The 57137-nt window shown below is 64.2% G+C and carries 50 protein-coding genes, 1 tRNA gene and 1 pseudogene (2 of these 52 running past the window's edge); 13 read left to right on the top strand and 39 right to left on the bottom strand.

Annotation, left to right across the window (positions count from 1 at the left end; translation table 11 throughout):
* The 4 genes from MRBLSP13_RS20500 to MRBLSP13_RS20485 all read right to left on the bottom strand — a co-directional run.
* Window positions 1–1503 carry the 5' portion of an XrtA system polysaccharide chain length determinant gene (locus tag MRBLSP13_RS20500; protein ID WP_363737040.1) on the bottom strand. Its footprint begins 9 nt before the window's first position, so 1503 of the gene's 1512 nt are visible here — the first part of the coding sequence; it begins with the start codon at window positions 1501–1503; its stop codon lies off the left edge, out of view.
* Between the two features lies 1 nt (window position 1504).
* Window positions 1505–2149, bottom strand: a complete 645-nt coding sequence (locus tag MRBLSP13_RS20495; protein WP_133654088.1) for an XrtA/PEP-CTERM system exopolysaccharide export protein — start codon at window positions 2147–2149, stop codon at window positions 1505–1507.
* Between the two features lie 146 nt (window positions 2150–2295).
* On the bottom strand, window positions 2296–3528 hold the full coding sequence (locus MRBLSP13_RS20490; protein WP_363756377.1) for a pyridoxal-dependent decarboxylase, exosortase A system-associated: 1233 nt from the start codon (window positions 3526–3528) through the stop codon (window positions 2296–2298).
* Window positions 3525–5075 (bottom strand): acyl-CoA ligase (AMP-forming), exosortase A system-associated, encoded by a 1551-nt coding sequence (locus MRBLSP13_RS20485; RefSeq protein ID WP_363756375.1) that lies wholly within the window; start codon window positions 5073–5075, stop codon window positions 3525–3527. Before MRBLSP13_RS20485 ends, MRBLSP13_RS20490 begins: the two co-directional genes overlap by 4 nt.
* Before the next feature lie 49 nt (window positions 5076–5124).
* Here MRBLSP13_RS20485 and MRBLSP13_RS20480 point away from each other — a divergent pair, with 49 nt between their 5' ends.
* Both MRBLSP13_RS20480 and MRBLSP13_RS20475 read left to right on the top strand, forming a co-directional pair.
* Window positions 5125–6132: a GNAT family N-acetyltransferase gene (locus MRBLSP13_RS20480; protein WP_363756373.1), complete on the top strand. Its 1008-nt coding sequence runs from the start codon at window positions 5125–5127 to the stop codon at window positions 6130–6132.
* A 28-nt stretch (window positions 6133–6160) separates the two neighbouring features.
* Window positions 6161–6451 (top strand): acyl carrier protein, encoded by a 291-nt coding sequence (locus tag MRBLSP13_RS20475; RefSeq protein WP_363737044.1) that lies wholly within the window; start codon window positions 6161–6163, stop codon window positions 6449–6451.
* Between the two features lie 215 nt (window positions 6452–6666).
* Here the strand turns inward: MRBLSP13_RS20475 and trxB are convergent, their stop codons facing one another.
* From trxB to MRBLSP13_RS20360, 23 genes are all read right to left on the bottom strand, one after another.
* On the bottom strand, window positions 6667–7629 hold the full coding sequence (trxB, locus tag MRBLSP13_RS20470) for a thioredoxin-disulfide reductase (protein ID WP_363737045.1): 963 nt from the start codon (window positions 7627–7629) through the stop codon (window positions 6667–6669).
* A 117-nt stretch (window positions 7630–7746) separates the two neighbouring features.
* Window positions 7747–8484: a peptidase gene (locus MRBLSP13_RS20465; protein WP_363737046.1), complete on the bottom strand. Its 738-nt coding sequence runs from the start codon at window positions 8482–8484 to the stop codon at window positions 7747–7749.
* A gap of 24 nt (window positions 8485–8508) precedes the next feature.
* Window positions 8509–9378: a transglutaminase family protein gene (locus MRBLSP13_RS20460; RefSeq protein WP_363737047.1), complete on the bottom strand. Its 870-nt coding sequence runs from the start codon at window positions 9376–9378 to the stop codon at window positions 8509–8511.
* A gap of 13 nt (window positions 9379–9391) precedes the next feature.
* Complete coding sequence (locus MRBLSP13_RS20455) at window positions 9392–10324, bottom strand: alpha-E domain-containing protein (protein ID WP_363737048.1); 933 nt, start codon at window positions 10322–10324, stop codon at window positions 9392–9394.
* A 43-nt stretch (window positions 10325–10367) separates the two neighbouring features.
* The gene (locus MRBLSP13_RS20450) at window positions 10368–11777 is read right to left on the bottom strand and encodes a circularly permuted type 2 ATP-grasp protein (RefSeq protein ID WP_363737049.1); all 1410 of its coding nucleotides are present in this window, start codon (window positions 11775–11777) and stop codon (window positions 10368–10370) included.
* 113 nt (window positions 11778–11890) lie between these two features.
* Window positions 11891–11967 (bottom strand) — tRNA-Met (locus tag MRBLSP13_RS20445).
* A gap of 106 nt (window positions 11968–12073) precedes the next feature.
* The gene (locus tag MRBLSP13_RS20440; protein ID WP_363756372.1) at window positions 12074–12835 is read right to left on the bottom strand and encodes a prepilin peptidase; all 762 of its coding nucleotides are present in this window, start codon (window positions 12833–12835) and stop codon (window positions 12074–12076) included.
* A complete protein-coding gene (gene gspN / locus MRBLSP13_RS20435; RefSeq protein ID WP_363737051.1) occupies window positions 12832–13554 on the bottom strand; it encodes a type II secretion system protein N in 723 nt (240 codons plus the stop codon). Before gspN ends, MRBLSP13_RS20440 begins: the two co-directional genes overlap by 4 nt.
* Window positions 13551–14036: a type II secretion system protein M gene (locus MRBLSP13_RS20430; protein ID WP_363737052.1), complete on the bottom strand. Its 486-nt coding sequence runs from the start codon at window positions 14034–14036 to the stop codon at window positions 13551–13553. Before MRBLSP13_RS20430 ends, gspN begins: the two co-directional genes overlap by 4 nt.
* Window positions 14033–15145, bottom strand: coding sequence for a type II secretion system protein GspL (gene gspL, locus MRBLSP13_RS20425; protein WP_363756371.1), 1113 nt, complete (start codon window positions 15143–15145; stop codon window positions 14033–14035). The genes MRBLSP13_RS20430 and gspL overlap by 4 nt, the downstream gene beginning before the upstream one ends.
* Complete coding sequence (gene gspK, locus MRBLSP13_RS20420) at window positions 15142–16131, bottom strand: type II secretion system minor pseudopilin GspK (RefSeq protein ID WP_363737054.1); 990 nt, start codon at window positions 16129–16131, stop codon at window positions 15142–15144. Before gspK ends, gspL begins: the two co-directional genes overlap by 4 nt.
* A complete protein-coding gene (gene gspJ, locus MRBLSP13_RS20415; protein ID WP_363737055.1) occupies window positions 16124–16861 on the bottom strand; it encodes a type II secretion system minor pseudopilin GspJ in 738 nt (245 codons plus the stop codon). Before gspJ ends, gspK begins: the two co-directional genes overlap by 8 nt.
* The gene (gene gspI, locus MRBLSP13_RS20410) at window positions 16858–17250 is read right to left on the bottom strand and encodes a type II secretion system minor pseudopilin GspI (RefSeq protein ID WP_363737056.1); all 393 of its coding nucleotides are present in this window, start codon (window positions 17248–17250) and stop codon (window positions 16858–16860) included. The genes gspJ and gspI overlap by 4 nt, the downstream gene beginning before the upstream one ends.
* Entirely contained in the window at window positions 17243–17698 is a 456-nt protein-coding gene (locus MRBLSP13_RS20405) for a GspH/FimT family pseudopilin (protein ID WP_363737057.1), read from the bottom strand. The genes gspI and MRBLSP13_RS20405 overlap by 8 nt, the downstream gene beginning before the upstream one ends.
* Before the next feature lie 85 nt (window positions 17699–17783).
* Window positions 17784–18302, bottom strand: coding sequence for a type II secretion system major pseudopilin GspG (gspG, locus tag MRBLSP13_RS20400; protein ID WP_363756427.1), 519 nt, complete (start codon window positions 18300–18302; stop codon window positions 17784–17786).
* A 40-nt stretch (window positions 18303–18342) separates the two neighbouring features.
* Entirely contained in the window at window positions 18343–19560 is a 1218-nt protein-coding gene (gspF, locus tag MRBLSP13_RS20395) for a type II secretion system inner membrane protein GspF (RefSeq protein WP_363756369.1), read from the bottom strand.
* Complete coding sequence (gene gspE, locus MRBLSP13_RS20390; RefSeq protein WP_363737059.1) at window positions 19553–21097, bottom strand: type II secretion system ATPase GspE; 1545 nt, start codon at window positions 21095–21097, stop codon at window positions 19553–19555. The genes gspF and gspE overlap by 8 nt, the downstream gene beginning before the upstream one ends.
* A 24-nt stretch (window positions 21098–21121) precedes the next feature.
* Window positions 21122–23296: a type II secretion system secretin GspD gene (gene gspD, locus MRBLSP13_RS20385; RefSeq protein ID WP_363756367.1), complete on the bottom strand. Its 2175-nt coding sequence runs from the start codon at window positions 23294–23296 to the stop codon at window positions 21122–21124.
* Entirely contained in the window at window positions 23293–24123 is an 831-nt protein-coding gene (locus tag MRBLSP13_RS20380) for a type II secretion system protein N (protein ID WP_363756365.1), read from the bottom strand. Before MRBLSP13_RS20380 ends, gspD begins: the two co-directional genes overlap by 4 nt.
* Before the next feature lie 235 nt (window positions 24124–24358).
* Window positions 24359–25741 (bottom strand): sensor histidine kinase, encoded by a 1383-nt coding sequence (locus MRBLSP13_RS20375; RefSeq protein ID WP_363756363.1) that lies wholly within the window; start codon window positions 25739–25741, stop codon window positions 24359–24361.
* Window positions 25741–26838 carry a hypothetical protein gene (locus MRBLSP13_RS20370; protein WP_363737063.1) on the bottom strand — a complete coding sequence of 366 codons (1098 nt, stop codon included), beginning with the start codon at window positions 26836–26838 and terminating at the stop codon, window positions 25741–25743. Before MRBLSP13_RS20370 ends, MRBLSP13_RS20375 begins: the two co-directional genes overlap by 1 nt.
* A gap of 46 nt (window positions 26839–26884) precedes the next feature.
* Window positions 26885–28051 carry a hypothetical protein gene (locus MRBLSP13_RS20365; protein ID WP_363737064.1) on the bottom strand — a complete coding sequence of 389 codons (1167 nt, stop codon included), beginning with the start codon at window positions 28049–28051 and terminating at the stop codon, window positions 26885–26887.
* A 78-nt stretch (window positions 28052–28129) separates the two neighbouring features.
* On the bottom strand, window positions 28130–28432 hold the full coding sequence (locus MRBLSP13_RS20360) for an Hpt domain-containing protein (RefSeq protein WP_133653981.1): 303 nt from the start codon (window positions 28430–28432) through the stop codon (window positions 28130–28132).
* A gap of 80 nt (window positions 28433–28512) precedes the next feature.
* Between MRBLSP13_RS20360 and MRBLSP13_RS20355 the strand changes: the two genes are divergently transcribed.
* Window positions 28513–31185, top strand: a complete 2673-nt coding sequence (locus tag MRBLSP13_RS20355) for a hypothetical protein (protein ID WP_363756360.1) — start codon at window positions 28513–28515, stop codon at window positions 31183–31185.
* A 72-nt stretch (window positions 31186–31257) separates the two neighbouring features.
* Here the strand turns inward: MRBLSP13_RS20355 and MRBLSP13_RS20350 are convergent, their stop codons facing one another.
* From MRBLSP13_RS20350 to MRBLSP13_RS20340, 3 genes are all read right to left on the bottom strand, one after another.
* Window positions 31258–31530 carry a DUF4242 domain-containing protein gene (locus MRBLSP13_RS20350; RefSeq protein ID WP_133653979.1) on the bottom strand — a complete coding sequence of 91 codons (273 nt, stop codon included), beginning with the start codon at window positions 31528–31530 and terminating at the stop codon, window positions 31258–31260.
* Between the two features lie 91 nt (window positions 31531–31621).
* On the bottom strand, window positions 31622–32347 hold the full coding sequence (locus tag MRBLSP13_RS20345; protein WP_363756358.1) for an extensin family protein: 726 nt from the start codon (window positions 32345–32347) through the stop codon (window positions 31622–31624).
* 3 nt (window positions 32348–32350) lie between these two features.
* A complete protein-coding gene (locus tag MRBLSP13_RS20340) occupies window positions 32351–33112 on the bottom strand; it encodes an NUDIX hydrolase (protein ID WP_363756425.1) in 762 nt (253 codons plus the stop codon).
* A gap of 249 nt (window positions 33113–33361) precedes the next feature.
* On the opposite strand from MRBLSP13_RS20340, the pseudogene MRBLSP13_RS20335 reads away from it, so the two are divergent.
* From MRBLSP13_RS20335 to MRBLSP13_RS20310, 6 genes and pseudogenes are all read left to right on the top strand, one after another.
* A pseudogene (locus MRBLSP13_RS20335) lies at window positions 33362–33508 on the top strand (IS110 family transposase); the annotation flags it as partial.
* A 200-nt stretch (window positions 33509–33708) separates the two neighbouring features.
* Window positions 33709–35148, top strand: a complete 1440-nt coding sequence (locus MRBLSP13_RS20330; protein WP_363756356.1) for a CHAD domain-containing protein — start codon at window positions 33709–33711, stop codon at window positions 35146–35148.
* 278 nt (window positions 35149–35426) lie between these two features.
* The gene (locus MRBLSP13_RS20325; protein WP_363756354.1) at window positions 35427–36395 is read left to right on the top strand and encodes an endonuclease/exonuclease/phosphatase family protein; all 969 of its coding nucleotides are present in this window, start codon (window positions 35427–35429) and stop codon (window positions 36393–36395) included.
* Window positions 36395–37558 carry a TonB-dependent receptor domain-containing protein gene (locus tag MRBLSP13_RS20320; protein WP_363756352.1) on the top strand — a complete coding sequence of 388 codons (1164 nt, stop codon included), beginning with the start codon at window positions 36395–36397 and terminating at the stop codon, window positions 37556–37558. The genes MRBLSP13_RS20325 and MRBLSP13_RS20320 overlap by 1 nt, the downstream gene beginning before the upstream one ends.
* A gap of 46 nt (window positions 37559–37604) precedes the next feature.
* Window positions 37605–38405 (top strand): YncE family protein, encoded by an 801-nt coding sequence (locus MRBLSP13_RS20315; RefSeq protein ID WP_363756350.1) that lies wholly within the window; start codon window positions 37605–37607, stop codon window positions 38403–38405.
* A 134-nt stretch (window positions 38406–38539) separates the two neighbouring features.
* On the top strand, window positions 38540–38953 hold the full coding sequence (locus tag MRBLSP13_RS20310; RefSeq protein WP_363756348.1) for a DUF5110 domain-containing protein: 414 nt from the start codon (window positions 38540–38542) through the stop codon (window positions 38951–38953).
* A gap of 204 nt (window positions 38954–39157) precedes the next feature.
* On the opposite strand, the gene MRBLSP13_RS20305 is transcribed toward MRBLSP13_RS20310, so the two are convergent.
* From MRBLSP13_RS20305 to MRBLSP13_RS20290, 4 genes are all read right to left on the bottom strand, one after another.
* A complete protein-coding gene (locus MRBLSP13_RS20305) occupies window positions 39158–41971 on the bottom strand; it encodes a TonB-dependent receptor (RefSeq protein ID WP_363756346.1) in 2814 nt (937 codons plus the stop codon).
* A 125-nt stretch (window positions 41972–42096) separates the two neighbouring features.
* On the bottom strand, window positions 42097–43605 hold the full coding sequence (locus MRBLSP13_RS20300) for a glycoside hydrolase family 32 protein (protein ID WP_363756344.1): 1509 nt from the start codon (window positions 43603–43605) through the stop codon (window positions 42097–42099).
* The gene (locus tag MRBLSP13_RS20295) at window positions 43602–44990 is read right to left on the bottom strand and encodes a sugar porter family MFS transporter (protein WP_363737076.1); all 1389 of its coding nucleotides are present in this window, start codon (window positions 44988–44990) and stop codon (window positions 43602–43604) included. Before MRBLSP13_RS20295 ends, MRBLSP13_RS20300 begins: the two co-directional genes overlap by 4 nt.
* A complete protein-coding gene (locus MRBLSP13_RS20290) occupies window positions 44983–45963 on the bottom strand; it encodes an ROK family protein (RefSeq protein WP_363756342.1) in 981 nt (326 codons plus the stop codon). Before MRBLSP13_RS20290 ends, MRBLSP13_RS20295 begins: the two co-directional genes overlap by 8 nt.
* 877 nt (window positions 45964–46840) lie before the next feature.
* On the opposite strand from MRBLSP13_RS20290, the gene MRBLSP13_RS20285 reads away from it, so the two are divergent.
* Window positions 46841–47788, top strand: a complete 948-nt coding sequence (locus MRBLSP13_RS20285) for an ROK family protein (protein WP_363737078.1) — start codon at window positions 46841–46843, stop codon at window positions 47786–47788.
* Between the two features lie 95 nt (window positions 47789–47883).
* On the opposite strand, the gene MRBLSP13_RS20280 is transcribed toward MRBLSP13_RS20285, so the two are convergent.
* The 5 genes from MRBLSP13_RS20280 to ptsP form a co-directional block, all read right to left on the bottom strand.
* Window positions 47884–48024: a hypothetical protein gene (locus MRBLSP13_RS20280; protein ID WP_363756340.1), complete on the bottom strand. Its 141-nt coding sequence runs from the start codon at window positions 48022–48024 to the stop codon at window positions 47884–47886.
* 71 nt (window positions 48025–48095) lie between these two features.
* The gene (locus tag MRBLSP13_RS20275; RefSeq protein WP_363756338.1) at window positions 48096–49445 is read right to left on the bottom strand and encodes a carbohydrate porin; all 1350 of its coding nucleotides are present in this window, start codon (window positions 49443–49445) and stop codon (window positions 48096–48098) included.
* 42 nt (window positions 49446–49487) lie between these two features.
* Window positions 49488–51167 (bottom strand): PTS fructose transporter subunit IIC, encoded by a 1680-nt coding sequence (locus tag MRBLSP13_RS20270; RefSeq protein ID WP_363756336.1) that lies wholly within the window; start codon window positions 51165–51167, stop codon window positions 49488–49490.
* Window positions 51164–52111: a 1-phosphofructokinase gene (gene pfkB / locus MRBLSP13_RS20265; protein ID WP_363756334.1), complete on the bottom strand. Its 948-nt coding sequence runs from the start codon at window positions 52109–52111 to the stop codon at window positions 51164–51166. The genes MRBLSP13_RS20270 and pfkB overlap by 4 nt, the downstream gene beginning before the upstream one ends.
* Window positions 52111–54624, bottom strand: a complete 2514-nt coding sequence (gene ptsP, locus MRBLSP13_RS20260) for a phosphoenolpyruvate--protein phosphotransferase (RefSeq protein ID WP_363737082.1) — start codon at window positions 54622–54624, stop codon at window positions 52111–52113. Before ptsP ends, pfkB begins: the two co-directional genes overlap by 1 nt.
* 133 nt (window positions 54625–54757) lie before the next feature.
* Here ptsP and MRBLSP13_RS20255 point away from each other — a divergent pair, with 133 nt between their 5' ends.
* The 3 genes in view from MRBLSP13_RS20255 to MRBLSP13_RS20245 are tightly spaced (at most 32 nt apart) and all read left to right on the top strand, a layout consistent with a single transcriptional unit that may run on beyond the window.
* Window positions 54758–55765, top strand: a complete 1008-nt coding sequence (locus tag MRBLSP13_RS20255; protein ID WP_363737083.1) for a LacI family DNA-binding transcriptional regulator — start codon at window positions 54758–54760, stop codon at window positions 55763–55765.
* On the top strand, window positions 55755–56609 hold the full coding sequence (locus MRBLSP13_RS20250) for a shikimate 5-dehydrogenase (RefSeq protein WP_363756332.1): 855 nt from the start codon (window positions 55755–55757) through the stop codon (window positions 56607–56609). Before MRBLSP13_RS20255 ends, MRBLSP13_RS20250 begins: the two co-directional genes overlap by 11 nt.
* A gap of 32 nt (window positions 56610–56641) precedes the next feature.
* Window positions 56642–57137 carry the 5' portion of a class 1 fructose-bisphosphatase gene (locus MRBLSP13_RS20245; protein ID WP_363737085.1) on the top strand. Its footprint extends 515 nt past the window's final position, so 496 of the gene's 1011 nt are visible here — the first part of the coding sequence; its start codon is at window positions 56642–56644; its stop codon lies off the right edge, out of view.

Below are 57137 nucleotides of genomic sequence, written 5' to 3'. Positions count from 1 at the left end.
CCCGCGCTGGACGAATTCGATGACGATCAGCAGCAGGCACAGCGCCGCCAGGCCGCCGCTGGCGCCTGCGAACCACTTCATCCGCTGCCTTTCCATCGCGAGTTGCGCCGCGTTGACGGTCTGGCTGATCGATCCGATCACGGCGACGCCCAGCGCCTTTTCCAGCCGCGCCGCATTGGGGAAGCCGCCCTTGAGCTGGGCCACGGCAAAGGCCGTGCCGACACCCGCGCCCAGTCCCAGGATCAGCACCCCCAGCAACAGCAGCGGCCGGTTGGGTGCGGCGGGAGCGGTCGGCAGGCTGGGCGGATTGATGACGCGGAACTGGACCGATCCGGTTTCCGACTTCACATCGCCGCGCAGGCGGATTTCCTCGCGGTCGGCCAGCATCTTGTCATATTGGGTCTTGAGCACCTGATAGTCGCGGTCGAGCCGTTCCTGCTCGGCGGCGAGGCCGGGCTCATCGGTCTGGCGCGAAGCCATGGCGTTGAGGTCGGCCTGCAACTGCGCCTTGCGGGCGGACAGCCCCTGCACCGTCGCGGCGCGTTCCGCCTGCATTGACCTGATCGAGAGATAGGCGGGATTGGGCGTGCTGCCCACGCTGCCGCCGCCCTGACCGCGCAGCAGGTCCACCTGCCGCTGGGCCGCGATCACGTCGGGATGGCTGTTGGTGAAGCCGCGCGCCCGCATCGACGCAAGATCCGCCTGCGCCTGCGCCAGGGCCGAAGGACCGCCCGAAGCGCCGACGCCCGGCAAGGTCTGCGGCGTGCCGGCAAGCTGCCCGTTCATCGCCGCCAGCGCGCTCTGCGCCTGCACGAGCTGCGAATCGATGCTGTTGATCTCCGACCGGGCGGCGTCCATGCGCTGGCCGATCGACCCGGCGCCCGGCAGCATGCCCGCATAGCGCTGCTCAAAATCCACGCGGCGCTGTTCGGCGGCGGCAAGCTGCTTGCCCCGCGCCGCCAGTTGCTGGTCGAGGAAGGCGAGGCTCTGGCTCGTCTCCACCTTGTCAGAGGACAGGTTGGTTTCCTGGAAGATGTCGACCAGCTTCTGCACGATCTGCTGCGAAATGCGCGCATTTGCGCCATCCGACAGGCCGGAGTCGGCCCAGGTGGCGCTGATGTCGATCATGCTGGGGTCAAGCTGGGCCATCACCGTGATGTTCTCGCGCAGCCTGGTGATCTTCGCTGCCAGGTCACGCGGCCCGTCAACCGTCCGGTTGAGGTCCGTTTCCTTGACCACCCGTTCCAGATTGGCGGTGCTGGCCAGCGTCTGGCGCAGGCGATCCAGATCCTGCTGCGCCTGGACCTGGGTGATGCCCACCTTGTCCTCCAGCAGCGACTGGGTGTTCACATAGACCCGCGCCTTGGATTCATAGCTGTTGGGGATGAGCGCCACGCCCAGCCAGCCGAGCAGGCACACGCCCCATGCCACCCCCAGCGCCAGCCAGCGGCGGAGCCAGAGGCCATGCAGGATGACCAGCAGTTCGTCGACCAGCGCCGCCATGTCAGAACATGCTTTCGGGAATGATGATGACGTCGCCGGGCGCCAGCATGACGTTCGCCTTGCTGTCCCCGCGCTTCAGCAGGTCGCCGATGCGGACCTGATATTCCTGCTGCTTGCCGTTTTCCTTGTTGTAGCGGACCAGCTTTGCCTTGTTGCCCGCCGCATATTCGCTGAGGCCACCGACCGAGATCATCGCGTCGAGCAGCGTCATGTTGGCGCGATAGGGGATGGAGGCGGGTTTCTCCGTCGCGCCGACGATCCGCACCTGCTGGCTGAAGGTGCCGGAGAAATTGTTGACGATCACCGACACCAGCGGATTTTCGATATATTTGCCGAGCGCGACCTTAAGGTCGTCAGCCAGTTGCCTGGGGGTCTTGCCGACCGCGGGCATGTCGGAAATAAGCGGGGTGGTGATGCGTCCGTCGGGTCGCACCTGCACCTTCGCGCCCAGGTCCGGATTGCGCCAGACGAAGATGGTGAGGTCGTCGAGCGGCCCGATCACATATTCCTCGCCCGGCCCCTCCTGCGTCGAAACGAAGGACGCCGGGGGCAGATTGGGCGCGCTCCCGCCCGAAGCGCAGCCCGAAAGAGCCAGGACCGGCAGTGATACGCCGATCATCGCGCGGGAAACCGACAGGAAACGCATAGATTCAACCCCTTTTGCGGCCACACCGACAGCCGCCAAAGGGGCGCGCCGGCAACCGTCAAGCACTCAGCTTCGACGGCCTTCTTGCCCACAAAGGGTAAAAATAGCGTTAGGAGTTAAGTTATTGGCAAATCAGTTCATTAAAATCAGCCGACGAGCAGTTCCAAAGGCGCCGGATGTCCAAGAAATGCGGCCGGGCTGGCCGAGGCACCATAAGCGCCCGCAAGGAAGATCGCGATAAGATCGCCTTCCTCCACCGGTGGCAGCGCGACCTTGTCCCCCAGCCTGTCGATGGGCGTGCACAGGCAGCCCACGACCGTCACGGCTTCCTCCGCCGGAGCTTCCCCGAAGCGATTGGCGACGGCGATGGGATAGTTGCGGCGGACGACCGTACCGAAATTGCCGCTCGCCGCGAGCTGATGATGCAACCCCCCATCGACGACGACGAAGGTTTCGCCCTGGCTTTTCTTCACATCGACTATGCGGGTGAGGTAGACACCCGCCTCGCCCACCAGCCATCGGCCCAGTTCCATGGCGAAGGCGCTGTCCTTCAATATGTCCGCGCGTCCGTCGAGCAGCCTGGCCAGCGCATCACCGATGGGACGGATATCCAGCCGTTCGTCGCCGGGGAAATAGGGAATGCCGAAGCCGCCGCCCAGATTGACCAGCGGCGGCGCGACGCCCACGCTGTCGGACAGGCGAGTGGCGAGATCGATGGTGGCGGCCTGCGTTTCGATCAATGCCTGCGCGCCCAGAGCCTGGCTGCCGGTGAAGATATGCCAGCCGCGCCATTCGCCCCCGGCATCGATTACCCAGCGCGCCAGCGCGGCCGCCCGCTCCGCATCAACGCCGAAGGGTTTGGCGCCACCGCCCATGCGCATGCCCGACCCCTTGAGGTCGAAATCCGGGTTCACCCGCACCGCCAGCTTCGGTGTCCTGCCGCGCTGCCCGGCAAGGGCGATGGCCCTTCGCGCCTCACCCTCCGATTCCAGGTTGATGGTCGCGCCGCTGTCGATGGCGGCGATCAGTTCATCGTCGCGCTTTCCCGGTCCGGCAAAGCTGATATGGGCGGCGTCCATCCCCGCCTCCAGCGCCCGCGCCAGTTCCCCGCCCGACGCCACGTCGAAGCCGTCGACCAGCTTCGCCATGCGCTCCAGCAGGGGCAGGTAGGGATTGGCCTTCACTGCATAATGAAGCGACAGCATGGCGGGCATGGCGTCGCGGAACGCCCGCACCTGCCCCTCCATTATGCCCATGTCATAGACGAACAGGGGCGTGTCGCCAGCCTCCCCGACCAGGCTCCCCGCGCCGCAGCCCCCGATCAGCAACATGCCCTCCTCGCCGCTGAAGAAGGGCGGGACCGGTCCCATCGGCTTCATGCGGCAAATTCCCTCGCCAGCGCGACGCGGTCGATCTTGCCATTGGGATTGCGGGGGAATTCGGGAAGCATGACGATCTCGCGCGGTTGCATGAAATTGGGAAGCTCCTGCCGAAGCCGGCCCTCCACCTGCGCCTTTAGCTCCGGCGAAGCGGTGCGCAACAACAACAACACAGCCTGTCCCAGCCGCTCGTCCCGGACGCCCAGCGCCACCGCCTCTGCGATGCCGTCCACGGCGACGGCGGCTTCCTCTATCTCCGTCGGGCTGATGCGGTTGCCGGCGGACTTGATCATCGCATCATCGCGTCCGACGAAATAGAGCAGGCCCCCAGCATCCCTCCGCACCGTGTCGCCCGACCATACCGCCATGCCGCCATAGCGGGAAGCGGGCGGTGCGGGCCGGAATCGCTCCCCCGTGCGCACGGGGTCGCGCCAATAGCCCTGCGCCACCAGCGGCCCGCAATGCACCAGTTCGCCGGGCTCATCGTCGCCCGCAATCGAGCCGTCCGGGCGGACGACCAATATCTCCGCATGGGGAATCGCCGATCCCATGCTGTCGGGATGGCTGGCCACCAGCGCGGGCGGCAAATAAGTGGAGCGGAACGCCTCTGTCAGCCCGTACATGGGATAGAGGTCCGCCCTTGGAAACAGCGCCCGCAGCTTCGCCACCAACGGCCGCGTCAGCGCCCCGCCACTATTGGTGAGCCGCCTGAGCTTTACCGCCACATCGGCGGGCCAGTCCAGTTCGACCAGTTGCACCCAGAGCGGCGGCACCCCGGCCAAGGTGGTGATGTCCCGCCGGTCCACCGACTTCACCACGTCGCGCGGCGTCAGATAATCGAGCGGAAAGACGCACCCGCCGGCGCACCAGGTCGAAAACAACTGGTTCTGCCCATAATCGAAGCTGAAGGGGAGCACGCAAAGCGTCCGGTCCTCCGCCGTCAGCTTCAGATATTCCGCCACCGACACGGCCCCCAGCCAGAGATTGGAGTGGCTCAGCATCACGCCCTTGGGCCGCCCGGTCGATCCGCTGGTATAGAGGATCGCGGCCAGTTCGTCCGGCGCGGCGTGGGACGGCCCCAATATCTCCCCGCCGCTCATCGCGCAGGCCGCATCATCCTCCCGGTGCAGGTCGCATCCCGCCGGCACGTCGTCCGGCGTCAGCGTCGCCAGACGGCTGGCGGTTCCGATCAGCAGCGACGCGCCGCTATCGGCCAATATATGCGCGACCTGCGCATGTTTGAGCAGCGGGTTGACCGGCACATGCACGAGCCCGGCGCGGGGCGCAGCGAGCGGCATCAGCGCCGCGACCGGGCCCTTGGCGATCCAGCTTGCGACTCGGGCGCCCCTTTCCAGTCCGAATCCGGCCAGCCATGCCGCCAGCCGCCCCAATGTCGCTTCCAGCTCGGCATAGCTGTGCGTGCCGGACCGGCCGTCCAGCGCGGGCCGTGCCGGGTCGCCGCGCAGCAGCAGATGGTCGATCGGCCGGACCTGCGCGCCGTCGATCGTTGGGGCCGCAATCGGCGCGGGGGAATCGCTTAACTCCATCTCCAGACTTTTTTCCTAAACGCGATGCTGTCGCCGGGGAGATAATGGTTTGCTGGTCGCAAGGGAATATCGCAGCGTCGAACAAGCGCGCCGCGCGCTGGGTTCAGCGCTCGACCGCGCCCGCACGCCGTCGCTGTTCGATCGCATCGACTGGTTCGAATCGCTCCATGCGCATTGCTTTCCGACGACCGGCGTCCGCATCTTCCAGGCGTTGGAGGGGGAGTGCCAGGCATGGTTGTTCCTGCTTTCCCCCGGCGCGGGACGGCTGAGCGCTCTTGCCAACTGGTACAGTTTCGACTGGCGTCCGGTCTTCCTTGGCCCTTCGGACGAGTCGGTCCGACGCCGCCTGGTCGAAGTCATCGCCCAGTCCCTGTTGACGGACAGTGCCCAGGTCGACCTCTATCCCGTTACGTCCGCGTCGGACATGCTGCTCGACGCCTTTCGTCGCGCAGGCTGGTTCAGCGTCCGGCGGCCGATGGGCGGACGGCATATATTGCACCTGAACGGTCGAACCTTCGACGAATATTGGGCGCAGAGGCCCGGGCGCCTGCGTACGCTGATAGCGCGCAAGAAGCGTGCGAGCCGCTTCACCCTCAGCATCGCGGACCGGCTGACCGAGGCGTTGTGGCGCGACTATGCCGCCGTGCAGGAACGAAGCTGGAAGAAGCCCGAAGCCGATCTGCGCTTTCTGCATGCGCTGGCCCAGCGGGAAAGCGACGCTGGCACGCTCCGCCTGGGCTTCGCCCGGCTGGAGGGTCAGCCGGTGGCGACCCAGCTCTGGACGGTGGAGAACGGCACCGCGCTGATCCACAAGCTGGCGCATGACCAGGCGTTCGACGGGGCATCCCCCGGCAGCCTGCTCAGCCATGCGATGTTCACCCACGCCATCGATCAGGATCATGTCGCGACGATCGACTATGGAACCGGCGACAATGGCTACAAGACCGATTGGATGGAGGAGCGCGAAACGCTCTACCGGCTCGATTTCTTCAATCCCAGAAGGGCGTCAATCTGGCTCCCCGCCGCGCGGGCGGCCATTTCCGCGCTTGTAGGCTAGCGGCGGAACGACTAGGTAGGCCCCCATCATGCGGGCGGACAATGCACAACCGGTCGACCGGACCATGGATATCGAAACGATGATGCGCGCCTTGCTGCGCGATGCGCTGGCCCTGTCGCAGGAGCGGGTCGATGCGTTCGATGCGGACACGCCGCTTTTCGGCGCGCTGCCGGAACTGGATTCCATGGCCGTCGCAGGCCTGCTTACCGAAATGGAAGACCGCTTCGGCATCCTGATCGAGGATGAGGATATCGACGGCGACACGTTCGAGACGTTCGGATCGCTTGTTGCCTTTGCGCGGGCGAAGACGGGGGCCTGAGTTCCCGGTTTGGCGGCCGAATTCGGAGGCCGTCCTGATTTAATGGAAACGCGCCCCGCTCCTGCGAAGGCATTCGAACGAGACGAGTGGCCCGTAAGAGCCCGGTTCCGCCCTCAGTGAATCATCGCATCGTCTGAACTGGGCTCCTGCCTTCGCAGGAGCACGCTGTGCTTCATGGCGACAACTGGCCAATTACCGCCAGCGGAAGAACCGCCCTATTCCGCCGCGACGGCCTCAAAATCGGCTTCGGCCAGGAACTTTTCCACGTCCAGCGCGGCCATGCAGCCCATGCCCGCGGCGGTCACGGCCTGGCGATAGACCTTGTCGCTGACGTCGCCCGCCGCGAACACGCCAGGAACAGCGGTCCTCGTCGTGCCTTTTTCCACCAGCAGATAGCCTTCATCCATCGGCAATTTGTCGACGAACAGCTCGGTGGCGGGCTGATGGCCGATGGCGACGAAAGCGCCATCCGTCTCTATATGCGACCTGTGGCCGGTCACCGTGTCGACCAGGTCGACGCCGACCAGACCCTCCGGATTGCCGCCGCCGACGAAACGCTCCACCGCCTGGTTCCAAAGCACCTTGATGTTCGGATGCGCGAACAGGCGCTGCTGGAGGATCTTTTCCGCCCGCAACGAGTCGCGGCGGTGGATCAGCGTGACGTCATGGCTGTGGTTGGTGAGGTAGAGCGCCTCCTCCACCGCCGTATTGCCGCCGCCGATCACCACCACCTTCTTGCCGCGATAGAAGAAACCGTCACAGGTCGCGCAGGCCGAAACGCCCTTGCCCTGCAAGAGCTGCTCGCCCTCGGTGCCCAGCCATTTGGCCTGGGCACCGGTGGCGATCACCAGGCTGTCGGCATAATAGAGCGTGCCGCTGTCCCCCTTCAGGCGGAAGGGCCGCTCCGAAAGGTCCACGTCGACGATCTGGTCATACATCATCTGCGCGCCGACATGCTCCGCCTGCGCCTGCATCTGTTCCATCAGCCAGGGCCCCTGGATCACGTCGCGGAAACCCGGATAATTTTCGACGTCGGTCGTGATCGTCAACTGGCCACCCGGCTGCATGCCCTGGACCACGATCGGCGCGAGCCCCGCGCGCGCGCCATAGATGGCGGCGGACAGGCCGGCCGGGCCGGAACCGAGGATCAGCATGCGGGTCGAATGGGTGGCGGTCATGAATGTCTTTCCGGCTGCGATTCGTCTGTCGGGATGAGATAGGCCAAGCGGCCGGACGCGCAAGCGATGGATTTGCTTGACGGGCGAGAAGCTGAACCTTGGCGGGCGCCAGTCCCGTCAGTCGAGGACGTTGGGTAAATCCTCGAACCCCTTGCGCAGCGCGGCCGACCAACTGTGCGAGAGAAGCTGGAATTCCTCATTGTCCGCTTCGATCCGGGTCCGCACGCGGAAGTCGTAGGCATCCCGCTCGATCACCGTGAGGTCCAGCGGCATCCCCACCGACAGGTTGGAGCGCAGGGTCGAATCCATCGACACCAGCACTGCCTTGGTCGCATCCTCCAGGCTGGTTTCGCGCTTCACGATGCGATCCAGGATCGGCTTGCCATATTTATGCTCGCCGATCTGGAAGAAGGGCGTGTCCTCCGTCGCCTCGATGAAATTGCCCGCCGAATAGATGAGGTAGAGCCGCGGCTTGCCGCCCCTGCGCTGGCCGGCGATCAGGATGGAGGCGTCGGCCGCCGCGCCCTGCATCTCTATGGTGCTGCGATAGCGACCCTGCATCGTGCACATCGCCTCCCCCACGATCTGCGCGACGCGGTGCATGGTGGAGCAGTTGAGGATCGTTTCCACGTCCGGGTCCAGCGCCGCATCCTTGATCGCGCGGCTCAGCATCGCCTTCACCCCCTGGGTGATCGACAGATTGCCCGAACACATCATGGTGATCGCGCGCTCGCCCGGCACGCTGTAGGTGAAGCTCTTGCGGAAGCGGGCAATATTATCCATCCCCGCATTGGTGCGGGTGTCGGACAGCATGACCAGCCCCTGGTCGACCCGCACCGCCACACAATAAGTCATTGCCCCAAGGGCTCCTGTCGTCGTTCAACCCTGCGTGGTGGTCTGCGCACCTTGTTGCTGCTGCCGCTGGAGCTGCCGCTCCTCCACCCCGTCCTCCGCCTGCGCGATCCGGACGTCCGCGTCAATCCAGATATCGCCCGCCACGGTCACGGAACCGCGTATCGGCGCCGCCTCGTCCGCATCCAGCCCGCAGGCGAGGCGCAGATAGCGCTCCGTCACGCAGACCCGGTTGGAAGGATCGAATCCCACCCAGCCCAGTTCGGGCACCAGCGCCTCCGCCCAGCCATGGGTCTCGTGTAGCACATCGCCCTCATCGGCCAGCAGATAGCCGGACACGTAGCGCGCCGGAATGCCCATCGCCCGCGCGCCGGCGATGAACACCTGCGCATGGTCCTGACACACCCCGGCACCCAGCGCGAAAGCCTCCGCCGCCGTGGTGTCGGCGGTCGTCACGCCGGCGCGATAGGCCACGGCATCGCTGACGGCGGCCGACAGCGCATGAAGCCGGGCCAGCGGCCCGTCCTCGTCCGGCAGGGACAGCGCCATTGCCCGGATTTCCGGCGATGTCCCGGTCAGCCGCGTCTCCCGCAGGAAATAGCGCGGGTTCACCGGGCAGCCGAGCCAGCCCACCACGCCATGACCCTCCCGCGTTTCCACCAGTCCTTCCGCGACGATGACGGCATTGTCCATCCGGTCGTGCCGAACCCAGATCGCCTCCATCTCGCCATAGCTGTTGCGGCGGAAACCGGTCAGCGGCTCCTCATTGACGCTCACCTGCCAGTCGAGCACCTTCTGCGTCGGCGTATCGACGGGCATCAGCTTCAACCGCATCGCCACCCGCCCCGCCGCAGCCTCATAGCGATAGACGGTCTGGTGACGGACGAGCAGTTTCATGCGCGCCCTCCCCTCAGCCGAAATGATAGGCCTGGGCGATCTCCACGCCCAGCCGGTTGGTGTTCATCAGGCCGTTCTGGACCGTTTCATGCAGGCCTGCCCGGAAGATTTCGCCGCTGTCCAGCTGCTCCAGATCGGCCACCATCTGGCGCACGGTGTCGTGGCAGGCCGATCGCGCGTCATGCCATCCCGCCAGGCGGTTCAGCCGATAGGCAAGCTGGTCATAGCAATAGGCGACACTGCGCGGGAACAGGCGGTTCAGCATTAGGAAATCCGTGATCTGCCAGGGCGTATAGGTGCCGCCATAGACATGGTGAAAGGCCCGCGCGCCCGACAGCGCGTACAGCACCGACGTCCATTGATAATGGTCGCGATTGCCGCCCACGACCTCCGTCTCCGGCAGCAGCACATAATATTTGACGTCCAGCAGGCGCAGCGTCATCTGCGCCCGTTCCAGCGCGGAGCCGGCACGCAGGAAATCATGCCCCTCATTGCGGAGCTGCCCGGAATGCGCCGCGCCGCGGAAGGTCATTACCCGCGTCTTGACCCAGTCGATCAGCGCCGGAAGCTGCTGCCGCGCCTCCGCCACGTCATAGCTGTCGAGCTTGCGCCAGCCTTCGTTCAGCGCCTCCCACATATCCTGCGTCAGCATGGTACGGGCCGATTTGGCGTTGGCGCGGGCCTTGAGCAGGCAGGAACGGATGGAGGAAGGATTGTCGATGTCGAGCATCAGGAAGGCGATGGCGTCGCTCTCCGTCACCGGCGCGCCTTCGGGGAAATGATTGAGCGCTCCGGTCGCCCGCACCACCGAGCGCCACTCTTCGCGATGATGCGCGCCAGGCAGGATGGCCATGCGCTGCCCCATGGTCAGCAGACGCGCGGTGGCCTCTGCCCGCTCCATATAACGGGCCATCCAGAAGAGATTCTCCGCGGTCCGGCTCAGCATGCGAGAGATTTCCGATCAGATATGGACATGAATGCGCGCATCATCAGTCCTGCAAAACCCAGGTGTCCTTCACCCCGCCCCCCTGGCTGGAGTTCACCACCAGCGATCCTTCGGTCAGCGCCACCCGCGTCAATCCGCCGGGCACCAGCCTGAGCTGCTTGCCCACCAGGCAATAGGGCCGGAAATCCGCATGCCGCCCCACAACCGCCGCCGGTCCCAATGTCGGCACGGTCGACAGGTCGAGGGTCGGCTGGGCGATGAACTCGCCCGGATTGGCACGGATGCGGTCGGCATAGGCCGCGATCTCGTCCCTGGTCGATTTCGGCCCGATCAGCATGCCGTAGCCGCCCGATCCATGAACCTCCTTGGCCACCAGTTCGTGCAGATTTTCCAGCACATAGGCGCATTCGTCCGGCTTACCGCATTGCCAGGTCTGGATATTGTCCAGGATCGGCTGCTCGCCCAGATAGAAGCGGATCATGTCCGGCACGTAGATGTACACGGCCTTGTCGTCCGCGATCCCCGATCCCGGCGCCGACGCCAGCGTCACCCCGCCATTGCGGTAGACATTGAAGATGCCGGGCACGCCCAGCAGGCTGTCCGCCCGAAACACCAGCGGATCGATATATTCATCGTCAATGCGCCGGTAGATGACATCGACAGCCTTTGGCCCCAGCGTGGTCTTCATCCAGACCCGGTCATCGTCGACGAACAGGTCCGCCGGCTCCACCAGTTCCACGCCCATCAGGTCCGCGAGGAAACTGTGCTCATAATAGGCGCTGTTGAGCGAACCGGGCGTCAGCACCACTACCACCGGATCGCCCCTGCACGCGGGCGGCGCGACTTCCTTCAGGCTTTTCAGCAATTCGGCCGGATAGTCATCGACCGGCGCGACCACGCCCTGGGCAAAGAGTTCCGGGAACATGCGAGTCATGATCTCGCGATTTTCCAGCATGTAGGACACGCCGGAGGGAGTGCGGCAATTATCCTCCAGCACCTCGAACCGCGCTGGCCCGGTGCGGACGATGTCGATGCCAACGATATGGCTGTACACCTTTCCCGGCGGGGTGAAATCGGCCATTTCCGCCAGATAGGCGCTGTTCTGGTAGATGATGTCCGCGGGCATGATCCCCGCCTTCACAATCTCGCCGCGATGATAGACATCGTGGAGAAAGGCGTTGAGGGCCCGCGCCCGTTGCCGGATGCCCTTGTCCAGCACGCGCCATTCCTGGGCCATGAAGATGCGGGGCAGCAGGTCGAAGGGGATCAGCCGTTCCGGATCGCCCCCCTCGCCATAGACGGCAAAGGTGATGCCGATGCGCCGGAATATCGCCTCCGCCTCATCCATTCGACGATTGAGCCCGGCAATGCCGGTTCGCTCCACCCAATTCTGCACTTCCGCGTAGCAGGGGCGTATCGAACCATCCGGCTCAAACATTTCGTGGAAGGGCAAAGTATCGATCCTCCCTCAGCCGACAATCGGCTGGTTGTGCGTTGCAACATTAGTGCAACAGGGAAGGACGAATGCAAGCGGAAAATCCGCTTGGGAACGACAGTCTGTAAAGGTGGTAGCGGAGGAGGGACTTGAACCCCCGACACGCGGATTATGATTCCGCTGCTCTAACCAGCTGAGCTACTCCGCCCCATGGGCTGTCCGCCGGGCGGCGCCCTGCGGTGAGGCGGCGCTATAAGCAGAGCGGGCTGATGGGTCAACGGGGTTTCACGGCATCGCGAAATTTCTCTTGCCGGTTATCTGCCCGCGCTGGTGAGGACAGTTGCGAGCCACCATCCCGGCACTGCCGCGATGGCGAGGAAAGTCCCCAGCGGCAGGCGCGTCGCGCCATCGATCCTCCTGCCTGTCGCCATGACCGCGCCGACGGCCAGCAACCCCACGCTCGCGGCAAGCAGCAGGATGAACGGCAAGGCCTGCCAGCCGAACCAGGCGCCCAATGCGCCCAGCAGCTTGGCATCGCCCAGGCCCAGCCCGTCGCGCCCACGAAATCGCCGATATCCGAGCGCGATCAGCAACAGCGTCAGATAGCCGGTCATTGCGCCGATCGCCCGCCCTGCCATCGTCGTGTCGGTGACCCATGGCCCGATGGTGAAGCCCAGGAAGGCCAAGGGCAGGGTCAACCCGTCGGGCAGCCAGAAATGCCGCCTGTCGAGCACCGCCAGCGTCAGGAGGAGCCAGCCCAGCATGGCCCACCCCACCCCGCCCGGATCGGGCGAAAAGCCCAGGGCAAGCGCGCCGATGATCGCGCATCCCGCCTCCACCCGGCCATGCAGCGGGTCGATGGGGGCGCCGCAGCTCCGGCACCGGCCGCGCTGAACCAGCGCGCTCACCATCGGCACGAGATCGACGACGCCAAGAACCCGCCCGCAGCCGTCGCAGGCCGAGCGGCCACGCAGCACGCCGCGCCCGTGCGGCCAGCGCAGGATGATCGTTGCGAGGAAACTCCCGGCTATTGCCCCCGCCGTCGCGCCCAGCAGGGCAGGAAAGGCCTGGATCACAGCGTTCCTTCGATCTTCAGCACGCGCGTGCCGCCAGCATCGACAAAGCCCGCGCTGGCCAATGCCTCGCCCAGGGCAGCATCGGCGGTTTCCACCCGCATTTCCGCCAGGTAACGACCCGATCGCCAGATGCGCAGATTGACCTTTTCCAACCCCGACTGGCTGACGAGCGGCAGCAGCAGCGCATCGCCATCACAACTGGCCACGCCCGACAGGCCCTGGGACAGGTTGAGTCCCGGAAACTGACCCGCCATCTGCGCCCGGACCCGCCCCTCCGCATGGCCGCAGCGGTCGCCGGAGAACCAGGCCGACACGTCTTCCATGACGAAGCTGCTCACCGGCAGAGGCGCGAAGGTCCGGCCCAGCGGCACGGCGCCTGTCACATCGTCGATCCCCATGCGCCCGAAGCCGACCGTCAGCGCGCCGCTCAGATCATCCGCCGCGCCGTTGCGGCGCCAGACGTCGAACCGCGCCCGCCCCACCAGCAACGACAGGGGAGACAGGCCAGCATGGACGGACCCCAGCGATACCGTGCCCAGCATCAACTGGTCGAGCCTGCCGCTCCACACCGTGCCGCGCACCTCCCGCGCCGCCACGCCCAGCCGCTCCAGACCTGTCATGCCGAGCGCGATGCGCATGGGGAGGAAGATGAGGAAGCCCAATGCGAACAGAGCGATGAGCGCGATGCGCATCGGCCGCGAAAGATGGAGCCCCATCATTGCCCGCCCCGAACCAGCACGGCCTGTACCGAGACGCTGCCCGCCGTCGCGGCCGGCCGCGCGCTCATCGTTTCGACTCGGATGCCCCGCGCTTCCAATGCAGCGAGCCACGACAGCAGCGCGACCGGGCGGACGGAGGCGATAGCCATGTCGACGCGGTCCGCGCCCTGCGCCTGCGCGCGTTCCAGCGTCAACCCGGCCTCGCCAGCGCTCTGGCCGATGAACTGCTCCAGCGGCACGGCCGTATCGATCGGCCCCGCCGTGCGTGGCAGCGACTTCAGCAACGTCACCTTCGCGCGGATGGCGGCGTTGCGGTCCGTCGCCTCCCGCAAGGCATCGCGCACCGAACGCTGCGCCGCGGCGAGTGGCCGCGCTATGCCGAGCCAAAGGATCACCGCCGCCAGCAGCGCGAACATCACGCCCAGCATCCACTGTTCGCGAGGGCTTCGTTCACCCCACAAGACCCGTAACCGTTCCATCATGATTGCACCGTGATATCCGCCAGCATCCGTCCGCCGGGCTCCTGCGAAGGCGTGGCGGTGATCGTGAAACCCTCCGCCTGGAGTGCGAGCAGTACCATGTTGATATCTTCCACTTTCGCCGCGGCCAGCGTGGCGCGGATCATGCCGTCGTTATCACGCGACAGCGCGGTCAGCGACACGCCCGGCGCGTCCTGCATCGCACTGAGCAGCCCTGCCACCGGCGCCGTGAAGGCATAGGCCCCCGCTCCTCGCGCCGCGAGCCGGCGCTCCATCTCCGCCTCCGCCTGGTCGAGGTCGGTGGCACCGGGCACGACCTGCCGGGCAAGCGCCAGACTTTCCGCATCGAGACTGTTTGCGGCGACATGCTGCCGCGCAGTCCCGATCAGCGCCATCAGCAAACTGACGAACAGGATGAGCCCACTCCACAGCATGATCCGGGCAATCCTTCGCTTGTCGAACGGCCGTCTCACCCGTTTGGCAAAGTCGCCCTGCCGCAGATCGATCGGTGGCCGCTCCAGCGCCGCAACCGCCAGCGCATCAATCTGAGCAGCGGGCACATCCCGCACAACGGCTTTACCTATCAGTTCCGGCAATACCAGGTCACCCGCCAGCACCAGATCGGTCCCGCGCAGCACTGCTTCGCCGCCGATCATGCCGCGTTCAAACCCCTCCTGCGGTTCCGGCAGCAGCAGCGGGGCGGGCACCATGATGTCGGGGTCGAGCCCATGGTGCTGCGCCCAGAGCAGCCAGTGCTGCATGTCCGCGCGCGCCGCGACGGCGATGCAGTGCGGGCGCGCCGGATCCTCATTCTCATCGGCGGCGGCGAAAAGCTGGTCTGCGGGCACGATAGCGCCGGCGAGCGCCGCTAGCCGCGCCGCCGCGCGCCCCTGACGGGGAGCGAGATCGGGATATTCGATCCAGTTCAGCGTCACTAGCGCGGCAGGCGGCACCAGCAACACGATCGCGTCATCGGGCAGCGCGGTGAGGCCGCAGGCCGCCAGCCAGTTCGCGCCCGTTCCGCTCTGGACGACGGCGCCTTCCACCACCCGCATCCACAACGGCTCGCCCTGTTGCGGCAGGGCGACGATCAATCCTTCCCGCACGCTCATGCGCCGCTGCTCCCGCTACGGCGGATCAATTTAGCCGGGCTCTGCCGCGCATCGATCAGTGCCCATTCCACTACCTCTGTCCCCCCGACATTCACCGACACGTCCACTCTGAAAAACCCTGTCGTCAATTTGACCTGCTGCCCAACCTCTTCCAGCGGGCTGATCCCCTGGCTCGCCAAAGGAGCCCAGAACTGCACCGTGCTGCCGTAGCCTTCCGCAGGCCGCTGCGCCAGCAATTGCCGTGCCTGCGCCACGCTAAGCTGGCCCTGGAGCATCATCGCGAACAAAGGCGCCTGATCGGGCAGCAGCGTGTTGATATTGATCGGCGACAGATCGGCCGTCGGCAGGGCGCAGACCCATGGCCGCACCACATCATAGATTGCAGGCGTCACGCCATTCACCGCGCGCAGCTCACTAGCGTCGACCATGAAGCGGTTGGAGGTGCGATAGGGCCGTGGCGCCCGCGCATAGGTCTCATCCTCCGCGCCGCCGGGCTGGGGCACGCTGTCGGTGTCGATCCAGTCGGCGAGCGAGGCGGCGGCGACCTGTGCCTGCCGGGCGTCGATCCCCAATGCCTGCAGCAAAGCCTGAAATTGCGACACGCCGACCGGACGGACCTTCAGATTCGCCTCATTCTCGCCCGCGACCACGCTGTTGAGGTTGAAGCAATTGCCGCCATCGGTGACGCGCGCGATCGCCGTGCCGCCCGGCATCGGGATCGCCTGCGGCGTACCCATCCAGTTCCCCGCCAGCGTCGTCTTGCCCGGATTGGCCGCCACCAGATCGCCGATCCGCAGGCGCGCGATCTCGGTCCCCGCATCGGCAAAGGCGCGGGCCTGATCGATCGCGCCGCCATTGCCGGTCATCCGCGTGGCCAGCGCCAGCCGCTCCAGCGCGGTCGATGCGACCACCGCCATCACCGCCACCAGCAGCAACACGGTCAACAGCGCCGCGCCGCGCTCGCCCGCCTTTCCGCGATCAGCCATTGGCCGGCACCCCTTCCAGCCTTTCGGCCGGGCCCGGTCCGACCAGGAAGCGCAACGTCACCGGCGATTCGCCCGTCCGCCTCACCGTCATTTCCACGGCGCGGGGCATCAGGTCAGGCTGTGTCGGCACCCATTGGTCGCGCCAGTCGCCGCTGGCGTCGCGAAAGCGGAGCGCGACATCTTCGACCTGCGTGAGCAGTGCGGCCGGCTCATCGCCCGCCGCGCCATCCACCTGTGCATAAGTGCGCCGTTCCAGCCGCCCCTGCCGCACCCAATATTCAACCTTCTGGAGCGAGGGCCGCGCCAGGTCGCCCAGATTGTCCCAGCCACCCCGTACGAACTGGAGGACGGGCAGGTTCTCCCCCTCCCGATGCGACCAGAAAGCAGGCGCCAGCGTACCCGCTTCGGTGCGGCTGATGCGCGGCACAGCCTGCCCCAGATCGGCCGCCAGCGCGCCGCTTGCCCGCTGCACCGCCGCCATGTCGTCGAGCCGCAGCTTGATCTGCGCCTGAGCCGACACGCTGTTGCCCAGCAGCAGCACCCCCGCCGCCGCCAGCATGGCGAAGATCATTAAGGCGACGAGCAGTTCGATCAGCGTGAAGCCGTGCTCGGCGGAACGCTTCAGGGGCGTGAAGCCGTATTCGGCGGAGCGGTTCAGGAAAGTGAAGCCGTGCTCGGCGGAACCCCCAAAAGACTCGAAGCCGTGTTCGGCGGAAACGGCCCGTCTCATTGCACTGCCCGCACGAAGCTCAGCACCACGGGGGACGAGCCCGCCTGCCCGTTTACCGTCAGGTCGACCCGGAGCAGGCGCCTGTCATTGGTCGCCCTGACCGCCCGCGTCCAATGCCAGCGCCGACCGCCATTGTCGACGTCGCCCTCTTCACTGCCAAGCGAAGGCGGTGCGGGATCGGTCTGCACCTCCACCATCAGGTTGCGCGCGACGATCTGGCCCATTGCCTTGCTGTCGAGGTCGGCGGCGGTGTGCAGGGTCACACCCTGCAGGCGGACGAGCGCGAGGGCGGCGAGGCTGAACACCGCCAGCGCCACCAGCATTTCGAGCAGGGTGAAGCCCCGCTCCGCGGTAGGCGGGGTCGCAAGGACGAGGCGCGACCTAGCCACCGACCGCGACCTTCCCGGCCATGTCGACCGAAATCGACACCCGCTCCCCCTCGCGGGCGAGGGTCACGGTCATCGGATCGGTCGGAAGTCCCGTTCCGTCGAAGCCGATCTGCTGCCGTCCATCCTTGCCGACCAGCGCGCGCGTTCCGGCCTTCCAACTGGCGGTGACGAAGGGCTTGTCCTCCAGCCCAACCCATTGGCCGCCGTCGCGGCGCTGAAAGCCGTAACCCGAAGCCGAAACCCACACCCCCATGGGACGCGCGGTGACGACCGCTTCGTCGCGCGCCGCGGCAAGGCGAGCGGCGAAGCGGTCGGCATCCTCGATCACCCGGCCGCGGGGGTCGGGGATCGCCAGCACCACCACGGCTGAAATGAAGCCGATGATCGTCAGCACGACCATCAGTTCGATCAGCGTGAAGCCGTGTTCGGCGGGACGCCTCAGAGACATGAAGCCGTGTTCGGCGGAACGCCTGAAAGACCCGAAGCTATGTTCGGCGGGACGCCTCAAGCACCCGAAGCCGTGCTGCGGGCTATCAAAGATCGCTGGAATAGATGTCGGCATTTTCATTGTCGCCACCCGGCTGTCCGTCCGCCCCCAGCGAACTGATGTCGAACGCGCCCTTCCGCCCCGGCACGGCATAGGTATAGGGACGTCCCCAGGGATCGTTGGGTAGCTTCTTGATATAGCCCCCGCGCCTGTAACGCTGCGGCTGGGTAAGCGAGGCCGGGGGAATGAGGAGCGCCTGCAACCCGTCGGTCGCGGACGGATAGGTCAGGTTGTCGAGCCGATATTGTTCCAGTGCCTGCTCAATGGTGGCGATGTCGGCCTTCGCCTTTTCTACGCGCGCCGTATCCGTGGCCGGAATGACGTTGATCGCCACGATGGTGGCAAGCAGGCCGATGATGACGATCACGACCATCAGTTCGACCAGAGTGAAGCCGTGTTCGGCGGAACGCTTCAGGGACGTGAAGCCGTGTTCGGCGGAACGTCTCGAAGACTCGAGGCCATGTTCGCCCCTTGCGCAGTCATGCTCCTGCCTTCGCAGGAGCATGTCGCACTTCAACGTCTTCAGATTACGCATATTCACTCCTTCAGGCCCCGGTAAGGCTCTGCAATTGCAGGATGGGCAGCAGGATGGACAGGATGATGACGGCGACAATGCCGCCCATCGCTATGATGATCAGCGGCTCCAGCATGGCGAGCGCGGCCGAGGTGAAGCTGTCGAACTCCCGCTCCAGATAATCGGCTGCCCGCTCCAGCATGGTGTCCAGCCGCCCCGCGCTTTCCCCGCTGGCCGTGAGGTAGACGAGCAGCGGCGGGAACACCCCTGCCCGTCGCAGCGCCGCCGACAGGCTGCCGCCACCGCGAATGGCCTCCACAATCTCCTCCGAAGCCTGCCGCAGCACCCGGTTGTGCACCGTTTGGGTGGTGAGCGACAAGCCCTCCATCAACGGCAGGCGGCTCGCCACCATGGTCGAGAGCGTGCGTGCCATCCGCGCTGCGTGCAGGTCGCGGATCAACCGCCCCAGCAATGGGAGGCGCAGCAGCACCGAATCGAAACGATAGCGGAAGCGCTCCACCTTCAGCGCGCGCCAAAGGCCGAAGGCGGCCAGCCCCAGCATGATCGCCAGCAGCCACCAATAGCCCGCCAGGAAGGCCGAAATCCCCATCACCATGCGGGTGAGCAGCGGCAGTTGCTGGCCCACCGTATCGAATTGCTCCACCACCTTGGGCACGACGAAGATCATCAGCGCCGCGACCACGCACACCGCAAAGGCAGCGAGCACGGAAGGATAGGCGATGGCGGTCAGCACCTTCGATCGGATCACCGCCTGCCGCTCCATCAGGTCGGACAGGCGCTCCATGATCGTGGGCAGGCTTCCTGAACTCTCGCCCGCTGAAACCATCGCGCGATAGAGCGGCGGAAAGCTCCTCGGCTCGGCGCCCAGGGCATCGGCCAGCCGACGCCCCTCCAGCACGCCCGAATGCACCTTGCCAACAATCGCCTGGACATGCGCCTGCTCGCTCTGCCGTCCGATGGTGCGGAGCGACTCCTCCAGCGGACTGACCTGGATCAGCGTCGACAATTGCCGGGTGAACAGCGTCAGTTCCTTGGCGGAGAGGCGGGGCGCCCGGAAGGACAGCCCTGTCCGTCTGCGCGCCTTCTCCACCGCGCCAGCCTCGATCCGCACGATGAACAGCTTGCGCGAGTCCAGCTTCGCCCGCGCGTCCTCGACCGTCTCAGCCTTGATCGCGCCGCTGCGCTCCCGTCCGGCGGGGTCGATGGCGATATAGTCGAACTCAGCCATCGGCGATGGTTTCCACCTCGCCCGCGTCGCGCCGCGACACGCGGATCGCCTCCTCCGCCGTGGTCTGGCCGTCGCGCACCAGCGCCCGCGCGGCCGAGCCCAGATTGGGCGCATTCAGAAAGGCGTGGCGCGCGATCAGCGATTCATCGCCGCCATCGTTGATGAGCCGCCGGATGGTGTCGTCCACCCTGATCGCCTCGAACACGCCGATCCGGCCCTTGTAGCCGGTGCCATTGCACGCCTCGCACCCGCGCGCGCGGTAGATGATCGTGCCCGGATCGAAGCCCAGCAGCGCGCTGGCCGACTTGTCCGCCTGCACGGGTTCGCGGCACTTCTGGCAAAGCCGACGCACCAGCCTCTGCGCGATGACGGCGCGCAGGGTGGAAGCCAGCAGGAACGGTTCCACCCGCATGTCGCGCATCCGCGTGATCGCGCCCACTGCATCATTGGTATGGACGGTGGACAGCACCAGATGCCCGGTCAGGGAGGCCTGCACGGCGATCTCCGCCGTTTCCCGGTCGCGGATTTCGCCGACCATGACCACATCGGGGTCCTGTCGCAGGATCGCCCTCAGCCCCGCCGCGAAGGTCAGGCCGACCTTCGCATTGACCTGCGTCTGTCCGACGCCGTCGATCGCATATTCGACCGGGTCTTCGACCGTCAGGATATTGCGCGTGCCGTCATTGAGCTGCCGCAGGCCCGCATAGAGCGTCGTCGTCTTGCCCGACCCGGTCGGTCCGGTGACGAGGATGATGCCGTTCGGCTCCTGCAACCCGTCCCGGAAGATCCGGTCCGCCGCCCCGGCCATGCCGAGCAGGTCGAGGTTCATGCCCGCATTCTCCTTGTCCAGGATACGCAGCACCACCCGCTCCCCCGCCCGGCTGGGCAGGGTCGACACGCGCACATCGAGCAGTTTCCCGCCTAGCGTCAACCCGATCCGCCCGTCCTGCGGCACGCGCCGCTCGGCTATGTCGAGCCGCGCCATCACCTTGATGCGGCTGACGACGACGGGCGCTACATGCGGCGGCATGCGCAGCGTCTCGCGCAGCACGCCGTCGATGCGCATCCGCACGATCAGCCCGGTTTCATAGGGTTCGATATGGATGTCCGACACGCCCTGCCGCGCCGCTTCCGCAATGATGCCGTTGATGAGGCGGATGGCGGGGGCATCGTCGGCGCTGTCGAGCAGGTCGTCGGCGGTCGGGATATCCGCGGCCAATATGTCCAGCTCGTCCGCCCCGACCTCGAGCGATCCGGCCATGGCGGCGGCGCTGCCCTCCATCGCATAATGATCCGACAGATGCCGGTCGAATTGCGCGGCATCGACGAAGCGCACGTCGAAGCTGCGCGCCAGATGCCGCCGCACTTCCAGCAGCACCCGCGGATCGCTGCCCTCGCGCACGGCGATGGTCAGCCTTTCCCCCTCCGGCGGCAGCATCACGACGCCATGCTTGCGGGCGAAGACATAGGGTATGTCCACCGCTCGCGGCGCGACATGCGGGGGGATATCGGCCGTCACGATCAGCGGCTCATTCATATCCACCTCCGTTCGGAAAGCCCCTCACCGCTTCTCTCCGCTGGCAGGAATCTCGACGGGCCGCACCACGCCGCTCGACTGGCGGGCGGTCGGCTCGATGATCTCGGCAGGCGGCTGCACCACCGCATCGCCCGGCTGGGGCGCGGCGGCGGGCGGCGTCGCGCCCATATAGTCGCGCACCAGCTCGTCTATGCCCGGTTCCTGGTCCGGATTGCGCTGCAACTGCATGCCGCGAATATAGCCGTAGCGCTGCTGCGTCAGTTTCTGCGCATCTTCCTTGGACCGCAGGATGGTGGGGCGGATGAAGACCATGAGGTTGGTCTTGGTCCGGCTCTTGCTGCGCGACTTGAACAGTTCGCCAAGGCCGGGAATATCGGACAGCAGCGGAATGCGCTCGATCGTCTTGCGCTCATTGTCGTCCAACAGGCCGCCAAGCGCCAGTATCTCGCCATCGTCGACCGTCACGGTCGTCTCTATCTCGCGCTTGTTGATGATGAGGTCGCTGTCCTTGTTCGACACCGGGCCGGCGACGCTGGACACCTCCTGCTTCAGGAACAGCTTGATCGCGCCGCCGGTGTTGATCTGCGGCTTCACCTCCAGCTTGATGCCGACATCCTGCCTCTGGACAGTGCGGAACTGGTTGTCGAAATTCTGGGAGAGCGCCTCGCCCGTGGTCACCGGCACCTGCTGGCCGACCAGGATCGACGCCTTCTGATTGTCCAGCGTCATCACCGAGGGCGTGGACAGGATGTTGCTGTCGGTGTCGGATTTGACGGCATTGATGATCGCGCCGAATATCCCGTTCCTGCCGAGCGATGTCGCCACGCCGCCGAAGCCGCCGGTCGCATTCATCAGGCTGTCGACGGCCGCCTGTTGCAGCGTATTGGAAAGGTCGCCATTTTGCCGCGTCCTCGTCTCCGTCCGTGTTCCGTCGGGCGCCACGACGGTCGTCGTCGTCTCGCCCAGCCTGTCGGCGGCGATCGCCCCCGCCAGCGTCAGGATATTGGGCTGCGCATTGGAATAGTTGGTCGCCGCAAAACCGGTCTTGGTGCTGCCGATCAGGAACTGCACGCCCAGCTTCTTGGCGGCGGCGTCACTGATCTCGACAATGATCGCCTCCACCAGCACCTGTTCGCGCCGCGTGTCGATCTGGCGGATCGTCTCGCCCAGCATCCGCTGCACATCGCTGTTGGCCGCGACGATGATTGCATTGGCGCCTTCATAGCGCGTGACGATGGCGGGGCCACGCGACGAGATGCCGTTGCTGCCCCCGCCGCCCGAACCGGCTGCGGCGGCAGGCATTGCAGAGGACGCGTTTCCGGCAGCAGGGGTGGAGGCGGTCACGGGCGAGGCAGTTGCCTGCCCGACCAGTTGCTGCAACACCGGCAGCAGTTTTTCCGCGTCGGCATGTTCCAGCCAATAGACGCGGATTTCGGTCCCGCTCGCCGCCTGCCTGTCAAGGTCGCGCGCCATCTGCGCCAGCCGCGCCACCGTCCCGGCATCCCCCCGGATCGCGACGGCGTTGCTGCTGTCGATGGGCACGATCGTCGCCGGCTTCGCCGCGCCGTCGCCGCCTGTCGTCACCAGCGCCTGCAGGGATGTCGCGATCTCCCGCGCTCCGGCATTTTTCAGCATGACCGTGGTGGTCGAGGCAGTATCCCGATCGATCCGCGCGATCACCTGCCGGATGCGCCCGATATTGTCGGCATAGTCGGCCACGACCACGCTGTTGCCCGCCCGGTTCGCCGTCACCGAGCCATCCTTGCTGACAAGCGGCCGCAGCGTTTCCAGCGCGCTCGCCGCGTCGATGGAGCGCAGGCGGAACACCTCCGTCACGAACTGGTTGCGATTGGCCGCCCGGCCCACGGCGCTGGGCTGGCCCGCCGCGCCATCGGCCGGCTGGATGCGATAGGCGCCGCCGGGCGCCGGCACCGCCACCAGCCCGTTCGCGCGCAGGGTGGAAAGGAATATCTCGAAATATTCGGACCGGGACAGGGGGCGGTCAGTCACGACGGACACCTTCCCCGACACACGATTGTCGATGATGAAGGTCCGCCCGGTCACCCGTGCCGCATCCTGGATGAAGGCGCGGATGTCAGCGTCGCGCACGTTCAGCGTCTGCTGCGCCATGACCGGCGATGCGATGGGAGCCGCCAGCGCGAGGGCCATGGCGGCGGTAAGAAGCGGTTTTCTGGTCATTGGCCTTGCAGTGTCAGGTTGATCGTGGCGGGCGAGGCCCCGCGTTCGACGGTCAGGGAAATGCGCGCGCCGGGCACGATCTTGCCCTGCAGCGCCTGGAGATCGCTCATCGATCCGATCGGCTGGCCATCGACCTGGGTGACGATATCGCCGGGCTGGAAGCCCGCCTGTTGAAAGCCCGGCCCCCTGGCCGACAGGATCAGGCCGGTGACGCGTCCATTCTGCATTCGCGGGGTGAAGCCGACGTCGCGCTTCACCATGTCGGCACCTGGATTGTCCATGCCCGCGATCGGCGAAGGCGGCAAGCCAGCCGGCGCTCCTCCATCCGGAGCGGCGGTCGGGGCCGGTTGGGACTGATCGAGGAAAAGCTGTTCCTCCGCCCCGCCGCGATCGATGGTGATATGGTCGAAGGCGACGGCCTTCAGCACCACGCCGGGCATGATCTCTTCCCCCACGGCGAAGCTGTTCTGCACGCCGTCCGGGCCCGCGACGATCGCGGACCCCAGCCCGGACCCTTCGTTCAGGCGAATGCCGTAAACGGTGAGCGCCAGCGAAGTCACGACGCCGCCGCCCGACTGTTGCAGGCCACCGCGATAAAAGGGGTCGAAGCTGGAAAACAGGGCCTGCCGCTCCGCGACGGGGAGGAAATGGGCCTGTCGCCCTTCCCACGGACCAAAACTGCCGACCGGCGTCAGCACCGCCCAGAGCAATCGGGCGCATTGCAGCGCCAGCAGGCCAAGCAACAGCTTCTCGACGACCGACAGCCAGTTGATAGGCGGCAGGCGATTGCCCAGGTTCCGGATAGTATCGCTGAAAGCCTCACGCATGCGCGTCGTTCATCCCCCTTGATATCGGCGCTGCTAGAAAATATGTCTTACTACTGGATGACATTATTGTGACGCTTTGAAGACAATCGCAACGATCGAAGCGACGGCGCTTGCATTTCGAGCGGCCAGCACCCCACCAAATGAGATCGCCCAAAGCGCCGGAGGTGATCGGACAACCATATGCCAGCGGACCTATTTCCTGATCAGCGATCGGTTCCGGTCGCGCCGAAACCGCCTATCCCTGCAATGCGGGAAGCAGCAGGATGAAGCGGGCGCCGCCTTCGGGGGCGTCGTCGATGCGGATGTCGCCGCCCATGGCCCGCGCCAGACGCCGCGAAATGTAAAGGCCAAGACCGCTGCCGCCCGCATCGCTGCGGCCCAGCCGCTCGAACTTGTCAAAGACGCGCTCGCGACTGTCGACGGCTATCCCGCCTCCCTGATCCTGCACGGCGATCCAGGCCTGGCCGCCGGACCGGCCCGTCTCTATCCGCACGGTCAATCCCTCGGGCGCATAGCGCACCGCATTGCCGACCAGGTTCATGAGGATCTGCAAGGCCCGGCGAAACTCCCCTACGGCAGGCTCCGCTGCATCCAGCGCGGGTGGCAGAATGTCGATTTCCCGATCCCGCGCCTTGACCAGGAACAGACCCGCGGCGCGGCGTCCGATGTCGGCCAGGTCGACTTCCTCCGCGATCACGCTGAAATCGGGCCGGTCGATCGCCTGCAGGTCCGCCAGATCGTCGATCAGCGCCATCAGATGACGCCCCGCCGCCGAAATATCATGGGCGTAGCCCAGATAGTCCGGCCGCAGCGCCCCCTCCAGTTGCGCGGCGATCGAATCCGCATTGGCGATGATCCGCCCCAGGGGACGGCGCAGGGAACGATCAAGCCTTTTCCCGAATTCGGCGGGATAGAATAGCAGCGGCTCCGGCGTGGCGAGCGGCGCCGACACCGCGCGGTCCATGGGCAGCGCCTTGCCCCGGTAACCCGCCAGTTGCCCGGCAAGGTCGAACATCGGAAAGCCCGACAGAATGAAGCGCTGCGCGGGGTCGCTCGTCAATCCGGCTACCTGGTCGCGAAAGGCGCGCCGCTGCGCAAAACCGCGCAGGATGGCGAGATCGCCGTCCGCATCGGCACGCAGTTCGAAATAGCTGGTGAAGCGACTGCCCGGCACCGGCGGCGCGGTGGGAAGCGTTCCTTCGCTGCCCAGACCCTCCAGCACGATCTGGAAGCGCAGTTGCGTGTCGATCTGCCATGTCCAGCCGTCCGACAGGGCGGCGATGTCGGTCTCCCGCCGCGCCAGGTCGAGCGGGAGCGCCACTGCTTGCCGCTCATGCCAATCGATGATGGCAAGCTGTACCCGTTCGTCTTCGGGCCTGGCGCGCACCCACATGTCGATGTCGCCGCGCTCCGCCGCCGCGACCACGGGGCGGGACAGGGCGATGCCCAGATGCGTCGCCAGTCGCGCCATCGCCGCCAATTGCGGGATCGCCAGCGCGCTGCCGATGTCGCCACCCGCCTCCTGTTGCAAGGAAAGCAAGGGCGCGTCCGCACTCAGCAGCCGACCGTCCGAGGCGACGGTGGCCCGGATGACGGCGGGATGCGCCGGCATGTTCATCAACCGGCGATCCGCCGCAGATGATCGAGCTTCGCGCGCAGCGCTGCCGGTGCGCGCAGGGCGCCCACTGCCGCGTCGGCCTGGGCCACGCTCAGTTCCTGATAGCGCATGGCTTCCCCGACGATGGTCGCGTCCGACAGGGATGGCCGCACCGGGCGAAGCGCCAGCAGCAATTGCCGGTAATCGCTGTCCGATCCGCCGAGCGCGCGGCAAAGAGCAGCGACCTGCCCCACTGGCCCCATGACCAGTATGTCGGCGACCTGAGCGCTCGCCATCCGCAATCTTCGCCCGGCGAGCGCGGCGAACAGCAGGAAATGCCTGTGCTGCAGCGCGGCCGCCATCAGTTCAGACGCATCGGCATGGGTGTCCAGTTGACGGACCAGCCTGTCCGCCGCCGCGATTGGCCCCGTTGCTTCGTCATGCCGGGCCAGTTGGCGCTGCGCTGCGGCTTCGACCACGGGCAGCACCGCTTCCACCTCGATCAGGCCGCTCCGCTGGGCGATGGCTGCAAGGCAGGCAGCGGCGGTCCACAGCAATTCCGCGAAAAAGCCGGCGGGCAGATCAGGCTGCATCGGCTGATCCTCCGCCGCGGTCAGCAGCCAGCGCCCCTCCGCCAGCATCAGTGCGGCCAGCGCCTCACCCAGGGCCGGGTCGCCCGCTGCGAACAGCGGCTCCACCTCCGATTCGCTGCCCACGCCGCCATCGGGACCACCAAACTGGCGCAGCATCAGGCTGATCCCGCCGCGCATCTGCATATGGGCGAGCAGCGGCGGCGCCAGCAGTGTCGGTTGCGCGCACAGGGTCGGCCAGCAGACGGGTTGCGGCCAAGGTGCCAGCGCAGCCGCAATTTCCGGCGTTTCCTCCAGCGCCAGGCGCAATCCGATCTCGATGGCGGTCAGGCATCCGCCCAAATGCCGCCGGGTCTCCGCCACCAGCGCGTCATGCCGTTCCCGTCCGTCATCGGGAAAGAAAAACGCCAGATCAATGGCATGGCCGACGGGCACGGCGGACAAGCCCGCCATGACTTGCGCCATTGGCCAGCAGTCCGCCTGGGTCGGTCCGATCAGGGACGAAAAGGCGCTCATGCCGGCCAGCATAATGGCACGTCGTTAAAATGCACTAAACCGTAACGGGCAAAATCGTTCAATTCCGGCGGAGCAGGACCATCGTTCCCACCGACGCGATGGCGCACAGCATCGCCAGGTCGAACGTCAGCGCGAGCGCCCCGGCGAGCGACGCCAACAGCAGGGGCAAGAGTGCGCTGGCGGGCGTGAAGATCATCCATGGGCGAGCTGGTCCCGCCTTCTGCCAGCGATCCGCCATCTGGATGATCGCCAGCAGCAGCGCCAGATAGGTCGCGATCGGTCCTTCTCCCGCGAGAGCGATCCCCCCCAGAACAAAAGCCGGCACGATAAAGGCGATCCAGCCGACAGGCAGCGGCCGCAGCGCCATCTCGTCCAGCCGGTCAGCGGTCTCCGCCAGCAGCAGCGACGCCAGCAGCAGGCAGAAGCCGGTGCCCGTCCAGAGCAGTTCGATCGGCACCAGCGCGATCGCCCCCAACGCCATGGCGGCAATCCGCACCTGCAATGCCGGAACCTGCATGCGCATCAGCGCCGGACTGATCAGCCGGGCGGCGGGGCCCAGCAGATAATGTTCGGCTGCACCCCGGACACGCCGGAGCCGCGGTCCGCTGGCAAGCACCGCCTGCGCCGCCAGATCCGCCTGCTCCTGCGTTTCCACCAGCGCGACGCGGCCTTCCATCAGGTCGTCCTGCGGCACGGTAATCCGGCGCGCGCCGGCCTGCACCGCACCGCGCACCAGCGTCAGCGCCAGATCCCAGTCCCCGATCATGTCGAGCGTGTTGAACAACAGGTCCGGACTGACCCGGACGAGCCCGGCCCAGCGTTGTCCGGCGTCGATCCGTTCGAAGGGAGCGCTGGCCCGGCTGTCGTCCGTCACCAGCAGGGCGTCGCCCTGCTGCGCCGCCATGGCTTCGAAATAGTCCTGCCCGATGATTGCGCCGTCCGCGACCAGCAGAGCGTCAGCGTCGCGGGGGGCATCGCGCACCATCGACACCATGTCGCGGACCAGTGCGATGGCGATGCCGTCAGCCGACAGCCGGTCGACGGCCTGCGACAGGGCGGGCGTGATGACGCTGACCAGGATCATCACCCGGTCGGCCCCTGCGCGCACGGCCTGCCGCGCCTGATATTCCACCAGCGTCTGTCCGGCGAAGTGCAGGCCGGCGCGCAGCGATCCGGCCGAATCGCCGCCAGCCCGGCTCGCGCTGAGAATAGCCGCAAAAGTCATGCGTGATGAAACCGACCCGATCCTTGTTTAGCCCACCTTGTTACAAGGCGGACGCGATCGCGCAAGCGGACTGACGCGTCAACCTTGCATGAGATCGTCGAGAGCGGCGCGCAACCGCCGCAAGATGCGCGGATCCCCCGGCGCGGCGTCGGCCGCTTCATCAGCCATCGCCATCAGGGCGGTCAGGCCGAAACTCGCGGCCAGCCCCTTCAGCCGCCATGCGGCGAGCTGCCAGTTCGCGTCGCAGCGCGAACGCCCCAGCAGATCGACCTGCCGCTCCGCGCTTTCGATGAAGGCGACGCGCAGATCCTCGATCAGCGGTCTGTCGTCGCCGACAGCGGCGGCAAGAGCGGCATTCAGGGCGCCTGGATCATAGGACATGGGATCAACGCTATCTGGCTTGCGTTAAGTTTTGGTAACAGGGCATTTTCGTACGCGCAAAAGCTGCTAGGATGGCTCGCATGAATGGGGGCAGCACAATCGTCGAATTCTGGCGGGACAAGGAAGCACCGGCCGATGACACGGCGCAGGCGGACGACACCCTGCTATTGAAACAGGCCGTTCTGGACCTGGAGGATGAGGCCATGGCCGCAGAGGGCGACGGGCATGGCATGCCGGCCGCGGCCTGGGCCTCCCTCGTCGCCGGCCTTGGCTGGACCGGCTTTGCCGGCTGGGCGACGCTGTCGTCGGGGCAATGGCGCGCCGGGCCCGCGGCATGGCCGGGACTGGTTGCGACCATCATGGTCCCGCTTATCCTGCTGGGTGTCTGTTACCTGCTGCTTTTGCGGAACAGCCGCAGCGAATCCCGCCGCTATCTCGACACCGCCCGCGCCCTCAGGACCGAAGCGGAACTGCTGGAGCGGCGGGTTGCGCGAATCGCCAGCCAGCTCCAGACCGCACGCCAGACCATGCAGGACCAGGCGGAACTGCTCGACAGCTATGGTGCGGCCGCCAGCAGCAATATGGAGGCGTCGGCCGAGCTGATCGCGAGCCGCGCCCACAGCACCGCCGAACGCGCCGAAGCGGCCGAACGGGCCGGACTGGCGCTTGTCCAGCGCATGGAAGCGCTGGCCACCTCGATCCCGGCGCTGGAGGATCGCGCGACGCGCATGTCGGCCCAGATCGTCGACAATGGCCACGCGCTGGCGGAACGCATCGACATGCTGGAAGCGCGGCTGCATGCGCTGGGCGAAGTTTCCGACGATGCCCGCAGCCGGACGCTGTCCGCGACCAAGAGCCTGTCCAGCCAGCTCACGGAACTTCAGGAGGCCACGCGCTCGGCGACGCAGGAAGTGACCGGCATGGCCGATCTCGCTTCCGGCCGGATCGAGGCGACGACCCTGAGCGCGCGCAAGGCGATGGAAGAGAGCTGGCTCGACATCGAACAGAAGTCGATCGTGCTGAGCGGCCTCACCGAGCGGACCAAGTCGGAAATAGCGGAGACCACCCAGTCGGTCATCGCCCTGCTGACGCAGGAACTGAACCGCGTCGAGATCGACGTGCTGCACCGCCTGGAAACCACGCATGGGCGCGCCCAGGAAACCATGGCGGCGGTCGACGCCAATCTGACCGCGCAGGCCACATCGCTCAAGGCCCTTATAGAGGGTGCGCAGGCCGGGATCGCAGCTACCAGCCAGTCCGCCCTCTCCACCCTGGCCCGCGATGCCGAAACCGTGGAGGCCGAGCTGCGCCAGCGAGTGGAAGCGGCCGTGGCACAGACCCATGAGGGCATCAGGCTGACGGACGAGGGCATCATCCACCACACGGAGGCGCTGGAGGCGCTCATCGCCCGGTCGCGCGACAGCATCGCCGCCATCGGGGATGAAACCGTCGCCAACCTTGCGGATCATGTGGGTGAGATCGAAAGTCGCCTGCACCTGATCAATAATCTGGTCGAGGGCCAGCGCACGCTTGTCTCCGGCCTGCAGCGCAGCCTGGACGAGGCGGTCGATTCTGCGCAGTCCCGCTTTGCCGCGATGGAAGAGTCTGCTCTCGCCCGCAATGAGCGGCTGACCGAAGCGCTATCGCGCCTGACGGCCGAAACGCAGCGCATCGACGCCGCCCTGGCGGCGGGCGGGCTGACCGCCGAAAAGCTGATAGGCAGCGCAGAAACGCTGATGGTCGCGCTTGATTCCAGCGTCCGCGAACTTGACGAAACCTTCCCTGCGGCGCTCCAGCGCTTCGACGGCAGGATCGAAACCAGCCGCACCCTGCTCGACAGTGCCGCGCCGGAGATCGAGCGGCTGGAGGCCATATCCGAGGCGCTGCTCGGCCGGACCCAGGAGGCGGAGGAGTTGCTCCGCGGCCAGGGACGCCGCCTGTCCGAATGGCTGGAAAGCACGCAAAGCGGCGTCGATGCCAATCGCGAATTGGTGGAAAAGCTGCGCACCGCGCTCGACAATGCGCATCAGGACGCGACCCGCATCACCGAAGGCGCGGGGCCACTGCTCGTCACGGCGTTGCTCCGCGTCAAGGACACGGCCGACCAGGCGGCCGAACGCGCCCGCCAGGCGTTGAGCCGCGCCATTCCCGAAGCGGCAAACGCGCTTGCCGACGCCAGTGAACAGGCCATGCAGCGCGCGATCGACGAAAAGGTCACGGCCCAGATCGAAATGGTCGCCAAGGTGGCGGAGGAAGCCGTCAAGGCCGCCCATCAGGCCTCCGACCGCCTGACCCGCCAGCTCCTGACCATCGCAGACACCAGCGCCAGCCTGGAGGCGCGGATAGAGGAGGCCGATCGCATCGCCGAGGACCGCGACCGCGACCATTTCGCGCGACGGTCCGCGCTGATCATCGAATCGCTCAACAGCACGGCGATCGATGTTTCGAAGATACTCTCCAATGATGTGACGGATTCGGCCTGGTCAGCCTATCTGAAGGGCGACCGCGGCGTCTTCACCCGCCGCGCCGTCAAATTGCTCGACGCCGGCGAATCCCGCGAAATTGCCCTGCATTACGACAATGATCCTGAATTTCAGGAACATGTGAATCGCTACATCCACGACTTCGAATCGATGCTGCGGATCATCCTGTCTGCCCGTGACGGCAATGCGCTGGGCGTGGCGATCCTGTCGTCCGACATGGGCAAGCTCTATGTCGCGCTGGCGCAGGCGATCGAAAGGCTGCGGCAATAGGTGTTATCCTGCCTCATGCTCAAGCGAAGGAGCATGAGGCGCTTACCATCGCCACCCCTTTCGCCAGACAGATTAGTCGGCCGTTGTCGGATCGATCGTCGCGCATATTCGGGCAATGCTGTTTGCGGGGAAACCCGCCATTTCGGCATGCTGGCGGATCAATTCCTCGCTCGGCGCACGATAGATGCAGTAGATCCTGTCGTCCGTCACATAGCTGTGGACCCATTGGATATCCGGGCCGAGCTGGCGCAACACATTGCAGGATCCCTGCGCCGCGCCCTTTAGCTGCTCACCCGATAACTGGCCGACGCCAGGCATGTCCCGTTCGATCACGAATTGCGGCATGACGTCCTCCCTTTCCGAAAAGACGCGCGGATCATAGGCGCTTCGCGCGCCGATTTCGAGGACGATATCGGGTTAGGGCCGGCCTGGAACCTCAACGGCAGGCGCGCCCGCCCCACACGCCGCGTTCCGCCTGATCAAGATGCAGGTGATCGCGGTGGGCCGCATTGTAATCGGGCGACAGGACGGTCGAAAACAGGCCGCAGGCGCCATCACGAACCTCATGCAGAAATTCTGCTTCCTTCCCCTCCCCGCTCCAGTCAGCCGCAACGCCGATCCGGCGGCCGTCCGTCAGGATGAAGCCCGCCACGTCAATGGCATCGGCCGTTGCGTGCTCGCTGAAATCCCCGGCGCTGCGGCCATAAAGCCGACGGCAGCTATAGGCGCCGAAATGCGTGATCCGGCGCACGGCACGGCCGAAATAGCGCTGGGCGGCTGGCTGGACGACCTGCCATTCCCAGACCTTGAGGCCGGCAGCAACCGGACAGGAGGGCGCGACCGCCGCCGGTTCCAGCATGATCGCGTCCCTGGCGGGCGCCAGCCGCACTGCATCGGCATAGGCGCACTGGTCCTTGCCTCCCCGCTTCATGCGCGCATAGGCGACCCCCGCCCGGTCGAGCAGGGCCCGGCATTCGGCGGGATGCGCGGTCAGCAGGGCAAGCTTGCGCCCGGTGAACAGGCCGACCGGCTGGGCCAGATCAAGGGGCGTCCAGGGCACATTCTGAGGCTGGCGACCGACATAGGCATAGCCGATAAGGCAAATGATCAGGATTGCCCCGATCTGGACAAGGCGGCGCAAAAAGAGGTGAAGCCGGCGCATGCCTCAAGCACGCCGGACAGTCCCCATTGGTTCCGACGTAACCGGATAGCCCAGATGATCGGGAATGCAGAGATGCCGCTCCCCTTCTATCTCCTCAAACCAGGGCGTGACCGTCTGGACCGGAATTGACAAGGCATGCGCCGACAGATCATCGAAGCCATTGAATTGAGCCAGCCGTTCCAGATTGCGGCGGGTGGGGAAGATGATCCGCCCCTCCCCCCGGTCGCAGCGAGCGATCGTGTCCGCCGCGCTGCTCCAGAAAAGTTGCACATTTTCGGTGGCGTCCACGCTCGCATTCTGTCCTTCCGGCGCCCGTGCAATATAGAAGCGGGTGTCGAAAACGCGCTGCGCGTGCTCCAGTCGCGCGGGGTGCCAGCGGGCGAAGGGCACCAGCCGATCCAGCGCAATCTCCAGCCCATGCTCGTCAAGCATGTCGCCAAAGGCCATCCCCGCCGCAAGCGCCTGCCGCATGAGGGGGAGCCGATCCGGCGGCGGAGGAGATGTGAAGCCTATGGCAAGGCCGCTTTCCTCCAGGGTTTCCCGAACGGCGGCTATCCGCGCCGCTGCCTCATCCACAGGCAGTCCACCTGCGATCCTTTCGGCAAGCGCATGGTCGCCGGCATCCACGGCCCCACCGGGAAAGACCAGTGCCCCTGCGGCAAAGGCCATGCTCGACGCCCGTTCCATCATCAGGATTTCCGCGGCCGCGCCCGGCCGGTCGCGCAGGATCACCACGGTCGAGGCAGCGCGGCTCTCAGGAAGCATATCTGTCATGAAACCGCCAATAGGCATCCAAATCGCTGGCGGTAAAGTCCCTTGCGTCAACCCCTTGGCCCGACATCGTATGATGCTGATTGCGCCGATCTGGCGCACGGAGGGGGAGCAGATGGCAGAAGGTACATCTTGGCGAAAGCGGAGCTTCCAGATCTGTGAACGGATCGCGCGGGGTCGGTTCTGTACAACCGGACGATGTCACGGGCGAAGATGGAGCAACTTCTGTGCGAGCAGGATTCCTGCATCATTGCGATGGAAGCCTGAGCGACCAGCCATTTCTGGGGCCGCCATGCTCAATCACTCGGGCATGAGGTCCGCTTGATCCTGCCAATCTACGTCAAACCATTCGTCAAACGGCAAAGGAACAATGCTGCCGATGCCGCAGCCGATCCGGCCGAACATGCACCACCTTGCCGCCTTGAGCCGGATAGCCTTCAACGGCAAACCAATCCATGTTAACCACTTTTCATAAGCGGAAAGCGGTCAAGGCCGAGCTGCGCATCTTTCATGCTCCCTCGTCCGTTGCGCAATGGCTCATGAAGCGCTCACGAACGGCCCGGTGGGCATCGGATCAAGGGAGTGCCGCAATGCCGGTCGAGACGGAACTCAAACTGCAACTCGAACCCGACGCCATCCCCTTTCTGGAGGCGAGCGACCTTCTGGGCAAGGCGGCACCCGTGGTCAGACAGCGCTCGCTCTATTTCGACACGCCCGATCAGAAGCTGCGCGCCCAAGCCATGTCATTGCGCATCCGCCGTGCGGGCCGGAGCAGGACCCAGACCCTCAAAGGCTGCGAAGGTCAGGCTGCGGGCCTGTTCGAACGATCGGAATGGGAAATGCCTGTCAAGGACGACCAGCCCAAGGTCGAGGGACTGAGGCCCCTGATCGATGCACTCGGCAAGGAGGTGAACGGCCTGGGCGTCATCTTCGAGGTGCAGAATGAGCGGCGGACTTGGCATTTGCGGTCGGGCGGATCGGACGTCGAACTGGTTCTCGATCATGGCGCGGCTGTGGTTGCAGGGCGGACAAGCGCGATCAACGAAATGGAGCTGGAACTCAAATCCGGACAGCCCGCCGATCTATTTCGGCTCGCCCGGCAGATCGACGCCATCGTCCCCGTTCGCCTGGGTGTTCAGAGCAAGGCGGAACGCGGCTATGATCTGCTCGGCCCGGCACGCACCGCGTTCAAGGCGGAGGCGCTGTCGCTCGCCAAAGACGCCAGCGTTGCTGATGCATTCAGGGCCATCGTCCATGGCTGTCTGCGGCAATATCGGCTGAACGAGACGCTGTTTCTGGAAGCGCCCAATCCCGCCGCCCTGCATCAGGCGCGGGTCGGGCTGCGGCGGCTGCGCTCGGCATTCACGATCTTCAAGCCGATCCTGGAGCGCGAGAGGGCCGAGCGCTTCAAGACCCGGCTGCGCGACCTTTCGGCGGTGCTGGGGGATGCGCGCAATCTCGACGTCCTCAAGGAGAAACCTTTACCGCCAGCAGCGTTGAGCAGGATCGAGGAGGCACGGCAAGCCGCCTATGAAAAGGTGGAGCGGCGACTGCATGCCGCCGAAAGCCGCGCCTTGATGATGGATCTGATCGAATGGCTGGGTGACGACGACTGGTTCACCAACCATGAACTGGCGGGCAGACCCGCCATCGGTTTTGCGGACGACCGGCTTGGCCGGTTGCGGCGATGCATCAAGAAGGACGGTCGCCATCTCGCCCGTGGATCGGACAGCGAGCGGCATGAGGTGCGCAAGGATGCGAAGAAGCTCCGCTACGCTTCGGAATTTTTCGCCCATCTGTTCGACACGCCCAAACAGCAAAGACGTCACGGGAAATTCCTGAAGACGATGGAAAAGCTGCAGGACGATCTCGGCGCCCTCAACGACCTCGCAACCGCTGACGAGATCATCGACAAGCTGGGCATCGACAAGTCCAGCACTCAGCATATCCATGCCGATCGCCACACCCTGATCCGGCACGCCAGCAAGGCATGGGAAGACTTGATCGACCTGAAACGCTTCTGGCGCTGATCCGGCCGCTCAAACAGGCATGCTCCGCATCGCCGGCACTACCCATGTAGAAAGATGAATATTCATTATACTGCCATAAGAACGAAATCGCCACGACCCAATGTTTGGGTAGCTGCCCTTCAAACTTGGGGGGCGCCATGTTCAAAACATCTTTCACAATCCTGTTCGCCTTTATAGGCGCGCTGTCGCCTATCGGCATAGGCGAAACAAGGCTTGGGGATCAGGCAGTCGCGGCAGACACTGTCAGGGTCGAGAGACCAGACAATGTGCTGTCGGTCATGACATATAATATCAAGGGACTGCCCTGGCCGATCGCGCTTGACCGGGATGACGCCCTGGATCGGATTGGCGAGCGATTGGCAATGATGCGCCGTGATCGACGCCAGCCGCACATCGTCCTGATGCAGGAGGTTTTCTCCTCCAAGGCTGCGGAAGTGGCTGCCGTGGCCGGTTACCGGCATGCCGTAATGGGTCCCGATTCAGCCCTGCGCACGACGATGGCCATGGACGGTATCGACAGGCACTATATCAAGGCCGCCCGCTGGGACCGGGGCGAAAATATGGGCAAGTCTCTGAACAGCGGCCTCATGATCCTTTCGGATTATCCTGTCCTCGGGATTGAGCGCATGGCCTTTCCGGACTTTGCCTGTGCCGGTTTTGACTGCCTTGCCAATAAGGGCGTGTTGATCGTCCATCTGAACATTCCCGGCGTCGGGCGAGTCAGCGTCGTCAATGCCCATCTGAACGCCCGTTCGGCGGCGATGGTGCCTGTTGCGCGATCGCAACAGGCCTTTGCCCGTCAGGTCGATCTGATGGCAGGTTTCGTTGCCCGGCATGTGCCGCAGGGACAGGCCATGATCCTGGGTGGGGACATGAATATCGGCAGCGACCAGCAACGCCAGGCCAGTTTCTTTACCGCCTTCGCGCGATCCGGCTTATCCTTCATCACGCCTGCCCTGGGAGGTGCAATCCAGGCGCTCGCGCACGGCCAGCTGGCTGAAGCCACTATGCGGCGAGACCTGTTACACGCCGCCCGCCACGGCAAGGACTGGCTGTTCGGCCGCGACGCGAGCGGCACCGCCCTGCCCGTTCGGCAGGCGCAAGTGCCCTTCGGCAACGAAGTGACAGGCGAACCGCTATCCGATCATTTTGGTTATGTGATCGATTATGCCCCGAAGAGGTACGGAGCGCATGAACTCATCCATTTTGCGGAGCGCGGCGAACTCCCACGACTGGGAGGCCGCTGATGCGCACCCTATATTGCGGGTTCGCGGCGTCGCTCCTGCTGTCTGGAGGGGCCGCGCAGGCGCAGACCGCCGACATGAACGGAGCCTTTTTCCTCAAGCCCGGCCTCGCGCATCGGATTTTGCCGCCTGCGACCAATATGAGCAGGCATTCAAGATTGCCGCGGCTGGCGCGGGTTGCTGTCGACGATCGCACCCATGAAATCGCGATAGTCGTCCGGCGGCAGAAGCAGCGGTTCGTTGGAGGCAGATGGGGCGGTAGCGATCAACCCGTTTCATCCGCTGCCCTATCGCAAAGCCGCATGGTATTGATGACCTTTGAAGACCGCATTCCGCTGGCGGAGCGGCTGACTCTGAGGGCAGGTTTCCAGGGGATGAAGCTCAGCAATCGCGGCGCAAATGTCACTTCGCTCGGCAGCAATGAACGCCTTCGCACGCGCGACTGGTTCATGCCGCGGGTCGCCATAGGCTGGAGGCCGGGAGCGGATCTTGACCTGATGATCGACTATCGGGAAACATTGACCGGCTATGGCGAAACCGGCCGGACCGGGCCAATGGGACTGACCCGGGAGGATTTCAGGACATGGTCGCGGAATTTCAGGCCCGAACGGCACCGCCGCCTGCGCTTCGACGCGGATTGGCTGCCCGCAGCGGATCTGGGCGTGAAGGTAACGGCTTTTCAGGGGCGCCTCGACGATCGGCTGCTCTTTACTGACCATGGATATATGCCGGTGGACGGCGGCTCCGCCCGCCTTCTGGGCGCCGCCGTCAGTATCAGTCATCGCCTCTCCTCAAAATGGCACTGGTCGATGCGCTATGGCGCGACGCAACTGAAGCGGACCGAAAACGGTTCCGTCACCGAACAAAGCATGACGGTCCAGGCTGGCTGGAACAGCGGCCCCTGGAGCGCGACGCTGAGCGGCACAAGAAGCAGCCGGCCCGCCCTGTGGCATGAAGCGACGGAATTGCGGGGGCCGATGCATGTCATGGGGGAGCTGCGGTACGAAATTGCCGGTCTTGATCGCACCCCGCTCAGCGTCGCGCTGCGCCTGACGGATTCCGACCGTCTTGCCAGCAATGCGCTGTTGCGCAATGACCGTTCGGGCATTGCGCATGCGACCGATCAGGCCCGTGGGCTGATGCTGAATGTCGCTTGCAACTGGTAAAACTGGCTGCCTACGACAGCAGTCATTTCCCCATGGAGGGCAATATATGAAATGGCTCCTGCTTGCCGGCTTAGGCCTGTCGGCCCCCGCCCTCGCGCAGGAGGCATCTTCGCCGCCTGCCGAGCGGGTGAGCCTGCGCCTTTCCGCCCCCGAAGCCAATCAGGGCGCCGCGTCGGACGGCAGATTCGTCTATGCCATCGATAATGACCGGATCGGCAAATATCGCATCGATACCGGCAAGCGTGTTGCGCAATGGCAGGGGGATCGGCGACTGTTTCCCCATATGAACAGTTGTACCGTGGCCGGGCGGGAACTGGTATGCGCCGCATCCAACTATCCCGCCGTGCCGCAGACCAGCGCGGTCGAATTTTTCGACACGGCGACACTCCGTCATCTGCGAACCGTAAGCCTGGGTTTCGGCCCGGGGTCGCTGACGGTGCTTGATCGGCATGGCGGCAAATGGTGGGCAATATTCGCCAATTATGCAGGCAAGGGCGGAGAGCCGGGACGCGACACGCGCTACACTTTGCTGGTCCGCATGGACAACGCCTTCCGTCAGGAAGCGGCATGGACCTTTCCGGCAGAGGTCCTGGCCCGTTTCGCCCCTTATAGCTGTTCGGGCGCAAGCTGGAGCAAGGATGGCAGGCTTTATGTGACCGGGCATGACCGGGCGGAAATGTACGAACTCGCCTTGCCCGAAGCGGGTTCGGTGCTGGAACTGCGCCGCACCGTCGCGATCGCGACGCCGGGCCAGGCGATCGATTGGGATCCGGTGCGCGCCGGCCGCCTCTGGTCGATCGACCGCGCGAAGAATGAAATGATCGCCAGCGAGATTCCAGGGGAATAGGATGAGCTTAACTTAGCCGCAAACCCGCCCACAAAGGCCGGACGACCTCAGGCGGCAACCTCATCACGCTCAAGGATGAGGGCGAGGCTTCTGCCCATACGCTTGAGGTCACGCCACGCCTCGACGAACTCTCGGTGTTCGTCCGGGGCGGAAGCATCATTCCGCGTCAGAAGCTGGTTCAGAGCACCAATGAGACACCGACCGGCCCGCTGGATCTGGATGTCTATCCGGGGTCGGATTGCAGCGGCAGCCTGTATCTGAACGACGGCAAAAGCTTTGCTTACCGCAAGGGCTCTTTCGTCAGAAAAGCCCTCACCTGTTCTGTCGGGAAGGACGGCAGCGTTTCCGTGACCATCGGGAAGAGCGAAGGGACCTTCCAACCCTGGTGGCGGGAGTTCAACGTTATCGTGCATGGGATGTCGCATCAGGCCGGGAAGGCGGTGCTCAAAGGCACGAAGTCTGGCGATCTTCCAATCGTCCGCGGCGATGAGGTGATTTCCGTGCTTATTCCTGCGCGCAAGGAGGAAAGGACGCTGATAATTGACTGAAACCGGCTCACTTCGGAGATGGTTTCCGACTGGCGTGGGTGCACCGCGTCCCGCCAGTCCGGTTTCCAACGTAAGGCGCCGACTGTGCTGAGTTGCTCAGCTTGAGGCAAGACCACAGCCAATGGCGGCCGACCGCCGGCGAGATCGTCATTTGCGAGGGTAAGGCACATGCCTGACCCTCGCTCGGAGACAAGATGATCAGGATTACATTTTGAACCGGACACCCAGACTGAAGTAACGTCCCTCGACCCTGAGATCGCGGGGGAAATACTGGGTCTCATTATAGTAGCGATAATTGTTGAACGGCTGGCCCAGGATGTTGCTCACATTGCCGACGATCGTGATCCCCTTGATCGCTTCGTAGGAAGCAGAAAAATCAAGGCGCGAAATGCCGCGGGTAATCTCCCCGGCATATTGATCCTCGTTCGAGTTGCGGTTGTAGCTGTTGATGTAGCTGGAGCGATGATTGTAGGACAGACGAGCCGACACCGGCCCCTTCTCGTAGAAGCCCGTCAGATTATAGGCCCATTTGGAAAGGCCGGTGATCCGCACCTGACGCGCACCCTCACCCAGAACGGTTGGCAGGGCATTGGTCCCGTCGAGATAGGTGACATTGGCCTGGACGCCGAAGCCGGAGAGCAGGCCGGGCAGAAAATCGAAGAATGTCTGGAAGGATGCTTCAGCCCCCTTGATCTCGCCCTTGCCGGCATTTTCCGGCCGGTTGATCTGGATGCGCCCATAGTCGGGGTCCATCAGGTCGCGGGTATAGTTGCTGATGAAGCCTTGCAGATCGCGATAGAAAACCGCCAGCGTCGCCGACCCATTTTTGGAGAAATAATATTCCAGCGTGGCATCGTAATTTTTCGATGTCAGCGGCTTGAGATCCGGATTACCGCCGCTGCCGAAGGCCGCATATTGCGGCGGAGACCCATCAGGCCCGGGGCTGTTCCGGGTGATGTTGAGCGACGGGTTGAGCTGCCCGAAGCTCGGCCGCGTCCGTGTCTGGTTATAGGCCAGGCGCATCTGGAATTCGGGGGTCAAGCGGATCCGTGTCTGAATCGACGGCAGGACGTCCAGATAGTTCTGGCGCGAGATTTGCGAAATGATCTGCGATGTGCCGTCTGCACCATTCACCCGCGAAAAGCCGGAATAGCGGCCATCGGTGTTGACAACGCGGACACCGAAGGTGCCGTCGACATCGATACCGCCAAGTTCAAACTCATATTTGCCCTGGCCGTACATGGCATAGCTGGCTTCCTTGGCCGTAAAGCCATTGAGCGGGTCGAACGGAATTTCCTCGGTCGCAAACTTGGTGACGGCGTCGCGGATGCCGCCGTCATTGGGAAACATGACCGTCAGTTGCTGCACCGACGCATAGGCCAGCTGCCGCAAGGCCTCGACATTGTCCCGAATGGCGCTCCGGGTCGGCGCCAGCCAGTTCTGAAAGCGCTGGGGGTCACCACGGAAGCCGTCGTTTATGAGTTCCAGTTCACCCGTCGGCAGGCTGGCGAGCGGAAGCCCCAGCCCGGCCGTATAGGCATAGCGGTTGTTGTTCTGCATGAGCGCGGTGCGATCGCTTGCCCGGATGCCGACCTGAATCCTGGGTAGCCAATCGATATCGGTTGCAAGGTCGAGATCAAGACGCCCCTGTACGCCATCGCCCTTGGTAACGAAGTGGCGCTGATAATAGCCGCGCCAGACATAGTTGGCCGGATTGGTCTTGTCGAAATCACCCAGGTCGAAAACCGCCGAGCCCTTGACGTCCCAATCGACATTGATGGTCGGCGCGCTGGCGAGCTGACCATCGACGCTGTCTTCGTCCGCTTCATATTTGCTGTAGGTGTAGGCGAAGTCGCCCGACAAGGTGACGCGGTCGCTTTTCCATTTGAAGCCCAGAGCGGCCTGATAGGTGTCGGTCTGGTCGTCCTGGGTGGACCGGAAAAATTCGGGCACATAGCCGCCCGTCTTGGTGAAGCTGGCTGCCTTGAGCGGCTCCCCTTCGACCAGGACCACATTACTCAGCGTCGGCGCGACACCATCGATGCTGCGACGCTCGAAATTGACGTTGAAGCCGTCGCGCAGCACCTTGCCGCGATAGGCCTGCCAGAGGCCCTCCGCATAAATTTCCAGGTCCGGCGTCGGGCGCCACTGGATGGCACCGTTGATGGCGGGCCGATGCCGGACGCCCTTCTCGTAGAAATTGCCGGCATTGGCGGGAAAGCGGAAATTACCCACGCCCGGCGTCGTCACGGTCATGTCGTCGGCGGGATCGTCCGTACCGAAGCCCAGCGGACTGATGATCGCGGAATCGGCATAGCGATCGGCATTACGGTAAGTCATGCGGACATAGCTGAAATTGACGAGTGCGCCGATCTCGCCGATCGACGTGTCCCAGCGCTTGGTCAACAGAAGGTTGGCCGATGGATCGAAGGCCTTGGATTGGTCATTATAGGATCCGCGGACCTCGCCGGCAATTTCCGTGTCCTTGACGTCGAAGGGACGGCGCGCGCGCAGGTTGATAAGGCCTGCAAGGCCGGGTTCGATGAGATCGGATGTCCCGGACTTGTAGACCTCCAGGCCAGCAGCCACGCCTGCGGGGAAATCCTGCAGGTGGAGCACGCGGTCGTCGGCCGTGAAGAACTCACGGCCGTTGAAGGTCGTGTTCACATCGGGAAGGCCGCGAACGAGAACCACACCGGCTTCATCATTGTAACGCAGGACCTGGACACCGACGACGCGGGAGATCGCCTCTGCCGCATTATTGTCGGGTAGCTTGCCGATATCTTCCGAAACAATCGCATCGACGATCGCATCGGATTGCCGCTTCATGTCCTGCGCCGATCCAAGCGCTGCGCGATAGCCGGTCACCACGATGTCGGGAACGGACACGGAATCGGCCGTTTCCTCGCCCTTCTTCAAAGGGACGTCGCTTCCCGCCTCCTGCCCGATGGCAGGCACCGCTAGCAGCAGAGATGCGAGCGAAGTGGAGCCGAGCAATGCAACTGTCTCGAAATTCATGATTATCCTCCCTCTGTTCATAGCTGCGCTGGCCGCACAAAGCCGTTCCCGACTGGCTGCGTCAGCGGAAATCCAAAAATCATCCGATGTGATGGGGCTGTTTCAGCCCTTCAGTGTGGAGATCGTCAGCGCTGCACCTCCGGCTTGATCGGCCATGCCGTGACGTTCAGCATCGCGGGTCCGCCACGGGCCGATGCACTCCAGCGCAGGCCGCCCGAACCGCGGAAGAAGCGATCGGTGATGGTCTGTTCGCCATCATTGATGAACAGTTCAACGATCGATTCATCGACCAGCAGGCGAAGCGAAACCTTGCCCCTGCTCAGGTCTACCCGCGCCACATGGCGGTTGGCAAAGCCGTCATGGAAATGTGGACCGGAGCGGGAGCGGTCGACAAAAACCTCGTTCACCGCCGGGTTGACGCCGATGACCATCTGATAGCCCTCACCGTCGGTCAGCGTGATCGCCACCTGCTCGCTTTGTTCCCAAGACAGATCCGCCTTGAGATCGACGGCGCCGCCCTCGATCGGAAGCGAAACGGGTTCCTTGCCCAATGGCAGCTGCCGCGAGATATGCTCGCCGCTCCGCAAACTTTCCAGCTCCCGGACGGGTCGCTGCGTCAGACGATAGCCCTGGGCTGTTTTCCTCAGGGAAATGGAACGCGCGACGGTCATGATGCCACGGGCGGGATAGGTGGGAATCGCCTCGGCATACCGCCAGTCGTTGGCCCAGCCGATCCAGATGCGACGCGGATCGTCCTTGGGAAGATCGTTCCAGGCAACGGCGGCGTAGAAATCGGCGCCATAGTCGGTCCAGACCGGTTCCCCGCCCCACCCCTCGACGGGAGTGAAGCGACGCCCATCAAAGTCGCCCACGAAATATTGGCCGCCAGAGCCGCCCCCGACCGCCTGGTCGCCAAGATTGATGCTGAGTACCCAGCGCTGTTCGCCCGGCTTCCCGCCTTCAACCGGAAGCAGATTGAGGTCGGGGCATTCCCAATTGCGTCCCCGACCACCCGCTGGTCCGAAGCTGCTGGCGAAGGTCCATTGCTTGAGATTGGACGAAGTGAAAATGACCGCGCGATTTTCAAGCGCCATGACCGCGATCATCACCCATGACTTCGTCGGCTCGTGCCAGAAGACCTTGGGGTCGCGAAATTCGGGTGAACCGACGCTCAGCACCTCGCCATGCACGGTCCAGGTGCGGCCCCGATCATTGCTGTAGGCAAGATATTGGGACTGCAGCTTGGCCTTGGGATTATGTCCCGTGTAGATGGCGATCATTGGCGGCTTGCCGCCCTGGCCAAAACCACTGCTGTTCTTCCAGTCGATCACCGCACTGCCGGAGAAGGCCATGACATCAGCGGTTTCGGGGATCGCGACGGGCAATTCCTGCCAGGTTACCAGATCCCGGCTGACCGCATGACCCCAACTCATATGACCCCAGCGATCGCCATGTGGATTATATTGATAGAAGAGATGATACTCCCCTTCAAAATAGACCAGCCCGTTGGGGTCGTTCATCCAGTTCCGCTTGGGCGCGAAATGATAGGCCGGGCGGGGGTCGGCCCGCTGCGCTTCGGCCTGCACCGGGACCATCAGGGCCGCCGCCGTCAGCAGGGCAATCTTTCCGGTCATGCCTGTGCGCTCCCCAGGTCCATGTCCTCCAGCGCCACGCCGTTGGTTTCCGGCATGGCCTTCCACGTCCAGAAAAACTGAAGCAGCATCATTGCGCCGAAAAAAGCGAATACCCAGCCGCCGACGCTGGCTGCAAACACCGGAAAGGCCCAGGTGATCGCGGCGGCCATGACCCAATGGGTCGTGCTGCCGAGCGCCTGTCCCTTGCCGCGAACAGCACTCGGAAAGACCTCGGAGATAAACACCCAGATGACAGCGCCCTGGGACACGGCAAAGGCGGCGATGAAACCCAGCAGACCAACAAGGATCAGCGTACCGTCGGGATTGGCGCTTTCAAGCTGATAGCCGACGAGAAGCAGGGCGGCGGCACACAATATGGACCCGATGTACAAGAGCGGCTTGCGTCCGAAGCGGTCGATCAGGAAGAGCGCACCTATCGTGAAGAGCAGGTTGGTCCCGCCAATGGCGATGGACTGCAGCAAGGCACTGTCCGCGCCTGCGCCTGCCAGTTCGAAGACACGCGGCGCATAGTAGAGAAGCGCATTGATACCCGAAAGCTGATTGAACATGGCAATCGCGATGGCGCAGGCGACGGGACGGGCATAAGCTGGCTGGAACAGCTTGGGCGCCGCAGACCGATCGACGCGTGCCTCAGCCTCCTGGATGTGGCGAAGTTCGCCGGCCGGATCAAGAAAGCCAAGCTTCCTCATGACACCGAGCGCCTGCGGTCCCCTGCCATTGATCGCCAGCCAGCGCGGGCTCTCAGGCAGCAAAACACTGACTACAAGGAAAAGGGCCGAGGGCAGGGTAACGATGCCGAACATCCACCGCCATGCGGTCTGCGCTGACACAAGGTTGGCAATCATGTAGTTGGACAGGAAGGCGATCAGGATGCCAAGGACGATATTAAGCTGGTTCATCGCGACCAGCCGCCCCCGGAACCGCGCCGGGGAGACTTCGGCGATATAGATCGGCGTCACGACGGACGCAGCGCCAATTGCCAACCCTCCCAGAAATCGGAAAGCCAGAAGCGTCAACCAGGAACCCGCAAGGCCCGTGCCAAGCGATGACACCACATAGCAGATTGCGACCGCCAGCATCACGGCCCGGCGCCCGAAGCGGTCGGCCGGCGCTCCAGCCACCAACGAACCGAGCACGGTGCCGATGAGAGCGGAAGCGACAGTAAAGCCCAACATGCCGTCGCTGAGGCCAAATCGTGCCTGCAGCGCCGAGGTCGTGCCTGAGATGACGGCCGTGTCGAAACCGAACAGGAGGCCGCCGAGCGCCGCGCCGGCCGCGCTCAAGATGATCGCGTTGGTGACCCGGGCATCACCTGCCTCGCCCGTCTGGTGAGCCGCGCGATCCGATACAGAGGGACTATGCAAATGCAGCTCCTGACAGAGAGGATTGGTTGGAGAATGATGGAAGTTCAACGGACCAGTGCATCGGCCACTGGCGTATCGCGGTCCGGTAGGCGAGCGCCAGCGCGCCCGTCAGGCCCGCCGATGCTCCGGCTGTAGGCGCCACGACATAGTCGTTCATTTCCAGGACACGCATGCTGGTGTCATAACCGGCAAGCTTCGCGGTCAGGGCACTCCGGACCCGCTCGTGCATGCCCGGCGATTCCATGACGCCCCCACCGATGATGATGCGGTCCGGACGAACAACGTACGTCAACGTCGCACACAAGCCAGCAAGATAGTCGGCTTCGATCTCCCAGCCCGGGTGATCGATCGGCAGTTGTTCACCCGGCACACCCCAGCGCGCCCGCATCGCAGGGCCGCAAGCCAAGCCCTCCAGGCAGTCGCCGTGAAAGGGACAGATGCCTGGAAACAGCTCATCCCCTGCGGCGCGGGGCAACCGGATATGCCCCGCCTCGGGGTGATTGGCACCACCATGGGGAGCGCCGTCGATCAGCAGACCCACGCCAATGCCGGTTCCAACCGTCACATAACAGAAAGTATCGAGCCCCTGCCCGCTGCCGAACAGCCTTTCTCCAACCGCCGCACAGTTTACATCGGTATCGAGCGCCATTGGGGCGTCGATCATTTGGGAAAAATGACCAAGCAGATCGACATCCTGCCAGCCGACCTTGGGTGTGGACGTGATGCGGCCATAATCCCCGGCGACAGGGTTGAGCGACAGAGGGCCAAAGCTGCCGATCGAGAAAGCCGACAAAGGACCAAGATCAGCACCGGCCTGCACAAAGAATCTGCTCGCGGCGGCGAGGGTATCAGCCGGAAGAGTTGTTGGAATCCGTTGCTGCCGGATAATACGCCCGTCGCGATCTGCGATGCCGCAGAGGAATTTCGTACCGCCGGCTTCAACGGCCCCCAGGAGGAGATTGTCATTCTGCATGATTTACTCGCACGGCAAGCCAACCCCTGCATGGTGAAGCATGGGCTGAAGCTTTAGGAATATAGGATTGATTGCGGGCATGCGGCGCCGCCCAGCGCGAGCCCGGAGACAGAACGCCGTCAAGGCTCAATCTGCGAAAATCAAGTGGGTTAGCCGCCACGACCGTCCTCTTCCCTGCTGTGCAGCACGTATTCGTGCTTGCCCGTCACCACATGTGGCTCTCATTAAATCTACAAATGTGATTTAGTCTGTCAACCGCATTTTTGCGACGATGAAAGATATCGCGCTTCCCAAAAAAATGGGGGAGGATCTGAGCTGAAAGCCCTTATCCTCCCCCCTTACATTTCCAGCGTGCAGTCTGGAAACTGGGCACTTCCCGTCCGGTTCAGACGAGCTTTGTCGGGTTGGTCAGGCGCTCGCAACGGAAGAAAGGAGAGATTCACAGCCGCTGCGCGCCACGGGTCCGAACGAAGCCAAAAGACACGGAACTATGCTGCCCGACCTGTCATAGTCTGAAGCTCGAATCCCCACCTGACCCAATAAATCTATCAATGTGATTTAATGTGTCAAGCGAGTCTCGCGTTCGGTCGCCCTTGCCAATTACCTCAAGGCTGTTCCAAATCATCCATCCCTATCGCGCATCCTCTTGCTGCCGATACTTTGAGCGGAGTCGCAGGTGAACAAACGTGGCAGCAATGCAGTCGGTGTACGGCGGTATAATGAGCGCCTCATCCTTGCCACGGTAAGGCGACTGAACGGCGCCTCCAAGGCTGACCTTTCAAGGATTACCGGTCTGTCACCGCAAGCGGCCGTCCGCATTGTCGAAAGCCTTGCGAACGAAGGGCGCCTGATCAAAGCGGGAAAGCGGACAGGAGGAATGGGCCAGCCTTCGGTCATCTACCAGATCAACGGGGACAGCGGCTGCACGATCGGAGCCGAAATCGGTCGCGACAGGTTGGTATGCACCATGCTCGATTTTGATGGTCGCGTCATCGCATGCGAGAGCACAAGCGCGCCCTATCCCAGCCCAGCGAGTGCCGTGGAGCATATCCAATCCTTTGCGCGAAAATATATGCCGCAACTACGCAAGGAGCAGCGCGAAGGCTTTCTGGGCTTCGGAATCGCAATGCCCTGGTTCATCGGCGAATGGCGCGAAGAAGCGGGCATCGCGGCCCCGCAGGCCGCTGCCTGGGCGGCGCCGGGGCTGGAGGAGTTTTTCCAGAAGGAACTGGATGGCGCGGTTATCTTCGAAAATGACGGTAATGCAGGCGCCCTTGCCGAGTTCATGTCGGGATCGGGCGTGGGGCTGACCAATTTCCTCTATGTGCATATCGGGAATTTTGTCGGCGGCGGGCTGATCCTGAACGGGGAGATCAAGCGCGGCAAGAACGGCAATGCCGGTGCGCTCGCCTCCATGCCGATACCTCAAGGCACCGGCGTGGATTTCCTGTTGCACGCAGCATCCCTTTATCAAATGACGACCAGTACAGCCGAAGCAAACCCGGATTGGGAAGGCTGGATAGCCCGTTGCGCCGATGCGCTGGCTTTCATCATCATCAGCGCAAACAGCCTTCTTGACCTCGACGCTGTGGTCATCGGGGGAGGTCTTTCACAGGAAAAATTGCGCAACCTTGTGGGCCGCATCCACAGCAATATCCAACAGGCAGCTCCGCGGGATTTTTTCTGTCCGGAACTGAAAGTCGGAGAAAATGGCGGAAAAGCTCCTGCAATTGGTGCTGCCTTACTCCCCCTTTTCTCGACCTACGCCCCAAACCTCATATCCCTGCTAAAAAGCGATGCAACCCCGGCAGAGGTCGGTCCATGATGCTTGGCCAACAGATGACGATCGCGTCGTCCGTTAACCAAGATTCGTTTCAATGCAGATGCTTGAGGAACGGCGTGAAGACGCGGGAGAATTGGCTATAACGAAAGCCTGGCTTCGCCGGCCTGCGGCTCAACGGGTCGCTTCGCGACGAACTGCTCAATGGCGAAGTGTTCTATAGGCTCGCCGCCGAGGCAAAGGTGCTGATCGATATCCGGCATCCGGGTCCGATCTTTCATAGACCACAGGATAGAGACGCTATCTACTCGGCCATTGCTGAACGCCTCGTCTCCGGTAGTGGCCAAATCCCCTATTTCCCCAGGAGACGCATTGCATCCAGGGTGAACTTAAACCCCAGGATGAAGGCATCCTTGATGTTCCGCCTACGCTCGGGCGCCCCGGTCTGGTCGGGATGCAAGATATATTGCAGGTTGGGCGACAGGCGGATCGCCGGATTGACCTGAAATCCATAGGCCAGTTCCATCATATACTGATGGCGGCGAATATCGGCACGCCCGCCTGAAGTAACCCGCGCAGCATTCATCCTCTGCATTGCAAGGTCGCTGAAACGCTGATCGTTGATGGCGAAGCCGATCGTGTCCTGATCGCGCCCGGCGAACGTGCCGGTCTGTACGATCCCCATGCCCAGATAGCGGCTTTCCTCAACCCGGCCGGACAGGTTGGTCATTGCCACGCCAAAGATGCTCAGCCCCCGTTGCGAGGCCAGGTCAGGGCGCGTGAGCATCTGATCGAAGCGGACATAGAGGCCTGACCGTCCGTTCCGCGTCTCCGCTGGCCGACCGGTCAGGATCGCGATACCCCCCTGATCATCACGCAGCGGATCGGCATAGTCGCCACGATCAAACCAACCGCCCAGAATATAATGTCCCGGCAGACGATCATCGGCCGAATCCCGACCATAGCTCAACTCCCAGGGCACGATCACCCCGGTCGCATTCTTCGTACTGAAATTGAATCCATGGTCGCTCGCGCGCTTGCGGTCGGGGTTCACTTCGTAGACGCCGGCATGCAGCATGACCTGCGGCGTCACATGCAGCTTGGCATGGGCCATCCAGCTCGATGCCGGGAAATAGGTGAAATTGCTGTTCTTGAAGACGAAGGTTGGATTGCCGCAGGCCGAATTGGTCTGGAAATGACAGTAAAGTGGCGAGTTGAGGAAATGGATGTTCGCCTGACTGCGCCCGGCCTCGACATCCAGACGCCCGTCGAAAAAGGTCTGTTGCCAGGTCAATATTGCCAGATGCGTATTCTGCGTGCCGTAGATTTCCTGCACCGACGTGTTGTTGCCGATGGCCATGGCAGCCAGATTCTTGCCGTGGCGATTGGTGACGGCAAAATGCAGCGTCGCGCCTCCGATGCCGATGATACTGTCAAGATCAAGGTCGGCACCGACATAGACCTGCCCGGCATGGGCCGCTTCGCGGCGAAGCCCGCCAGAAACATTCGCCGCCGCTTCACCTGTATAGCTAAGCGACAGCGTCACACCCTGCTCGGCCAGCGGCTGCCATGAGGCTGGAGCCTCCGACCGGGCGGGTGCTCGATCTCTGCCGGCTTCAGCCTGATCCTGCGCCAGTGTGACGGGCGCGGCAAAGGCCACGGCGCTCGCCACGCAGGCGGCACTCATCTTCCTGAAATACATTGAAACCCTCTCCAATTATGCTTTCGCTTAGGCGTCAGGCCTTCATTTGATTGCGGGGCGCTTGAGCATTCCGACCAGCAGCGCGCTCACGACAGTGCCGACCAATATGGCCAGCGCGTAGACACCTACATGCGTGACCGCGCCCGGAATCGGCAGCACGAACAGGCCGCCATGCGGCACCTTGAGTTCGACGCCCATTGCCATCGAGATGGCGCCAGTCACGGCTGATCCAGCCATCAGTGCCGGAATGACACGCAGCGGATCGCGTGCCGCAAAGGGGATCGCGCCTTCGGTGATAAATGCCAGGCCCAGGACCGCAGCAGCTGCTCCCGCTTCGCGCTCTTCAGGCGTGAAACGATTGCGGAACAGGCGAGTGGCGAGCGCGACGGCAAGCGGCGGCGTCATGCCAGCGGCCATGGTCGCGGCCATGGGCGTATAGACCTGACTGGCGATCAGGCCGACCGAGAAGGCATAGCCCGCCTTGTTGACCGGCCCGCCCATGTCGAATGCCGACATGGCGCCCAGGATGAGGCCGAGCATCAACGCGCTCGATCCTTGCATGCCGCGCAGCCAGTCGGTCAGGAAGGCCAGCACCGCGGCGACCGGTGTGCCCACGGCATAGAGCATTAGTAGCCCGGTCAGCAATGTGCCGAGCAACGGCAAGATCAGGACCGGCTTCAATCCCTGCAAATTCTTGGGAAGCCGGATGCGACGATTGAGCCAGTCGACGCCATAGCCAGCAATGAAGCCGGCAACGATGCCTCCCAGAAAGCCGGCCCCCAGATTGGCAGCCAGCAGGCCGCCGATCATGCCCGGTGCGATGCCGGGACGATCCGCAACCGAATAGGCAATATAGCCCGCCAGCGCCGGCACCATCAGCATGAAGCCGCCCTTGGCGCCGATTTCGAACAGGGCATGCGCCAATGTACCTTGGGCGGCCACATCATTGGCGTGGATGCCACCCAGCGCGAAGGCGAGCGCGATCAGCAGCCCGCCTGACACCACGAAGGGCAGCATGAAGGACACCCCGGTCATCAGATGCTTGTAGGGACCGGCGCGCTTCGCGGCCGCCGCGTCGCCCGACGGGGCCATAGCCGCTTCCCCGCCCTGCACGGTGGCCTCCGCCAATGCCCGCTCGATCAGCTTCGCACCGCCGGTGATGGCAGGCTTGGTGTTGCCCGCAAACACGCGCTTTCCAGCGAAACGGCTGCGGTCGACCTCCCGATCGGCGGCGATCAGAACGACATCGGCGGCGGCGATCTCCTCGGCGGTCAGGGGATTGCCTGCCCCGACCGAGCCTTGCGTCTCGACGCGGATGGGATAGCCAAGCTGCCGTGCGCCTTCGGTCAACCCTTCGGCCGCCATGAAGGTATGAGCGATGCCGGTCGGGCAGGATGTGATCGCGACGATGCGGGGCTTGGTCGCAGCCGAGGCCGGCTCCCCACCGCCAGCCAGAGCGGCGACGGGATCGGCCAGCACCGCCTCCAGGGTAAGGCGGCGATGCGGTCGGGTTTCGGCGGCGCTATCGACGCCTTCCGGACCAACGAGGAGAAAATCGCCCTCGGCATCGCCAGGCAACGGGTTGACAACGCCCTGCGCGGTCCGCAGTTCGATCTCGATGACGCGCCCCTGGGCGCGGGCAGCCTTGCGCAGCGCTTCACCAGCAAGGACGCCGGCAACGCCGGACTCGCCGGCCTCCACCACCGCGAAAATCCTGCTCATTGCTTCTCTCCCATGAGAATTTCCGTCTCGACGCTGGCAGCGAGCGCCTCGATCCTGTCCCTGGCGGGCAGATGCGGACCCGCACATCCCAGTTTGCCGACGGCAAAGGCGGTCGACAGGCGGGCGATACGATCCAGTCCCGCCTCCTCGATCAGAGCTGCCGCCAGACCGGCAACCATGGCGTCGCCTGCGCCGACCGTGCTTTCCACATTGTGCGCCCTCAGGCCCGCGCGCAGCAGTTCCGATCGGGTCAGGAACAATGCCCCCTGTGCGCCCATCGATACGGCAATCAGGTCGACACCGCGATCCAGCAACCCCGTGGCGACCTCTATGATCTGATGTGGGGCATCAATCGGGCTGCCATGCCATTCCGCCAGTTCATGCAGATTGGGTTTCACGATATTGGGCAGGACGGCGCCATCCAGTGCATGGCGCAGGGCAGGGCCGCTGCTGTCGAGCAGAACGATCGCGCCCCGGCCACGCAACATGACGATGAGGCGGGCATAGATATCGGGCGGACATCCGGGCGGAAGGCTGCCCGACAGGATGACGAGATCGCCGGCCTGCACCTGCGCATCGAGGGTCGCGATGACGGCATCGACGCCGGCCGGAGCCACGGCGGTGCCTTCCATATTGATGTCGGTCGTGCCATGGGCGTCCACCAGCTTCAGGTTGACCCGCGTGCTGCCAGCATGGCGCTGGCAACGGTCGACGATCGACTTGGCGGCAAACAGGGCGTCGAAGGGCGCGACATTTTCGCTGCCCAGCAGCCCCATGACCGTCGACGGCACGCCCCAGTCGGCAAGGCAACTGGCAGTGTTGATCCCCTTGCCCCCGGCATCCAGCCTCATCGAACGGGCGCGATGCACCTCACCGGGAATGAGCCGATCAAGCATGACCGTCTGGTCGATCGCGGGGTTGAGCGTCAGGGTGAAGACGGCCATCACGCACCCTCCCCGTCCAGCGCGCGCACATCGGCGGCGCTTGTCGCATCAAGGGCACGGGCGGCGAGCGCCTGAAGTGCGCCAAGGCTGCTTGCGCGGATGCGTGCCTTCACGGCGGGAATGTCGCGCGGCGTCATGGACAGTTCGTGGACGCCAAGACCGGTCAGCAGTGCCGCACCCAGCGGGTCCCCCGCTATGCCGCCGCAGACGCCGACCCAGCGGTCGTGCCTGCGTGCACCCTCGACCGTCATGGCGATCAGGCGGAGCACGGCCGGATGCAGGCTGTCGGCCTCGCTCGCCAGTTCCGGGTTCTGCCGGTCGATGGCGAGCGCATATTGGGTGAGGTCGTTGGTGCCGATCGAGAAGAAATCGGCATGGGCGGCAAGCTTATGGGCCTGGACGGCGGCGGCGGGCACTTCGATCATGATGCCGATGGGGACGAGGGGCGCGTCCAGTTCCGCCCGGATCGCTTCGCAGCGTTCGCGCAGCGCGATGAGTTCGGATGCCGAGGTGATCATCGGGAACATGATCGACAGGTCGCCGCCCCCTTTTGCTGCGCGATAGAGGGCGCGCAGTTGCGGCTCCAGCAGGTCGGGGCGACGCAGCAGCAGGCGCGCGCCGCGCACGCCGAGGAAGGGATTTTCCTCCCTGGGCAGATCAAGATGCGGCACCTGCTTGTCACCGCCGATGTCGAGCGCGCGCACGATCAGCGGCCGATCGCCCAGCGCGCCGATCATCGCGCGATAAATGGCGCATTGCTCCTCTTCGCCGGGGCTGTCGCCGCGTTCGAGGAACAGGAATTCCGTGCGCATGAGGCCCACCCCTTCCCCGCCCTGCGCCAGCGCGAAGGCGACCTGATCGGGCCGGTTCACATTGGCGCCGATAGCCAGTTCATGACCGTCCAGCGTGCGGGCAGGAAGGGCGCGTTCCGCCTCCTCGGCCGCGCGCCTCGCGGCGATGTCGGCGATCCAGGCACGGGCGGAAGCGATATCCTCCGCCGAAGGATCGAGCCAGATGCGGCCGCTGTCGCCATCGACGATCGCGGTGGTCCCGGCCGCCTGCGCCAGCAGATCAGCGCCACCAGCCACCACAGAAGGCAGACCGAGCGTGCGCGCCAGAATCGCACTGTGGGAAGTCGGACCCCCCAGCGCGGTGGCAATGCCCGCCACCCGGCTGATGTCGAGCGTCGCGGTGTCCGACGGCGACAGGTCCGTCGCGACCAGCACGCATGGCTGTTCCGGCAGATCGGCCAATGTGCCCACGCTCAGGCCCGGATCGATATGGGCTAGCACGCGCCGGCCGACGTCGTGCAAGTCGGCAGCACGTGCAGCCAGCACTGGATTGCCCAGTGCGGAAAGCTGTCCTGCCATGCGGTCGATCGCCTGATGCCAGGACCAGGCTACGCCATGACCTTCGACCATCAACTGGCAGGTAAGGGTGATGAGATCGGTATCGTCCAGCAATCCGGCCTGCGCCGCAAAGATCGCGGCCTCCCCCGCACCCAGACGCCGGGTGGTGTCGTCGACCAGTGCCTTCATCTGCGCCCGCGTGCGGACCAGCGCATCGTTGAGCAGCGCGCCGCCGGCAACGAGATCGACCGGCTGGTCCGGCACATCCAGTTCCGCCGCAGCAAGAACATGGACCGGGCCGATCGCCAGACCGGGGCTGGCCGCGACCCCAGCAATCATGGCTGGAGCATTTTCGTGATTGCTGACCGGCTTCCAGCCGCGCACAGGTGCCTTCGCCTTTTCGGCGGCACGGGCGGCATCTGCCTTTTCGCGGGCGGTGAGGCCAGTGACAGTACGCATGAACCGGTCCAGCGCCTGCCGGTCACTTGCCGAAATGGTCGCGCGGTCGCCTGCCTTAAGTCCCAGTTGCAGCAGCGAGACGAGGCTGCGCGGATCGGCAATGTCCCCATCATGGCGGATGCGTATGGGCGTAGCCAAGGTCTTGGCTGCTTCCGCCCAGGCTGAGGCGGGCCGGGCATGCAGACCTGCCGGATAGTCGATCGTCCATTCGATCCGTTCGGCCAGATCCTCTGCGACGGGCCGGGCTTCGCCGGAGTTGGCGTCCTCATGGAGGGCAGCGGCAATATCCGCCGGATCGTCGGTGGCGAGCAGGGTCGCCAGCCGCGCCTCATCCTGAATCAGGCGCGTGAGGCGGCGGAGAATCGCGATATGACTGTCGGAACTGGCAGCGATGCCGACGACGAGATGGGCGCGCTGGCCAGGATTCCACTCGATTCCCTCGCGCAGTTGCAGGACCACGATCCCGTCGCGGCGCACCAGCCCCTTGTCCTCGCCCAGGCCATGTGGAATGGCGACGCCCGATCCCAGATAGGTGTTCGCCACCGCCTCCCGTCGCACCATGCTCTGTTCGTAGCCGGGCGCGACGCAGCCCGCAGCGACCAATATCTGGCCGGCCTGCAGGATCGCAGCCTCCTTGTCGGATGCCCGCGCGTCGATGCGGATCAGGTCTTCATGACGAAGCGCATTCAAGGGTTCGGCAATCATAGCTCTTTGGCATCCTCTCTCTTCCTCTTAAGAAAACGTTTTCTCATGATTCTGTCAATACACTTGCAATATCCCCATATAATCGGCCATATTCTGGGCAGAATTTAGAGAGGATGAGGAAAACGATTTTCCCATGACAGCCGGTATCAAGGATGTTGCGCGAGTCGCCGAGGTATCGCCGGCCACTGTCTCCCGGGTGCTTTCCGGGCGGGCGGTTGATCCAGCCATGCGCGACAGGGTGCTGGCGGCGGTTACGACAACAGGCTACCGTCCCAATCTTGCAGCGCGTCGGCTACGGTCGCGCCACAGCAACACGATCGGCCTCATCGTGGCGGATATCCGCAATCCCTTCTTCACCGCCGTGTCGCGCACGGTCGAGGATATCGCCTATGAACGAGGTCTGCGGGTCATATTGTGCAATACGGATGAAGATCCCGCCAAGGAGGCGATGTATCTCCAGTTGATGCAGGAAGAACGGGTAACGGGGGTGATCCTGGCGCCTACCCGGCAAGGTGCGGAGAAGGTATCGCGGGCCAAGGCAGAGCATCCCATCATCCTGATCGATCGCGTAGCCGCGACAACGACGGATTGCGTCGTCCTCGACAATGAAGCGATGGCAGGCGCCCTGGTTACCCATTTACATGCACAGGGCTTCACTTCGATTACCGGCCTGTTCGGCGCGGCCAGCACTACCGGTGCCGAACGGCGCGCCGGCTTTGAACAAGCCGCCCGTACGATTGGTATCCACACTCAATCCCTCTCCGTGCCGCATGGCGAAGGTGAAGCAGAGAAGCTGGTCAGTGCTCTGTTGCAGGCTCCCGATCGTCCCGAAGCCATCATCGCGAGCAATGGCGTGATGCTGATGTCGGTGCTGCGAGCCGCTCGTTTTCTGGGCCTGAGCGTCCCCAAAGACTTTGCCCTGGCGGGGTTCGACAATGATAGCTGGACAGAATTTGCAGCGGATGGGCTGAGCGTTATCGAACAACCGGTGGAGGAGATCGGGCGCTCGGCCATGGCTATGCTGCTCGACCGGCTCGACCATCCGAATGCCGCCGCTCGCAAGGTCGTCCTGAGCGGACGGCTCATCGCTCGCGGATCCACGATGCGGCGCGACACATCACTAAGCCACAATGGGGACTGAGGACATGAAACCGCCAATCGGCAGAGACACCAGATTGTGCATGTCGCTGTCAGGTCGCCCCGGAAACGCCGGATCACGCTTTCACAATCGCCTCTACGAGATCCTGGGACTGGACTATGTCTATAAAAGTTTCAGTACGCAGGATCTGGCTGCAGCGATCGGTGGCGTCCGCGCATTGGACATCCGCGGCTGCGCCATCTCCATGCCGTTCAAGGAAGTGGTCATTCCCCTGATCGATGAGCTTGAAGCTTCCGCTCGCGTGATCGATAGCGTCAACACCATCGTCAACGACAGTGGCCGACTGACTGGCTACAACACGGATTATGTTGCGGTTCGCCAGTTATTGGAGAAGCGCATTGATAAACCGGTACCATTTCTGCTCCGCGGTAGCGGCGGAATGGCGAAGGCCGTCGCTGCCGCGCTCAAGGATGCAGGCTTCGTCGATGGGATGATCATCGCGCGTAACGAAATGGCCGGGCGGGCGATCGCAGACCAATATGGCTATCACTGGCACATGGATCCGCCGCAGGATGGCGCGCCGTTGCTGATCAATGTCACGCCATTGGGTATGGACGGCAAGGACAGCGCAGCTCTGGCCTTCAGTCAGGAGCAGATCGCCGCCTGCAGCATTGCCTTCGATGTCGTTGCCCAACCGGTCGACACGCCCTTCGTTCGCGCCGCAAGAGCCGCACGAAAGAATATCATCTCCGGTGGCGAAGTCATCGTGCTCCAGGCAGTCGAGCAATTTATTCTGTATACAGGCGTAAGGCCGGAAGCCGCCGATATCCATGAAGCAGCGCGATATGCCCACGGTGCAGACGTTGCCGCAAGAATAGCTGATTAACTCTCCTTCCCTCCCCCATGCAGAGGCGCACCATGCAGGCCATCTCCCTCAGCCGTTTCCTGATCGAGCAGCAACGTCAGGCTCAGGCGTTGCCGGGAGAATTGCGCCTTCTCATCGAAACGGTCGCGCGCGCCTGCAAGACGATCAGTCATGCAGTATCCAAGGGCGCACTGGGCGAAGTCCTTGGCAGCCTTGGCAGCGAAAATGTTCAGGGTGAGGTTCAGAAAAAACTCGATGTCATTGCCAATGAGTTGCTGCTCGACGCCAATGAGTGGGGTGGCCATCTGGCAGCCATGGCGTCCGAGGAGATGGAGACCCTCTATCCCATTCCCAATCGCTTTCCGAAGGGCGAATATCTGCTGCTGTTTGATCCGATCGACGGCTCAAGCAACATTGATGTCGCCCTGAGCGTCGGCACGATCTTTTCTGTACTCAAGGCACCCGAAAATGCTTCAGGGCGCGAGGTAACGGAGCAGGATTTTCTTCAATCCGGCATCCATCAGGTTGCAGCCGGCTATGCGATATATG

It is taken from the genome of Sphingobium sp. LSP13-1-1.1 (genome assembly GCF_040676415.1).
Classification (GTDB): Bacteria; Pseudomonadota; Alphaproteobacteria; order Sphingomonadales; family Sphingomonadaceae; genus Sphingobium.
The sequence above is the reverse complement of the archived record's forward strand: the minus strand, read 5'-3'. Positions and strand labels throughout refer to the sequence as shown.

Coding starts and splice junctions, on each gene's coding strand:
- MRBLSP13_RS20495 (WP_133654088.1), bottom strand. CDS start 2,149: ATGCGTTTCCTGTCGGTTTCCCGCGCGATGATCGGCGTATCACTGCCG.
- MRBLSP13_RS20490 (WP_363756377.1), bottom strand. CDS start 3,528: ATGAAGCCGATGGGACCGGTCCCGCCCTTCTTCAGCGGCGAGGAGGGC.
- MRBLSP13_RS20485 (WP_363756375.1), bottom strand. CDS start 5,075: ATGGAGTTAAGCGATTCCCCCGCGCCGATTGCGGCCCCAACGATCGAC.
- MRBLSP13_RS20475 (WP_363737044.1), top strand. CDS start 6,161: ATGCGGGCGGACAATGCACAACCGGTCGACCGGACCATGGATATCGAA.
- trxB (WP_363737045.1), bottom strand. CDS start 7,629: ATGACCGCCACCCATTCGACCCGCATGCTGATCCTCGGTTCCGGCCCG.
- MRBLSP13_RS20465 (WP_363737046.1), bottom strand. CDS start 8,484: ATGACTTATTGTGTGGCGGTGCGGGTCGACCAGGGGCTGGTCATGCTG.
- MRBLSP13_RS20460 (WP_363737047.1), bottom strand. CDS start 9,378: ATGAAACTGCTCGTCCGTCACCAGACCGTCTATCGCTATGAGGCTGCG.
- MRBLSP13_RS20455 (WP_363737048.1), bottom strand. CDS start 10,324: ATGCTGAGCCGGACCGCGGAGAATCTCTTCTGGATGGCCCGTTATATG.
- gspN (WP_363737051.1), bottom strand. CDS start 13,554: ATGATGGGGCTCCATCTTTCGCGGCCGATGCGCATCGCGCTCATCGCT.
- MRBLSP13_RS20430 (WP_363737052.1), bottom strand. CDS start 14,036: ATGATGGAACGGTTACGGGTCTTGTGGGGTGAACGAAGCCCTCGCGAA.
- gspL (WP_363756371.1), bottom strand. CDS start 15,145: ATGAGCGTGCGGGAAGGATTGATCGTCGCCCTGCCGCAACAGGGCGAG.
- gspK (WP_363737054.1), bottom strand. CDS start 16,131: ATGGCTGATCGCGGAAAGGCGGGCGAGCGCGGCGCGGCGCTGTTGACC.
- gspJ (WP_363737055.1), bottom strand. CDS start 16,861: ATGAGACGGGCCGTTTCCGCCGAACACGGCTTCGAGTCTTTTGGGGGT.
- MRBLSP13_RS20405 (WP_363737057.1), bottom strand. CDS start 17,698: ATGTCTCTGAGGCGTCCCGCCGAACACGGCTTCACGCTGATCGAACTG.
- gspG (WP_363756427.1), bottom strand. CDS start 18,302: ATGCTCCTGCGAAGGCAGGAGCATGACTGCGCAAGGGGCGAACATGGC.
- gspF (WP_363756369.1), bottom strand. CDS start 19,560: ATGGCTGAGTTCGACTATATCGCCATCGACCCCGCCGGACGGGAGCGC.
- gspE (WP_363737059.1), bottom strand. CDS start 21,097: ATGAATGAGCCGCTGATCGTGACGGCCGATATCCCCCCGCATGTCGCG.
- gspD (WP_363756367.1), bottom strand. CDS start 23,296: ATGACCAGAAAACCGCTTCTTACCGCCGCCATGGCCCTCGCGCTGGCG.
- MRBLSP13_RS20380 (WP_363756365.1), bottom strand. CDS start 24,123: ATGCGTGAGGCTTTCAGCGATACTATCCGGAACCTGGGCAATCGCCTG.
- MRBLSP13_RS20375 (WP_363756363.1), bottom strand. CDS start 25,741: ATGAACATGCCGGCGCATCCCGCCGTCATCCGGGCCACCGTCGCCTCG.
- MRBLSP13_RS20370 (WP_363737063.1), bottom strand. CDS start 26,838: ATGCTGGCCGGCATGAGCGCCTTTTCGTCCCTGATCGGACCGACCCAG.
- MRBLSP13_RS20365 (WP_363737064.1), bottom strand. CDS start 28,051: ATGACTTTTGCGGCTATTCTCAGCGCGAGCCGGGCTGGCGGCGATTCG.
- MRBLSP13_RS20360 (WP_133653981.1), bottom strand. CDS start 28,432: ATGTCCTATGATCCAGGCGCCCTGAATGCCGCTCTTGCCGCCGCTGTC.
- MRBLSP13_RS20355 (WP_363756360.1), top strand. CDS start 28,513: ATGAATGGGGGCAGCACAATCGTCGAATTCTGGCGGGACAAGGAAGCA.
- MRBLSP13_RS20350 (WP_133653979.1), bottom strand. CDS start 31,530: ATGCCGCAATTCGTGATCGAACGGGACATGCCTGGCGTCGGCCAGTTA.
- MRBLSP13_RS20345 (WP_363756358.1), bottom strand. CDS start 32,347: ATGCGCCGGCTTCACCTCTTTTTGCGCCGCCTTGTCCAGATCGGGGCA.
- MRBLSP13_RS20340 (WP_363756425.1), bottom strand. CDS start 33,112: ATGCTTCCTGAGAGCCGCGCTGCCTCGACCGTGGTGATCCTGCGCGAC.
- MRBLSP13_RS20330 (WP_363756356.1), top strand. CDS start 33,709: ATGCCGGTCGAGACGGAACTCAAACTGCAACTCGAACCCGACGCCATC.
- MRBLSP13_RS20325 (WP_363756354.1), top strand. CDS start 35,427: ATGACATATAATATCAAGGGACTGCCCTGGCCGATCGCGCTTGACCGG.
- MRBLSP13_RS20320 (WP_363756352.1), top strand. CDS start 36,395: ATGCGCACCCTATATTGCGGGTTCGCGGCGTCGCTCCTGCTGTCTGGA.
- MRBLSP13_RS20315 (WP_363756350.1), top strand. CDS start 37,605: ATGAAATGGCTCCTGCTTGCCGGCTTAGGCCTGTCGGCCCCCGCCCTC.
- MRBLSP13_RS20305 (WP_363756346.1), bottom strand. CDS start 41,971: ATGAATTTCGAGACAGTTGCATTGCTCGGCTCCACTTCGCTCGCATCT.
- MRBLSP13_RS20300 (WP_363756344.1), bottom strand. CDS start 43,605: ATGACCGGAAAGATTGCCCTGCTGACGGCGGCGGCCCTGATGGTCCCG.
- MRBLSP13_RS20290 (WP_363756342.1), bottom strand. CDS start 45,963: ATGCAGAATGACAATCTCCTCCTGGGGGCCGTTGAAGCCGGCGGTACG.
- MRBLSP13_RS20285 (WP_363737078.1), top strand. CDS start 46,841: ATGGGCCAGCCTTCGGTCATCTACCAGATCAACGGGGACAGCGGCTGC.
- MRBLSP13_RS20280 (WP_363756340.1), bottom strand. CDS start 48,024: ATGAAAGATCGGACCCGGATGCCGGATATCGATCAGCACCTTTGCCTC.
- MRBLSP13_RS20275 (WP_363756338.1), bottom strand. CDS start 49,445: ATGTATTTCAGGAAGATGAGTGCCGCCTGCGTGGCGAGCGCCGTGGCC.
- MRBLSP13_RS20270 (WP_363756336.1), bottom strand. CDS start 51,167: ATGAGCAGGATTTTCGCGGTGGTGGAGGCCGGCGAGTCCGGCGTTGCC.
- pfkB (WP_363756334.1), bottom strand. CDS start 52,111: ATGGCCGTCTTCACCCTGACGCTCAACCCCGCGATCGACCAGACGGTC.
- ptsP (WP_363737082.1), bottom strand. CDS start 54,624: ATGATTGCCGAACCCTTGAATGCGCTTCGTCATGAAGACCTGATCCGC.
- MRBLSP13_RS20255 (WP_363737083.1), top strand. CDS start 54,758: ATGACAGCCGGTATCAAGGATGTTGCGCGAGTCGCCGAGGTATCGCCG.
- MRBLSP13_RS20250 (WP_363756332.1), top strand. CDS start 55,755: ATGGGGACTGAGGACATGAAACCGCCAATCGGCAGAGACACCAGATTG.